This window comes from Merdimmobilis hominis (genome assembly GCF_016901855.1).
Lineage (GTDB): Bacteria > Bacillota > Clostridia > Oscillospirales > Ruminococcaceae > Paludihabitans.
The window spans coordinates 1-45,286 of sequence record NZ_JACJKY010000019.1 but is presented as its reverse complement, the minus strand read 5'-3'; the positions used below and the strand labels follow the sequence as shown (position 1 = coordinate 45,286).

35 protein-coding genes, 4 tRNA genes, 1 rRNA gene and 1 pseudogene are annotated in these 45,286 nt (G+C 48.6%); 30 read left to right on the top strand and 11 right to left on the bottom strand.

The features are described from left to right. The 6 genes from rrf to H6A12_RS10510 form a co-directional block, all read left to right on the top strand. Window positions 1–106: ribosomal RNA gene (gene rrf, locus H6A12_RS10535) — 5S ribosomal RNA — on the top strand; the annotation flags it as partial. A 155-nt stretch (window positions 107–261) separates the two neighbouring features. After that, window positions 262–338: transfer RNA gene (locus tag H6A12_RS10530), tRNA-Ile, on the top strand. A 19-nt stretch (window positions 339–357) separates the two neighbouring features. Next, window positions 358–433: transfer RNA gene (locus H6A12_RS10525), tRNA-Trp, on the top strand. A gap of 3 nt (window positions 434–436) precedes the next feature. Then, a tRNA-Asp gene (locus tag H6A12_RS10520) sits at window positions 437–513 on the top strand. A 2-nt stretch (window positions 514–515) separates the two neighbouring features. Next, a tRNA-Thr gene (locus H6A12_RS10515) sits at window positions 516–591 on the top strand. 65 nt (window positions 592–656) lie between these two features. Beyond that, window positions 657–1,115 (top strand): GNAT family N-acetyltransferase, encoded by a 459-nt coding sequence (locus H6A12_RS10510; RefSeq protein WP_204447665.1) that lies wholly within the window; start codon window positions 657–659, stop codon window positions 1,113–1,115. 55 nt (window positions 1,116–1,170) lie between these two features. Here the strand turns inward: H6A12_RS10510 and H6A12_RS10505 are convergent. From H6A12_RS10505 to H6A12_RS10490, 4 genes and pseudogenes are all read right to left on the bottom strand, one after another. Beyond that, a pseudogene (locus tag H6A12_RS10505) lies at window positions 1,171–1,904 on the bottom strand (exodeoxyribonuclease III). An 18-nt stretch (window positions 1,905–1,922) separates the two neighbouring features. Then, window positions 1,923–3,749: an ABC transporter ATP-binding protein gene (locus H6A12_RS10500; RefSeq protein WP_204447664.1), complete on the bottom strand. Its 1,827-nt coding sequence runs from the start codon at window positions 3,747–3,749 to the stop codon at window positions 1,923–1,925. Next, window positions 3,746–5,575 (bottom strand): ABC transporter ATP-binding protein, encoded by a 1,830-nt coding sequence (locus H6A12_RS10495; protein ID WP_243415488.1) that lies wholly within the window; start codon window positions 5,573–5,575, stop codon window positions 3,746–3,748. Before H6A12_RS10495 ends, H6A12_RS10500 begins: the two co-directional genes overlap by 4 nt. 194 nt (window positions 5,576–5,769) lie before the next feature. Then, window positions 5,770–6,426, bottom strand: coding sequence for a manganese efflux pump (locus H6A12_RS10490; protein ID WP_204447663.1), 657 nt, complete (start codon window positions 6,424–6,426; stop codon window positions 5,770–5,772). A gap of 123 nt (window positions 6,427–6,549) precedes the next feature. Here H6A12_RS10490 and H6A12_RS10485 point away from each other — a divergent pair, with 123 nt between their 5' ends. The 15 genes from H6A12_RS10485 to H6A12_RS10415 all read left to right on the top strand — a co-directional run bounded on the left by H6A12_RS10485 (window position 6,550) and on the right by H6A12_RS10415 (window position 24,805). Beyond that, window positions 6,550–7,197, top strand: a complete 648-nt coding sequence (locus H6A12_RS10485) for a M48 family metallopeptidase (RefSeq protein WP_204447662.1) — start codon at window positions 6,550–6,552, stop codon at window positions 7,195–7,197. Window positions 7,198–7,259: 62 nt separating this feature from the next. After that, entirely contained in the window at window positions 7,260–8,642 is a 1,383-nt protein-coding gene (locus H6A12_RS10480; protein ID WP_204447661.1) for an MATE family efflux transporter, read from the top strand. Window positions 8,643–8,982: 340 nt separating this feature from the next. Next, window positions 8,983–10,905 carry a 1,4-alpha-glucan branching protein GlgB gene (gene glgB / locus H6A12_RS10475; protein WP_204447659.1) on the top strand — a complete coding sequence of 641 codons (1,923 nt, stop codon included), beginning with the start codon at window positions 8,983–8,985 and terminating at the stop codon, window positions 10,903–10,905. Window positions 10,906–10,908: 3 nt separating this feature from the next. Continuing rightward, entirely contained in the window at window positions 10,909–12,087 is a 1,179-nt protein-coding gene (locus tag H6A12_RS10470; RefSeq protein ID WP_204447657.1) for a glucose-1-phosphate adenylyltransferase, read from the top strand. Window positions 12,088–12,129: 42 nt separating this feature from the next. Next, a complete protein-coding gene (gene glgD, locus H6A12_RS10465) occupies window positions 12,130–13,257 on the top strand; it encodes a glucose-1-phosphate adenylyltransferase subunit GlgD (RefSeq protein ID WP_204447655.1) in 1,128 nt (375 codons plus the stop codon). Further along, window positions 13,257–14,702 (top strand): glycogen synthase GlgA, encoded by a 1,446-nt coding sequence (glgA, locus tag H6A12_RS10460; protein WP_204447653.1) that lies wholly within the window; start codon window positions 13,257–13,259, stop codon window positions 14,700–14,702. The genes glgD and glgA overlap by 1 nt, the downstream gene beginning before the upstream one ends. Window positions 14,703–14,802: 100 nt before the next feature. Further along, window positions 14,803–16,788: a glycoside hydrolase family 13 protein gene (locus H6A12_RS10455; protein WP_204447651.1), complete on the top strand. Its 1,986-nt coding sequence runs from the start codon at window positions 14,803–14,805 to the stop codon at window positions 16,786–16,788. Window positions 16,789–16,791: 3 nt separating this feature from the next. Next, the gene (locus H6A12_RS10450; protein ID WP_204447648.1) at window positions 16,792–17,886 is read left to right on the top strand and encodes a bifunctional chorismate mutase/prephenate dehydratase; all 1,095 of its coding nucleotides are present in this window, start codon (window positions 16,792–16,794) and stop codon (window positions 17,884–17,886) included. A gap of 95 nt (window positions 17,887–17,981) precedes the next feature. Further along, the gene (gene aroB / locus H6A12_RS10445) at window positions 17,982–19,004 is read left to right on the top strand and encodes a 3-dehydroquinate synthase (RefSeq protein ID WP_204447646.1); all 1,023 of its coding nucleotides are present in this window, start codon (window positions 17,982–17,984) and stop codon (window positions 19,002–19,004) included. Beyond that, a complete protein-coding gene (gene aroC / locus H6A12_RS10440) occupies window positions 19,001–20,140 on the top strand; it encodes a chorismate synthase (protein ID WP_204447644.1) in 1,140 nt (379 codons plus the stop codon). Before aroB ends, aroC begins: the two co-directional genes overlap by 4 nt. Then, entirely contained in the window at window positions 20,122–21,387 is a 1,266-nt protein-coding gene (locus tag H6A12_RS10435; protein ID WP_204447641.1) for a shikimate kinase, read from the top strand. Before aroC ends, H6A12_RS10435 begins: the two co-directional genes overlap by 19 nt. Continuing rightward, the gene (gene aroQ / locus H6A12_RS10430; RefSeq protein ID WP_204447639.1) at window positions 21,353–21,796 is read left to right on the top strand and encodes a type II 3-dehydroquinate dehydratase; all 444 of its coding nucleotides are present in this window, start codon (window positions 21,353–21,355) and stop codon (window positions 21,794–21,796) included. The genes H6A12_RS10435 and aroQ overlap by 35 nt, the downstream gene beginning before the upstream one ends. 6 nt (window positions 21,797–21,802) lie before the next feature. Further along, window positions 21,803–22,819 carry a 3-deoxy-7-phosphoheptulonate synthase gene (aroF, locus tag H6A12_RS10425; RefSeq protein ID WP_204447636.1) on the top strand — a complete coding sequence of 339 codons (1,017 nt, stop codon included), beginning with the start codon at window positions 21,803–21,805 and terminating at the stop codon, window positions 22,817–22,819. A 1-nt stretch (window position 22,820) separates the two neighbouring features. Then, a complete protein-coding gene (gene aroA, locus H6A12_RS10420) occupies window positions 22,821–24,068 on the top strand; it encodes a 3-phosphoshikimate 1-carboxyvinyltransferase (protein ID WP_204447634.1) in 1,248 nt (415 codons plus the stop codon). Window positions 24,069–24,220: 152 nt separating this feature from the next. Continuing rightward, complete coding sequence (locus tag H6A12_RS10415) at window positions 24,221–24,805, top strand: hypothetical protein (protein ID WP_204447632.1); 585 nt, start codon at window positions 24,221–24,223, stop codon at window positions 24,803–24,805. Between the two features lie 37 nt (window positions 24,806–24,842). Here the strand turns inward: H6A12_RS10415 and H6A12_RS10410 are convergent, their stop codons facing one another. The 4 genes from H6A12_RS10410 to H6A12_RS10395 all read right to left on the bottom strand — a co-directional run bounded on the left by H6A12_RS10410 (window position 24,843) and on the right by H6A12_RS10395 (window position 28,207). Continuing rightward, window positions 24,843–25,409 (bottom strand): tRNA (mnm(5)s(2)U34)-methyltransferase, encoded by a 567-nt coding sequence (locus H6A12_RS10410; RefSeq protein ID WP_207753221.1) that lies wholly within the window; start codon window positions 25,407–25,409, stop codon window positions 24,843–24,845. A gap of 53 nt (window positions 25,410–25,462) precedes the next feature. Next, window positions 25,463–26,533, bottom strand: a complete 1,071-nt coding sequence (locus H6A12_RS10405) for a lipid II:glycine glycyltransferase FemX (RefSeq protein WP_204447629.1) — start codon at window positions 26,531–26,533, stop codon at window positions 25,463–25,465. A gap of 36 nt (window positions 26,534–26,569) precedes the next feature. Further along, on the bottom strand, window positions 26,570–27,103 hold the full coding sequence (locus H6A12_RS10400; protein WP_204447626.1) for a histidine phosphatase family protein: 534 nt from the start codon (window positions 27,101–27,103) through the stop codon (window positions 26,570–26,572). An 84-nt stretch (window positions 27,104–27,187) separates the two neighbouring features. Then, complete coding sequence (locus tag H6A12_RS10395) at window positions 27,188–28,207, bottom strand: glycoside hydrolase family 18 protein (protein WP_204447623.1); 1,020 nt, start codon at window positions 28,205–28,207, stop codon at window positions 27,188–27,190. A 160-nt stretch (window positions 28,208–28,367) separates the two neighbouring features. Here H6A12_RS10395 and H6A12_RS10390 point away from each other — a divergent pair, with 160 nt between their 5' ends. After that, window positions 28,368–29,393 carry an aldo/keto reductase gene (locus H6A12_RS10390; RefSeq protein WP_204447621.1) on the top strand — a complete coding sequence of 342 codons (1,026 nt, stop codon included), beginning with the start codon at window positions 28,368–28,370 and terminating at the stop codon, window positions 29,391–29,393. Between the two features lie 80 nt (window positions 29,394–29,473). Here the strand turns inward: H6A12_RS10390 and H6A12_RS10385 are convergent, their stop codons facing one another. The 3 genes from H6A12_RS10385 to H6A12_RS10375 all read right to left on the bottom strand — a co-directional run bounded on the left by H6A12_RS10385 (window position 29,474) and on the right by H6A12_RS10375 (window position 33,624). After that, window positions 29,474–30,535 (bottom strand): ArsR/SmtB family transcription factor, encoded by a 1,062-nt coding sequence (locus H6A12_RS10385; protein WP_204447618.1) that lies wholly within the window; start codon window positions 30,533–30,535, stop codon window positions 29,474–29,476. 16 nt (window positions 30,536–30,551) lie between these two features. Then, window positions 30,552–31,793, bottom strand: coding sequence for an MFS transporter (locus tag H6A12_RS10380; RefSeq protein WP_204447615.1), 1,242 nt, complete (start codon window positions 31,791–31,793; stop codon window positions 30,552–30,554). 139 nt (window positions 31,794–31,932) lie between these two features. Beyond that, window positions 31,933–33,624: a M3 family oligoendopeptidase gene (locus H6A12_RS10375; protein ID WP_207753220.1), complete on the bottom strand. Its 1,692-nt coding sequence runs from the start codon at window positions 33,622–33,624 to the stop codon at window positions 31,933–31,935. Between the two features lie 301 nt (window positions 33,625–33,925). Between H6A12_RS10375 and H6A12_RS10370 the strand changes: the two genes are divergently transcribed. From H6A12_RS10370 to H6A12_RS10335, 8 genes are all read left to right on the top strand, one after another. After that, window positions 33,926–35,782, top strand: a complete 1,857-nt coding sequence (locus tag H6A12_RS10370; protein WP_204447612.1) for an ABC transporter substrate-binding protein — start codon at window positions 33,926–33,928, stop codon at window positions 35,780–35,782. A 251-nt stretch (window positions 35,783–36,033) separates the two neighbouring features. Further along, window positions 36,034–37,020 carry an ABC transporter permease gene (locus H6A12_RS10365; RefSeq protein ID WP_204447610.1) on the top strand — a complete coding sequence of 329 codons (987 nt, stop codon included), beginning with the start codon at window positions 36,034–36,036 and terminating at the stop codon, window positions 37,018–37,020. A gap of 13 nt (window positions 37,021–37,033) precedes the next feature. Continuing rightward, the gene (locus H6A12_RS10360; RefSeq protein ID WP_243415487.1) at window positions 37,034–38,830 is read left to right on the top strand and encodes an ABC transporter permease subunit; all 1,797 of its coding nucleotides are present in this window, start codon (window positions 37,034–37,036) and stop codon (window positions 38,828–38,830) included. Between the two features lie 12 nt (window positions 38,831–38,842). Further along, window positions 38,843–39,832 (top strand): ABC transporter ATP-binding protein, encoded by a 990-nt coding sequence (locus tag H6A12_RS10355; RefSeq protein WP_204447608.1) that lies wholly within the window; start codon window positions 38,843–38,845, stop codon window positions 39,830–39,832. Continuing rightward, window positions 39,822–41,381 carry an oligopeptide/dipeptide ABC transporter ATP-binding protein gene (locus H6A12_RS13695; RefSeq protein WP_204447605.1) on the top strand — a complete coding sequence of 520 codons (1,560 nt, stop codon included), beginning with the start codon at window positions 39,822–39,824 and terminating at the stop codon, window positions 41,379–41,381. Before H6A12_RS10355 ends, H6A12_RS13695 begins: the two co-directional genes overlap by 11 nt. A gap of 19 nt (window positions 41,382–41,400) precedes the next feature. Then, window positions 41,401–41,601 (top strand): hypothetical protein, encoded by a 201-nt coding sequence (locus H6A12_RS10345; RefSeq protein WP_204447603.1) that lies wholly within the window; start codon window positions 41,401–41,403, stop codon window positions 41,599–41,601. A 155-nt stretch (window positions 41,602–41,756) separates the two neighbouring features. Next, entirely contained in the window at window positions 41,757–42,566 is an 810-nt protein-coding gene (locus H6A12_RS10340) for a hypothetical protein (protein ID WP_204447600.1), read from the top strand. A 172-nt stretch (window positions 42,567–42,738) separates the two neighbouring features. Further along, window positions 42,739–45,177: a beta-mannosidase gene (locus tag H6A12_RS10335; protein WP_204447598.1), complete on the top strand. Its 2,439-nt coding sequence runs from the start codon at window positions 42,739–42,741 to the stop codon at window positions 45,175–45,177. Window positions 45,178–45,286: the final 109 nt, after the last annotated feature.

Here is a 45,286-nt window from a genome sequence, read left to right as displayed (position 1 = left end):
TGGCGGTGAGGATCCACCTGTTCCCATCCCGAACACAGAAGTTAAGCTCACTAGCGTCGAAAATACTTGGCTGGAGACGGCCTGGGAAGATAGATAGACGCCGTCACAATGTTTGACAGTGCGTTGTTTCAAACGAGACAACGCATTTGTTGAATCTTGATTCTTCACATAGAATCAATGAAAATGAAAAGATTTCTCTTGACATTTTTGGTTCTGTGTTATATAATATTTCATGCAGTTCCGTGGTAGGCGGACAAATTCGGGCCTTTAGCTCAGTTGGTTAGAGCATCCGGCTCATAACCGGACGGTCTAGGGTTCGAGTCCCTGAAGGCCCACCATTATTGCATGATCGTTTATAGGGGTTTAGCTCAGTTGGTAGAGCAGCGGTCTCCAAAACCGCGTGCCAAAGGTTCGAGTCCTTTAACCCCTGCCAGTTGGCCCGCTAGCTCAGTTGGTTAGAGCGCTAGCCTGTCACGCTAGAGGTCGTCGGTTCGAGCCCGATGCGGGTCGCCATTGCTGATATGGCTCAGTAGGCAGAGCACGTCCTTGGTAAGGACGAGGTCACCAGTTCGAATCTGGTTATCAGCTCCAAAAACAGCGTCAGAACTTTGTTCTGACGCTGTTTGTTTTTATTGACACAAAAGAGGGAGTATCATATGAACATCATACAACTGGACAAAACATACGCCGATGGATTTTTGCATTTGCGGATGCAATTATTCCGCGAATTAGGTGAACTTCATGAAGATGCAGATTATGAAGCACTGCAAACCGCCACCAAAACATACTATCTTGACCACGTTAATAAAGATTTGTTCAGTTGGGGCATTCAAGTGGAAGGTCAGCTTGTGTCAATCGGTTCATTATGTCTGTTTGAGAGGCTTCCGTATGCGGAAGATTTGTCTGGACGGGAAGGTTATATTTTGAATGTTTATACGCATCCGGATTTCAGAAACCGTGGATTCGCCGGTCAGATTCTTAAAACCATTCTGGCATATAGCGCAGAGTTGGGATTGAAGCGGCTGTGGCTTAGCAGCAGCACACAAGGAAAATCACTCTATGGGAAATTGGGATTTTGCGAAAAAAATCATGAAATGGAATATTTCTTGGAATAAAAATTGTTTGAATAGAAAAGGCTGCTCATATATGAGCAGCCTTTTTTCGTTGTGCTTAGTCGAGTGATATCGAAAGCGTCACCGGGCAGTGATCGCTGCCTAAGATGTCTGAACAGATGGTCGCTTCTTCTACTTTGTCAGCGAGCCGTTTGCTGATGAGAAAATAGTCGATGCGCCAAAACGATAACTCCACCAGGAATATGCTTCGGTACGATCAGGATACAATAACCGGAACGTATCCACAAAGCCTGCATCGAGCAAAGACGTGAATTTCTCACGCTCTTCGTCGGTAAATCCGGCGTTTTTGCGGTTTGTCTGTGGGTTTTTCAGATCAATTTCCTTGTGTGCAACATTGAAATCCCCGCAGACAATGACGGGCTTCTGCTCATCCAGTGCACAAAGATACGCACAGAACGCATCCTCCCACTCCATGCGGTAGGAAAGCCGCGCAAGCTCTGCCTGCGAATTCGGCGTGTAGACGTTTACCAAAAAGAATGCAGGGAATTCGAGCGTGATTACGCGTCCTTCTGTGTCGTGCTCCTCTTTGCCAATACCAAGATGAACAGAAAGCGGCTTGTGCTTTGAAAACACAGCAGTGCCGGAATAGCCTTTGCGCTGTGCACTATTATAATAAACATCATAGCCCTGCGAATCAAACGATGCCTGTCCCTCTTGCATTTTTGTCTCCTGAATGCAGAAAAAGTCAGCATCCTGCTCACGCAGTACATCGAGGAATCCCTTCTCAAGACAAGCGCGCAGCCCGTTTACGTTCCATGAAACAAATTTCATTCCGTTTGTTCCTTTCTTTTATTCCGCCAGTGTGCGCTCGCTCATTTCGCGTGCAAACTGGTTACGGTATAATGTGTTATAGTACCCTTTCTGCTGTAACAGTTCTTCATGGGTACCCTGTTCCACAATTTTACCATCGCGCACCACCAAAATCAAGTCAGCCTTGCGGATCGTGGATAAACGGTGTGCAATCAAAAATGAGGTGCGGTTCTTTAGCAGATGAGAGATCGCGTCCTGAATGAGCTGTTCTGTTTTGGTGTCGATCGAGGACGTTGCCTCGTCGAGCACAAAAATACGCGGATCAGCAAGCACAGCACGTGCAAACGAGATGAGCTGCTTTTCACCGGTAGACAAACGGTCGCCGCTTTCGCCAACGTCCGAATCGTAGCCGTTTTCCATCGAGAGAATCAAGTCGTGTGCCGAAACAATCTTGGCAGCTGCTTCGATTTCCTCCTCGGTGGCATCAAGACGTCCGTAACGGATGTTTTCACGGATGGTGCCCGAAAACAGATGCGGATTTTGCAGAACATAGCCCAGGTTGCTGTGCAGCCACAGCTGCGAACGTTCTTTGTAGTCCTTGCCGTCAATCAGCACACGGCCGCTTGTTGGCTCGAAGAACCGGCAGGCGATGTTGACAAGCGTCGATTTACCTGCACCCGTTTCACCGACGATTGCGACGGTTGTACCGGCTTTGATATGGAGATTAAAGTGCTCCAAGATATACTCCTCGCCGTCCGGGTATTTAAACGTCACGTCATCAAACGTGATGTCACCTTTGATCGGTTCCCAGTTTTCGCGTTTGGGCGAAAAAGTGTCGCCGTATTTTTCGATGACTTCCGGCGTGTCGACGATGGTCGGCTTTGTTTCGAGCATGTCGGTGACACGTTCGATGTTTGCCTGCATGGAAATCACGTCTGCAATGATGCGGGCGAGCTGCTGAATCGGTTCAAAAATCGTCAGCGCATACGTAAAAAAGACCGATAACGTGCCGTAGTCCATGGAGCCGAACGTCACCATCGAGCCGCCCTTTGTGAGCACGACGGCAACCGCAAGCGAGCTGCACGTTACGATGATCGGAATATAAACTGCATTCAGTGCAGTGGCGTGCACGGAGGATTTGTACATATCATGTGCAACACCGGAGAATTCCTCCGCGTTTTTATCCTCGATGACAAGTGTTTTGGATGTCCGCGCACCGGTGATTCCTTCGTTGAACACGCCGGTCATCGTGGAGTTCAGCTTCCGGATTTTGCGGTTTAAGTTTAAAATTTTGCGCTGAAAGTAAACCGTCAGCACCGCAATCACCGGTACCACAATCATAATGAGCAGTGCCAGCTGCCAGTTTAAAAACAGCATCGATACAAACGTGCCGAGTACATACGCCAAGCACCACAGCATATCCTGAAGACCCCAGCCGATCAGACCGCCGATGCGGTTGGTATCGCTCATGGTACGCGCGAGCATATAGCCCACCGGTGTGACGTTGTAGTAGGAAAACGACAGTGTTTGCAGATGAACGAACGTTTTTTGTTTTAAGTCACGTCCTAAGTACATCTCGATTGAGATCGCTGCACGGCAGAACAGCACAACCAATGTGCATTCGAGGATGATTACCAGCAGATATAAGATGCAAAACGGCGTGAGGGTGGAAAGATTCTGCTGTTCAATAAAGTGGGTAATCGCATAGCGCTGAAACAGCGGATACGAAATGGAGATTCCCGCGCACACAAGCTGTGCGGTCAGCAAAAAGGCAAGACGCGCACGGTATGGACGCAGAAACGGCAGAAGCTTTTTCCAAACCCCAAGATGAAACGACTGACGGTCGATTTCTTTGACTTCCGTCATGGAGTCACCTCCTTGTTGATGTTTGCAAGCTCTTCTTCGAGCGTTCCTTGAATTTCATAGATTTGGCGGTAGACGCCGTTTTCTTTGCACAGCGTTTCATGCGTGCCGGACTGGACGACGCGGCCTTTTTCCATCACAAAAATGCGGTCCGCATTCATCAGTGTTGTGATGCGGTGCGAAATTAAGATGGTTGTCCGTTTGTTGGTGGCCTGTTTTAAAGCCGAACGGATTTTTGCGTCCGTTTCGGCGTCCACAGCGGAAAGAGAATCGTCAAAAATCATGATCGGCGCTTCCTGCATCAGCATTCTAGCAATCGCAACGCGCTGTTTCTGACCGCCGGAGAGTGTGACGCCGCGTTCGCCGACGACAGTGTCATATCCCTGTGCAAATTCGCAGATCGCTTCGTCAACGGCTGCCACGGAAGCACTGTGCCGGATGGCGGACAGCTCATTTTGAAGCGATGTAATGCTGATGTTTTCGCGGATTGTTTTCGAGAACAGGAAGGGTTCCTGTAATACAAAACCGATGTGCCGGCGCAGATAATCGCGGCGGATGTTTCGGATGTCAACACCGCCGATGGTGATAGTGCCGCAGTCGTTCGGCAGATCGTAAAGCCGGTCGAGCAGGTACATGAGCGTCGATTTTCCGCTTCCCGTCGCACCGAGAATGCCAACCGTTTCGCCTGCGTGAATCGTCAGGTTGATGTCGTTCAAAACCGGATTTACACCGTGATAATCAAACGAAACATGGTCAAACACAATATCTCCGTCAAGCGGCGGACACAGTGCGTTCGGGTCGTCGTCTTCCTCCGGCTCGTTTAAGATTTCATTTAAACGGCTGATGGATACGCCGGTCTTGCTCATTTCGGAGAGAATGCGGCCAAGGCTTCGCACCGGCCACACGAGCATGGAGTTATACGCAGAGAACAATAAAAAGTCACCGAGTGTAATCGAACCTGCATATGCTTCGAGCGCACCTAAAATGACAATGACCATGACCTGAATTGCGGAAACGAGGTCGCCGATGCCCCAGTAAAACGAGAGCCAGTGACCGAGCTTGATCCAAAGTGCGGAAAACAGGTTGTTTTTCTTTTCAAATCGGTCGATCTCATAGGCTTCCCGGCCGAATGCACGCACCACGCGCACGCCGGTGAAATTTTCCTGTGCAGCGGCAGATAAGTCGCCTTCCGCTTCGTCAGCCTTCCGGAAGTTTTTCGAGATCTTTGCATAGAACACACCGGAATAGAGCATGACAACCGGCACAAACGCTGTCGAAATCCAGGAGAGCTTCACACTGATGCTGAACATCAAAAGAAGCGACAGCGCAATGAGAAAAACAGTGCGGAACATCTCGAGCAGCTGTGCGGACAAAAAGCCGCGAACCACCTCAACGTCAGAGGTACAGCGCTGAATGATGTCGCCCGTCTGATGGGTGACATGCCAGTGATAGGAAAGCTTCTGCACATGGGAAAACAGCCGGTTGCGCAGCCGCTCGATCATGCCTTCCGAGGCTTTTGCCATCGTGTAGCGGCAAAGATACGTAAACAGTCCCGATAAGACCGAAAAAACCATCGCCATAATTGCACAGGCGATTAAGTTTCGCATGGTATCCTGCTTGTCCGGCATTAAAATCGACGTCAGTACAGCGGGAAGCGCACTCGGCTGATCGCCGAGGACTGTGTCGATTGCAAAACGAATTACCTGCGGCATCAGGTAGTTGAATACGATTGATAAAATCGTCGTGACCGCAGAGGTAATCAGCAACAGCCGGTATCCGTCAGACAGGGAGGAGAGCATCGAAAACGGATTGGATGAAGGTTTTTTCAAAAAAACGCCTCCTTTTAAAAAAACGTATACGCTGCTTCGTGAGCACAGCAGCATCAGATGAATTGTGCGGCAAATAGGCTGCCGCAAGTGCTTCCACACCTAATAGAATAGCAGATAATTTTTATTTGTAAAGATACTTTTCAAATATTCCTACAAAATAACTGCTGTTTAGTCGATATCTTTTGAAATATTCTCTATAATTTGAGGAAAACCCGCAGGCATGCCAATGTGAGCAGCAGTGCACCCGAAATGAATCCGCATTCAAAATGAAGCGCAGTCCCTACACGTTTTCCGATCAGATTGCCAAGGGAAAATGCGGCAAGTGTAAATAAAAAGGAGAAGAACACCGTATGACAGACGCTCACCGCGCCTACACCACCGCCGATGCCTGCCGCCGCGCCGTCGAGTGAGAGTGCCAGTGCCAGCGCGACCGCTTCTTTGGCAGAGATGGTTTTGGAATGATCGGAGTCGGCGGCAGCGCTGTCTGCACAGATATGCAGGATCACGCGCAGGTCAAAAAAGCGGAACTGGAGCCGCCGGGACAGCGACGGATGACAGCGGATGAGCTGTTTTACAGTGCTGTCGCAGAGCCGTACGCACGCAACAGTGCACAGCAGACAAAATGACACAACGCCTGCGGCAGAAGCCAGAACTGGCATTGCCAGTGCACCGAGAAAGACCGCGCCGCCCGTTACCAGCGTGCAGACGGATGCGATTACCAACAGCGAACCAAACGGCACCTTGATGCGCGATGCACCGTATGAAAATCCGACCGCCAGCGTGTCAGCCGATACAGCCGCCACAAGCAATGCTGCGTGCAGCAATGTATGTAAATCAAAAAAAGCTTCCATCAAAACGCCTCACCTTCTTGTTTTAGTCTATGCAAGGCGGCGTGTTTGCGTTTACTTTCGATGCAATTTATGTTACACTATATCAGGCTTGGCGCATTGAGACGGAAAAGAGGGCGGAACAAAATGGAATATACATTGATTCGGTCGGCAAGAAAAACGCTTGCAGTCGAAATCAACAGACAGGGCGAAGTGATTGTCCGCGCCCCCAAAGCGATGTCACACCGTCAAATTGAAGCGTTTCTTTGTCAAAAGGCGGATTGGATTGCACGCACGATAGACAAGCAGAAAGAAACGTACTCCCCGCCTGTACCGCTTGCAGAACACAGCACGGTGTGGCTGCTTGGCATACCGCGAACGGTGACGTTCGGCGAAACGCGGTGCTTTTGTGCATCTCATGTGGTGGTACGCGATGATGCGCCGATTGACACACAGATTCGCGCACTTTTCATGAAAGAGGCGAATGCGTACTTAAAACAGCGGACCGCACTGCTCGCAGAGCAGCTTGGCATTGCGATCTCGGGCGTAAAAATCACATCTGCGAAAAAGCGCTTCGGCTCGTGTTCCTCGAAAAAAGGAATCTGCCTGTCGTTTCGGCTGATGTCCGCACCGGAAGCGCTCATTGATGCGGTGATTGTGCACGAGCTGTGCCATACGGTGCATATGAATCACGGAAAAGCGTTTTATGAGCTGCTTTTGCGCCTCTTGCCCGATTATCGGGCGCGGCACAAGGCACTGTGTGAAATTTGGGCGCCGCGCTTTTTTGACTGGTGACTGTGCAGGTGCGATTGCTCAGTGTATAATTTTAAAAAGTAAGGAAAAGGAGTTTTCATTTTATGAAGCATGCGATTGATTTGACACGGGGAAATATTCTCGCCGTCTTAACAAAGCTTGCCATGCCGATTATGGCGACATCGCTGATTCAGATGGCGTACAACCTCACCGACATGATCTGGATCGGCCGGCTTGGTGCAAGCGCGGTGGCAGCAGTCGGCTCTGCGGGTATGTTCATGTGGCTGGCGAGCGGGTTTACGACGATTGCCCGTACCGGCGGACAGGTCATGACCGGCCAGATGCTCGGCGCAAAAGAGCAAGAACGGGCGTCGCTGTATGCGCAGAACGCCTTGCAGTTCGGCATTGTGTTCGCACTGCTGTATACCGTGGTGCTTGTGGCATTTGCAAAACCGCTCATCGGCTTTTACCGCTTCAACGAAGCATCCACCGTGCGGGATGCCATCATTTATTTGCAGATTGTGGGCGGCGGTATGGTCTTTTCATTCGTCAACATGATTTTCACCGGACTTATTACGGCGGCGGGCAACTCCAAAACACCGTTTCTTGCAACCTCGGTGGGCCTTGTGGCAAATATTATCCTCGATCCGGTGCTGATTTTCGGCTTTGGCCCGATTCCTGCACTCGGTGCTGGCGGTGCGGCGATTGCAACCGTCGGCGCACAGATCATCGTGACGCTGATGTTTGTGCGTTATTGCCTGCGTGATTCGCTGTTAAAGCGCGTGCGGCTGTTTTCCCGTCCGGACGGCGCGTGTATCAAAGATATTGTACGCATCGGACTGCCGTCTGCTGTGCAGGAAATGATTTTTGCAGGTGTTGCGATGGTGATTGCGCGCATGGTTGCGTCGTTTGGCGATGCGGCAGTTGCCGTACAGCGTGTCGGCAGCCAGATCGAGTCGATTTCCTGGATGACCGGTCAGGGCTTTGCGTCGGCGCTCAGCTCGTTTATTGCACAGAATTACGGTGCAGGCGACTTTCACCGTGCCAAAAAAGGATATCATACTGCGGTGTCCATCATCATCGGCTGGGGACTGTTTTCGACGGCGCTGCTTGTGTTCTGTGCAGGCCCGCTGTTTCAAATCTTTATCCCCGATGAAACGATTCTGCCGATGGGAATTAGTTATCTTGTAATTCTCGGTTATTCGCAGGTGTTCATGTGTGTGGAGATCGTTGCATCCGGTGCATTTTCGGGTTTCGGAAAAACGCTTCCGCCTTCGATTGTCGCAACGCTTCTGACAGCGGCACGTATTCCGGCGGCAATGTGGCTGTCTTCGACTGCGCTCGGACTCGACGGCATCTGGTGGAGTATTACCATTTCGAGTATTTTAAAAGGAATCGTGCTGGCGATTCTGTTTTGGATGTATGAACGGCGGCTTGCGCGTGCAATGCCGCAAAGTAAACAGGAACAATCGACTGTGTCGATCTGAAAAAAGGCAGTGCTTTTTCTAAAAAAGCACTGCCTTTTTAACGTCCTTTTTACGAAAGAACAAAAAACCACAAAAAAATAAGCAAATTTTTTGTATTTTTCGCATTTTGCTATTGTAATATATGGATAAACAGTGCTATAATATAAGAAACAATTATGGGCATTATACCGAATCGCGAAATTGCCTGTAATCATGCGGAATCCGGGTTTTTTAAAAGCCCTTCCGGTTCTGCTCCGCAAAACAAGAAAAAACAGGTTCTATTTTCTCTTTTGTCTGCATATATATATAAAAGCGTTCAAAAGCAAAAAGGATTTGTTTTTTTGAAGGATGGTGAATGATCATGATGACAAAAAAAGAGCTTTTCCAGGATGATGTGTTTTTGTTCAATACTGGAGAAGCACAGCGTGCTTATCTGATGATGGGCTGTCATAAGGTGGAGGAAACAGGAGAATATCGCTTTTGTGTTTGGGCACCGAATGCCAAAGGCGTCAGTGTCGTCGGTGAATTTAATGACTGGGATCCAGACAAAAACCCGATGGAGCCGCATGAAGGCGGTTTGTTTGTCGCTTATGTCAAAGAGGCAAAGCACGGCGATATGTATAAATATCTGATTCATGGCTATGACGGACAGGATTATTATAAAGCCGATCCGTTTGCATTTTACAGCGAGCTTCGTCCGGGAACGGCATCGCGTGTGTATGATCTTGCCGATTATGACTGGACGGACGAGAAATTCTTAAAAAAACGGGCGCGCACCAATTTGCAAAGACGTCCGGTTTCGATCTATGAGATGCATCTTGGATCGTGGCGCCAGCATGAGGACGGCAGCTTCTTTACATATCGTGAAACGGCCGACGAGCTTGTGCCGTATTTAAAGAAAATGGGCTTTACCCATGTGGAAGTCATGCCGCTTACTGAGCATCCGTTCGATGGTTCCTGGGGCTATCAGGTCACGGGATATTACAGCATCACATCGCGTTATGGTACACCGGAAGACTTTATGTATATGGTGGACAAACTGCATGAAGCAGGCATCGGCGTGATTCTTGACTGGGTGCCGGCACACTTCCCGCGGGATGCACACGGACTGCGCCGTTTTGACGGTACTGCGCTGTTTGAGCACGAAAACCCGATGCAGGGCGAAATGCCGCAGTGGGGTACGATGCTGTTTAACTACGGCCGCCCGGAAGTACAGAGCTTTTTGGTGTCGAGTGCGATGTTCTTCATGGACGTATACCACATCGACGGTATGCGCATTGACGCAGTCAGCTCAATGCTTTACTTAAACTTCTGCAAGGAAGACGGTCAGTATGTGCCGAATAAATACGGCGGAACCGAAAACCTTGAGGCGATTGCATTTCTCAAAAAATTAAACAGCGTGCTTTTAACCAACTATCCGGGTATCATGATGATCGCGGAGGAAAGCTCGGCATATCCGCTGGTGACAAAACCGCCGTATGATGGTGGTCTTGGTTTTACATTCAAGTGGGACATGGGCTTTATGAACGATTCGCTTAAATATATGGAAACGGATCATCTGTTCCGCAAATATAAGCACAACAACCTGACATTCTCTATGCAGTATGCATTTTCAGAGAACTATATCCTGCCGTTCTCGCATGACGAGGTTGTCCACGGCAAGCATTCGATGGTGGACAAGATGTTCGGCGATTACTGGCAGAAATTCGCATCGCTCCGCGCGTTCTATGGCTATATTTTTGCACATCCGGGCAAAAAGCATCTGTTCATGGGCGATGAGTTTGCACAGTTCATCGAGTGGAATTTTGCAAAAGAGCTCGACTGGTTCCTGCTTGACTATGACTCGCACAGAACCATGCAGACATATATGAAAAAACTGAATGCGTTTTATCAGAAGCACCGCGCATTTTATGATATCGAGGACAGCTGGGAGGGCTTCGACTGGATCACGGTCGATGATAAAGATAACAGCGTCATTGCGTTTATGCGCATTTCCACACCTTGGCGCGGCAAGGTGCAAAAAATTGTAAGTGTCACGAACTTTACGCCTGTTGTGCATTACGATTATAAGATCGCAATGCCCACGACCGGTGTGCTTCGTGAGATTTTAAACAGCGATGATCCTTCGTTTGGCGGCAGCGGTGTCAAAAACCTGCCGGAAATCGAAGTCACCGCAGATCCGTTCCATGGCAGGGAGGCAAGTGCATCAATCACGCTTCCGCCGCTGGCAACCGTATATTTCATGTTTGACGAAGATCAAACAAACAGGAAACAGGGGGATTAAACCATGAATGTGAAGAAAAGATGTGTCGCAATGCTGTTGGCCGGAGGTCAGGGCAGCCGCTTGTATGCGCTCACGCAGAATCGTGCAAAACCGGCCGTTCCGTATGGCGGAAAATACAAAATTATCGACTTTCCGCTGTCGAACTGCATCCACTCCGGCATCGATACCGTCGGTGTGCTGACCCAGTATGAGCCGCTTGAGTTGAACGCATATATCGGCAACGGTGCAACATGGGATCTTGACTGCATGTCGGGTGGTGCATATGTGCTGCCGCCGTATGTCAAAGGTAAAAAAGGCGAATGGTATTCGGGTACTGCAAGCGCAATCTATCAGAATATCCACTTTATCGAGCAGTATGATCCGGATTATATTTTGATTCTGTCCGGCGACCATATTTATACAATGGACTATGAAAAAATGATCGATGCGCACGAGAAAAAAGGTGCGGATGCAACGATCGCCGTTATGGAAGTACCGATGGCAGAGGCTTCCCGTTTCGGTATCATGAACACAAACGAAGAAATGCGCATTGTGGAATTTGAGGAGAAACCGCCGGTTCCGAAAAACAACCTGGCTTCCATGGGCATTTATGTGTTCACATGGGCAAAACTGAAAGAATATTTGATCGCAGACAACCAGGACCCGAACTCGTCGAACGACTTCGGCAAAAACATCATTCCGAACATGCTCAACAACGGCGAGAAAATGTATGCATATCTGTTCTCGGGCTATTGGAAAGACGTTGGAACAATCGACAGCCTGTGGGAAGCAAACATGGACCTGCTTGCTGAGGAGCCGGAGCTTGATCTGCGCGATGATAACTGGAGAATCTACGGCAGAAACCTCGTACTTCCGCCGCACTTTGTCGGTGACAATGCTGCTGTGAAAAACAGCATCATCGGCGATGGCTGCACCGTTTTGGGCACAGTCGAAAACTCGATTCTGTTCCCGAACGTCACCGTTGAGGAAGGCGCAGTCGTCAAAGACAGCGTTGTCATGCAGCACACGATCGTCTGCAAAAACAGCTCCGTCACACGCGCAATCGTTGACGAAGACGTTACCATTTGCGAAGACGCTCAGATCGGCGGCGAAGGAAAAATCACCGTTGTCGGTTCAGAACTTACCATCCCGAAAGGTGCGGAGATCAAAGAGGGCGAGATGCTCTATCCTCGTGCGAAATAATCGGGTACGCGATAGATTGTAAGATAAAGGTGGAACAACGATATGAGAAAAAATGTATGCGGCTTGATTTATGCCGGCGAAGAAAACCTGAATCTCCGCGAACTGGTCAATAAAAGAAGTGTTGGTGCACTTCCGGTTGGCGGCAGATACCGCGCAATCGACTTCATCCTCTCGAACATGGTCAACTCCGGAATCCGCAATATCGGCGTGATTCCGCGCAGAAACTATCAGTCCATGATGGACCATCTGGGCTCCGGCAAAGAGTGGGACTTAAACCGTAAAGACGGCGGTTTGATCATCATTCCGCCGTATGATACCAGCGAAAACTATGGTGCACATCAGGGCACGATTGATACACTGCAGGGTGCAGCGCCGTTTCTGCGCCGTGCACCGCAGAAATACTGCCTGCTCGCAAGCTCCTGCGCTGTCTATACCGAGACCTATGACAAAATGTTTGAATTCCATATGGAAACCGGTGCAGACATCACATTGATGTACAGCGTACAGGAAAACGCAAGCGCAACACTCGACCGTTTCTCCGACGTTCGCTTTAAAACAGACGAAGACGGCCGCGTAGTTGATATGAAAACACACGGTACCGCAGGCTCGTACGATAAAATGTCCCTGGGCATTTACCTGATCAAAAAAGACCTGCTTCAGTACCTGCTCGATGACGCTGCTTCCCGCGGCAAATACAACATCGACACCGACATCATCATGAATCACCTCGATACGCTCAAAATTTATGCGTATGAGCACAAAGGATACGTCGGACAGCTCCGTTCGGTTGCTTCCTACTTCAGCACCAACATGGATCTGCTCAAACGCGACGTACAGGAAGACCTGTTCGGAAGCGGTACAAAAGTATACACCAAAATCAAAGACGAAGCACCGACCCGTTACGGCAAAGATGCAGTTGTCAAAAACAGCCTGATCGGCTCCGGCTGTATCATTGAGGGTACCGTTGAGAACTCGATCATCTTCCGTGGTGTTACCATCGCAAAAGGCACCGTTGTCAAAGATTGTATCATCATGCAGGCAAGCGAAGTGTATGCAAACTCGCAGCTGACAAACGTCATCCTCGATAAGAAAGTAACCGTTCGTCCGAACTCGGTATTGGCGGGCAGCCGTGAATATCCGGTGATTATTCCGAAAGGAGCGAATGTCTGATGGCAAAAAAACCGGTGGCATCTGTTCTGATTGCCGGTTCGGAGTGTGCGCCGTTTGCAAAAACGGGCGGCTTGGCCGACGTCATCGGAACATTGCCGCGTGATTTGATTGCGCTGGGTCTTGATGTGCGCGTGATGATCCCGTATCACAGCATCATCAAGAAAAAATACGGCGAAAAAACAACACACCTGACCGATTTCTGGATTCACCTTGGCTGGAGAAGCCAGTATGTCGGCGTGGAAGAGCTTGTCCACGACGGTGTGACCTATTACTTGATCGACAACGAATATTATTTCGGCGGTCCGATCTACAAAGGCGGCGAAGCGGAAGGCGAGCAGTATGCGTTCTTCCAGCGCGCGCTGCTTGAGTCGCTTGAAAAAATCGACTTTATTCCGGATGTTCTGCACTTAAACGACTGGCAGACCGGCATGATTCCGATGCTGTTAAAAACACAGTATCAGAAAACAGCACTCAAAGATGTAAAAACAGTATTTACCATTCATAATATGATGTATCAGGGTACATACTCGTTTGGTACGGTGCGTGATTGGTTCAATGTCGATCCGTCGTATTATAATTCTGAGTGCCTGGAAGCATACGGCTGTGCAAACTTCATGAAAGCGGCGCTGGTGTTCAGCGATAAGATCAATACAGTCAGCCCGACGTATGCGGATGAGATCAAAACGGCATATTTTGCATATGGAATGGAAGGCATTCTCAATGCAAGAAGCCGTGATCTGGTCGGCATCTTAAACGGCATTGACGTTGAGGCGTTTAATCCGGAAACTGACAAATTCTTGAAACATCATTTCTCCGTTGATGATTTGAGCGGCAAATATGAGAATAAGAAACTTCTCATGCGTGATCTTGGCTTGACGGTTGATCCGTCTACACCGCTGATTGGCATGATTTCGCGTCTGACCTCGCAGAAAGGCTTTGACCTTGTGATGCGCGTGTTCAACGAAATCATGGAAGAGGATGTGGCAATCGTTCTGCTCGGCACAGGTGATCCGATGTACGAGAGCTTCTTCCGTGGAATGGAAGCATCGTATAAAGGCCGCGTCTGCTCGTATATTGCATATGACAATGCGCTGTCGCATCAGATCTATGCAGCGAGCGACCTGTTCCTGATGCCGTCGAAGTTTGAGCCGTGCGGTATTTCGCAGATGATTTCGCTGCGGTACGGCACGCTGCCGATCGTCCGTGAAACAGGCGGATTGCGTGATACAGTGACCCCGTACAATGAATTTACGGGAGAAGGTAACGGTTTTTCCTTTACAAATTACAACGCACATGATATGCTTGAAGTAATTCGGCTTGCGCTTCGTACAATCAGTGATCCGAAAACACGGCTTAGACTGATTGAGAATGCGATGAAAGAAGACAACAGCTTCATTGTATCTGCGAAAAAGTATCGTGATTTGTATCTGAGCTTGTTGGACTGATCCTGTGAAGTGAACGAGAAAAGGCCGGAGAAGATTCTCCGGCTTTTCTTTTGTTTTTGGTATGGATGATAGATTTGAAATATTGGGGGACTTTTTCTTTATGAAAATCGAGCACAATTCTGCCCGCTGCTGCTATCGTACGCCGCTTGGTGCTGTGCGCACCGGTGATCTGGTGACGCTGCGCCTGCTTGCAGAAGATCCGCAGATTCGCTCTGTTCGGGTGAAAACGTTTTTTTATGAAGACAGCACAGAATATGATATGACCCGCATGGACCGTTTTTTTGTCTGTGATTTGATTTTGCCGCAGTCGCCGGGCGTGCTGTGGTACTTCTTTGTGATTTCCTATGCGGACAAAACGATCTATTACGGACCGCCGATGGGCAGAACGCAGGGAGAAGGCGTCATCTACGACCAGCCGCCGGCAAGTTTCCAGCTGACGGTTTATGATGCATCGTTTCAAACGCCGGAATGGTTCCGCGGAACGATTATGTATCAGATTTTCCCTGATCGGTTTAAACGCGGGGATAAGAAAAATCTCGAACGCGGTGCCGCTTACCATAAGAGCATGGGCAGAAAAGTGGTTGTGCATGAAAACTGGGAAGAACCGGTGCTGTATCAGCCGCTTGAGGGTGAAAAATATTATGCGCCGTGTGATTTTTACGGCGGCGATCTGCGCGGAATCATTGATTCGATTCCGTATTTCCAGTCGCTTGGCGTTGGCGTGCTGTATTTAAATCCGATTGTGGAAGCCGCATCCAACCACCGGTATGATACCGGAAACTATAAAAATGTCGATCCGATTCTCGGAACACCCGAGGATTTTAAAGAGCTGTGCGAAAAAGCGGAGCAGGCTGGCATCCGTGTCATGATTGACGGTGTGTACTCGCATACCGGCTCGGACAGCTTATATTTTAATAAACTTGGAAACTATCTTTCGGTCGGCGCGTATCAAAGCGAGCGCTCGCCGTATTATTCGTGGTATACGTTTTTGGGCTCCCGCGATTCCTATCAGTGTTGGTGGGGATTTGATACGCTGCCTGAAGTCAATGAGCTAAACCCTGTTTGGCAAAAGGATATTATCACCGGTTCGTTCAGCGTGTTTTCCTATTGGAAACAGCTTGGCGCGATGGGTATTCGGCTCGATGTGGCGGATGAGCTGCCCGACAGTGTCATCGAACTGATGCGTTCTTCGTTAAAAGAGGGCAATCCCGACCGCGTGCTCTTGGGCGAAGTCTGGGAAGATGCAACAACGAAGCAGAGTTACGGCGCAAAACGGCAGTATGCGCTCGGCAAGGGATTGGATACAGTCATGAACTATCCGTTTAAAAATGCGGTGCTCGGATTTTTGAACGGTTACGGAACCGCATATGATCTGCAAAACTTCCTGCTTTCTCAGCAGCTGAATTATCCGCAGCCGATGTATTATGCATTGATGAATCTTGTTTCGAGCCACGATGAACCGCGTGCGCGCACCGTGCTCGCTACCGGAATGAATGGCGAAGGACTTTCGTGTGAAGATCAGGCAGAATTTGTGCCGACAGCTGACCAAGAGGCGCGCGGTGACAAATTGATGCGTTTGGCCGGTGTGTTTCAGATGACCGTGCCGGGAACACCGTCGATCTATTACGGCGACGAGTGCGGCATGCATGGATGGAAAGATCCGTTTAACCGCCAGCCGTTTGCTGTGAAAGATCCGGAATTGGTTGAATTTTTCCGTTCGATTACCGCAATCCGTAAAACGTATTCGTCGCTGTCCCGCGGAAAGGCCGTGTTCTTAGCGCCAAGCGATGGTGTGATCGGTATTGTGCGGTATATCAATGCGTATGGCGATGCGTTTAAAAAAGCCGGCGAAGACGAAATGATCCTAACCCTGATTAACCGCAGCAATGAACCGGTCAGTGCAGAGGTGCAGCTGCGTTCCTGTGTGGAAGGTATTGCAAGCGACGATCTTGTGTGGTTTGAGTCGGTTCAGTTCCCGCAGGTAGAGGTGCTGTGCGGAAAGAATACATCCGTGTGCATTTTGCCGGATCGTTCGATCCAGGCGGAGATGCCGCCGTGCAGTTTTTGTATGATTCGGTTGGTGTGACAGATGGAAAATAAGAAAACAGAACAGGAAAATAAACTGGCAGATGCACGAAAGACGATCAATGAAGTCGATGCAGCACTCGCAAAACTGTTTGTACAGCGGATGGACGCTGTGGCAGATGTGATTGCATATAAAATGGAACATGGTCTTCCGGTGTTTGATCCTGTCAGAGAAAAAGAAGTGCTTGTACGATGCGGCGATGCGATTGACTCGGATGCATACCGGCCCTACTTCGTTTCGTTCATGGAAAACGTGATGGAACAGTCAAAGCGGTATCAGCGTTCGGTATTGTTTGACGGCACAGTCGGCTATCAGGGAACCGAGGGGGCTTATGCACAGATTGCGCTTTCAAAGCTGTTTCCGAGCCATCGTGCGCAGGCGTTTGAAACATGGCAGGATGTGTTTGAAGCAGTGATGCGCGATGAAATCGGCTGCGGTGTCATCCCGTTTGAAAATTCGTATACCGGTGAGGTCGAGGAAGTGCTCGATCTTTTGTATCGGTATCCGGTGTCGATCCGCGAGATTTATGACTTGAAAATCGAGCATTGCTTGGTGGCACCGCAGGGCGCGTCGATTGGGACAATTCAGGAGGTCGTTTCTCATCCGCAGGCGCTTAAGCAGTGCGGCGGCTATATCAAATCGCATGGATTCCATGCAACCGCATATGTGAATACTGCATTGGCTGCAGAACATGTTGCCAAAGAGGCCGATCTCCATAAGGCGGCGATTGCGTCCAAAGAAACGGCAGAGCGGTTCGGTCTTTCGGTGCTTGCAGAAAAGATCAGTGAAAGCGCACAGAATACGACGCGGTTTATTGTGATCGCAAAACAGCCGGCGAACGCAGGCAATCATTTTTCACTGTTGTTTACGCTGCGTCATGATGCCGGTCAGCTTGCCGCTGTCATGCAGATAATCGCACAGCATGGATTTAATATGGAGTGTGTGCGTTCAAAAGCGGTGCACGATGTGCCGTGGCAGTATTATTTTTATGTGGAACTCGAGGGCGATGCATCGAGCGAACAGGCAAAACAGCTGTTTTGTGAAATGCAGGTGCGCTGTACAACGTTCCGTGTATTGGGTGTTTATTATAAATCATAAACGATCATATAAAAGCCGGTCTGCCGTTTTTTTAAAATGGCACACCGGATTTTCTCGATTTTTTGAGAATAGTTTCTTTTTGGGAGGAATGGTAAATGGAACAAATCGCATTGACGCTTGCAGCAAAGCAAACAGTTCATCCGATTTATGTGGGTGCACAGGCGCATGCTTCTTTGCATGAATGGGCTGATCTTTCGTGCAAGACGCTCATTTTGACAGACGACGGCGTGCCGCGTGCGCATGTGGAAGCGATTGCATCACAGTGCAGCAATCCGGTTATCATGACCGTCTTGCAGGGAGAAGGTGCAAAAAGCTTTTCGGTATTTTCTGATGTGTGTGAAATGCTGCTTTCTCATAAATTCGGACGAAAAGACCTGCTCATTTCGGTGGGCGGCGGTGTCATCGGTGACTTAGGCGGCTTTTGTGCGGCGTCGTATATGCGAGGCATTCGATTTATCAACATTCCGACCACCAGTTTGTCACAGATTGATTCAAGCATCGGCGGAAAAACGGCAATCAACGTGCACGGCGTCAAAAACATCGTCGGCGCATTTTATCAGCCGGAGCTTGTGATCGTCGATCCTGATTTTCTGCACACACTGCCGCGCCGTCATTTGAATAACGGATTGGTGGAGGCGGTGAAAGCCGGCTTGATTGCAGACAGTGCGCTGTTTGATTTGTTTGAGCAGGAGAATCCCTATGACCATCTGACCGAGATTATTAAGCGGAGCTTGCATGTAAAACAGCATGTCGTTGAGAACGATCCGGAGGAGAAGGGACTCCGTAAAATCCTCAATTTTGGTCATACGATCGGACACGGTGTCGAGAGTGTGTATGGACTTTCGGGTCTTTTGCACGGAGAAGCGGTTGCAGTCGGTATGATGCCGATGCTCGGAAGTGACAGCCTGCGCGAGCGGGTAGCGCGCGTATTCGAGAAAATCGAGATTGATCCGTACAAGCCATACGATGTTCCTCAGGTACTTGAAGCCGCAACCCGCGATAAAAAAGCACAGGGTGATACTGTGTCGATCATCGTGGTGAACGAACCGGGTGAAGCGATCATCGAATCGATTTCGTTTGACCGGCTTGCGCAGATCATGCGGGAGGGTCACCAATGAAAAGCAGTACAGGACAATGCTTGGAACTTACGCTGTTTGGTGAGTCGCATTCTGCGTCGATCGGCGCCATTTTAAACGGCATGCCGGCAGGTGTTCCGGTGGATGAAGCGGAAATTGACCGTCAGATGGACAAGCGGCGCGCCAAAGGAAATATTTCGACAAAACGCCACGAGGCTGACCGCGTGATCATTGAAAGCGGCATTTTCAATGGATATACAACCGGTACACCGATCGGTCTGCGCATTGAAAATACCGTTCAGCGCAGCAAAGACTATGAGGAGGCGAAATTTCTGCCGCGTCCGTCGCATGCCGATTATACAGCGTTTTTACGATACGGCGGCTATCAGGATTACCGCGGCGGCGGCCATTTTTCGGGACGGCTCACCGCGCCGATTGTGGCGGCGGGTGCGATTTGTATGCAGGCGCTTGCACGCCGCGGCATTTTGATCGGCAGTCATATTCGTACATTACATACACTCAGTGACCGGCCGTTTTCAACAGACGAAGCACTTCTTCGTGGAGAAATCGCGCAGATGAACGACGCAGATATCGCGGTGCTCGACGAAGCGGTTCGCGTACAGATGATCGAACGCATGGAAGCCGCGGCAAAAGCGGGCGACAGTGTCGGCGGAACCGTGGAAACCGCGATTGTCGGGCTTCCCGGCGGCATTGGCGAGCCGTTTTTCGGCTCGGTGGAAAGCCGGCTGTCTGCATTCCTGTTCAGCATTCCGGCAGTCAAAGGCGTAATCTTCGGCGCCGGCGACCAGATGTGCGCCATGTACGGCAGTGAGGCAAACGATCCGTTTTATATGAAGGACGGCAAAGTTTCCACAAAAACAAATCACAACGGTGGAATCAACGGCGGTATTACAAACGGAATGCCTGTCCGATTTACAACGATGATCAAACCGACGCCGTCGATTTTTTTGCCGCAGGAAACAGTCGATCTGCAAACGGGTGAAGATGCCGCTTTGCAGATTCACGGACGGCATGATCCGGCGATTATCCACCGTGCGCGTGTCGTATTGGACAGTGCGGCGGCGATTGTGATGCTTGATCTGCTGATCGAGCGATTTGGCCCGGAATGGGTCGCAGAACCGAAAAAGGAGGCATTTCCATGGCAGAATACGGACTGATCGGAAAAACGCTTTCACACAGCTTTTCAAAACCGATTCATGAACAGCTCGGCGGCTATTCGTATGAACTTCTGCCGATGGAGCCAAAGGAGCTTGACCGCTTTTTAACGGAAAAGAAATTTCGTGCGGTAAACGTGACAATTCCCTATAAAGAAACAGTCATTCCCTATTGCGACGAACTGGATGCGCACGCGGCGGCAATCGGCGCGGTCAATACGATCGTCAACGAAAACGGCCGGCTGATTGGACACAATACCGATTTTGCCGGAATGATGGCGCTTGTCCGTGCGGTAGGTGCACAGGTGCAGGGTGCGCATGTGCTCATTTTGGGAAGCGGCGGAACATGCAAAACGGCTTCGGCTGTTATGCGGTCACTTGGTGCCGCTTCGATCACAGTGGCAAGCCGGTCAAATAAGCCGGGCACCGTTTCGTATGAGCAAGCGCAGTCGCTTTCGCAGATTCAGATCATTGTGAATGCCTCGCCGGCAGGCATGTTTCCGAATAATGCAGAAGAAAATTTTCCGCTTTCCCACTTTAAACAGTTGCAAACAGTGATCGATGTGGTGTATAATCCTATCAAGACAAATCTTGTGCTCGATGCACAGTCGCGCGGAATCCCTGCAATCGGCGGATTGTTGATGCTGGTTGCGCAGGCAAAATATGCGGCGGATTATTTTCTGTCAAAAACGCTTCCCGAAGAACAAATTGACGCGGTGTATGAGTCGCTCATCAAAGAAAAGAAAAATCTTGTGCTGTGCGGCATGCCGATGAGCGGAAAAACAACCATTGGCAAACGGCTCGCGAACATGATGAACCGCCGATTTGTTGATTTGGATGATGAGATTGTCAAACGGGAGAACAAATCGATTCCCGAAATTTTTGACGAAGCTGGGGAAGCGGGATTCCGCAAAATTGAAGCAGAAGTGGTGCGTGAATGGGCAAAGGAAAACGGCTGTTTGATTTCATGCGGCGGCGGAACCGTGCTCTCACAGGCGAATGTGCGCGCACTTTTGCAAAACGGTGAGATTTGTCTGATTGACCGGCCGCTTTCTTTGCTCTCGGTGGGCGAAGGGCGTCCGCTTGCAAAAAGTATGGCGGAGGTGTCCGCGCTGTATGACGCGCGAATGCCGGTTTACCGGGCGTGCTGTACGTTTTCGGTAACAAATGACGCAGACTTGTCCGCAGTCTGCAAGAAAATCGAGGAGAAATTTTATGAAACTGCTTGTACTAAACGGGCCGAATCTTAATATGCTTGGGATTCGGGAACCGCAAATTTACGGTGCGCAGACATATCGTGATCTGGAAGCCTTTATCCAGGGTATATGTGATGCGGAAGGGATCGACGTGCAGATTGCACAGACAAACCATGAAGGTGAACTTGTTGATCTCATTCAGAGTGCCTACCAGAATGCGGACGGCATTGTGATTAACCCCGCTGCGTATACCCACACCAGTGTTGCGATTCTCGATGCAGTCAAGGCAGTGGCGCTTCCCGCCGTGGAGGTTCACTTGTCCGACGTATCAAAACGGGAATCGTTCCGCCAGATTTCGTATGTCAGAGAAGCGTGCTGTGCGACATTTGCAGGTTACGGTTTCGATGGCTACCGTCTGGCGATCCTGCATTTAAAAAAAATGATCGAACAAGACGGAGAGTGACTTTTTATGATTATTACCTTAAAGAAAAATGCATCCAAAGAAGAAGCCCAGAAAATTATCAATCAGATTGAGCAAAAAGGCCTTCATGTCACAGTGATTGAAGGTGCAAACTATAACGTTTACGGCGTTGTCGGCGATACCACTGTTTTGGACGAAAAAGTGATTGCGGCAAATCCGGCGGTTGACAATGTCCAGCGTGTCGCAGCGCCGTATAAAAAGGCAAACCGGATGTTCCATCCGGCGGACAGTGTGATCGACGTTTCGGGTGTGAAAGTCGGCGGCAATGAAGATATCGTTGTCATCGGCGGTCCGTGCTCGGTAGAAACACGCGAATCCTTGTTCCAAATTGCAGAGGGTGTTGCAGCAGCAGGCGCCAAAATGTTCCGCGGCGGCGCATACAAACCGCGTACTTCGCCGTATGCGTTCCAGGGACAGGGAACACTCGGCGTTCAGTGGCTGACTGAGGTGCGTGAAGCATATCATATGCCGATCGTTTCCGAACTCATGAGCATTGACAAATTGCAGGAGTTTGACGAAAATGTCGATCTCATTCAGGTCGGTGCGCGCAATATGCAGAACTTTGACCTGCTCAAAGCACTCGGCACGATCAGAAAACCGGTGCTGTTAAAACGCGGTCTTTCCAATACGATCGAAGAGTGGATCATGGCGGCAGAGTACATCATGGCAGGCGGCAACGAGAATGTCATTCTCTGTGAGCGTGGTATCCGTACATTTGAAAAATATACCCGCAATACGCTTGACTTGAGCGTCATTCCGATTATCAAACAGAAAACACACCTGCCGATTATCATTGACCCGTCCCACGCGACCGGCGACTGGCGTCTTGTGGAGTCGATGTCACTTGCAGCGATTGCCGCAGGTGCAGACGGCTTGATTATCGAGGTTCACAACAATCCGGAGTGTGCATGGAGCGATGGTGCACAGTCTTTAAAACCGGATAAATTCAAGACACTCATTGAAAAAGGCCGTGCGATTGCAAAAGTTGTCGGCCGAGGCATGTGAGATGCAGAAGACCATTTCTCCGAAAGCGGTATCGGGGTCGATTTTGATTCCGCCGTCGAAAAGTGTTGCGCATCGTGCACTCATCTGCGCCGCATTGGCACATGGGCAAAGCCGTCTTTCACATATCGGCGATTCCGATGATATGAAGGCGACGATCGGTGCGCTTTCTTCCATGGGAGCTTCATTTGAACGTGATGGAGATACGCTGATCGTAACAGGTACAGGCGGCGTACCAAAGCTGGAACAATGTACTGCTGACTGCATCGAATCCGGTTCGACGCTTCGATTTTTGATTCCGGTATTTTCGCTCTGCGGCGGAGCGGTCACGCTGACCGGCCGCGGACGATTACTTGAACGTCCGCAGACCGTGTATGAAACATTGTTTGCATCACAAGGACATTCCTTTTTCGTGGATAAATCGGGCGTGCATCTCTATGGTGCGGTGAAAAGCGGAGAGATTACAGTTGACGGAAGCGTGAGCTCCCAGTTTATCACGGGACTTTTGTTTACACTCCCGCTTTGTGACGGTGATTCGATCATCCGGATTACGCCGCCGTTTGAATCGGCTTCCTATGTGCAGATTACGTGCGACGTACTCTCACGATTCGGGATTGTGGTTGAGCAGGTGAATGATAATACGTTTCGGATTCCCGGGAATCAGCGGTATAACCCGTGTGACATGGCAGTCGAGGGTGATTATTCACAGATGGCGTTTTTCGGTGTACTTGGTGCGCTGTGCGGTGAAGTGAAAAGCACGGGACTTTCGCAGGACAGCCTGCAGGGAGACCGTGTGATCTGCGAATTATTAGAGCAATTCGGTGCGCAGGTTGACCGATCGGAAGATTCTGTGTGTGTGCGGCGTGCACCGCTTACCGGCCAGGTGGTGGATCTTGCGGATTGTCCCGATTTGGGGCCGATTTTGATGGTATTGGCTTCCTTTGCGAATGGAGTGACGCATTTTCTTCATGCAGGGCGGCTTCGATTAAAAGAATCTGACCGGATTGCCGCAATGGAAGCTGAGCTTTCAAAGCTTGGTGTCGATATGTCGTCAGATGCGGACAGTGTGACGATTACTTCCCGCCGCCCGATGACCGCGCCGTGCATTGTGGAGGCGCATAACGATCACCGAGTCGCAATGAGTCTTGCGATATTTGCGCGTGTGGCGGAATATCCGGTCACGATTAACGGCGCAGAGTGTGTGAATAAATCCTATCCAAATTTCTTTGAGGATCTTTCTTTTTTAAAATAAGTTTTCGAAAGCATCGATGCAGAATTGCATCGATGCTTTTTTGTAAAAAAGTTTTTATATAGATTGACAAATTGTTATCAATCGTATACAATAAAATTAGAACAACTGGAATCATTTTTATAAGGCGTTCGATTGAAAAAGGAGGCGGTCATATGAAGAAAGCAATCAGTCTGTTTCTTGTGTGTGTGGTACTGCTCTTATCCATGTCTGGCTGCAGCGTCAAGGCGCAAAAAGACAGTCTTGCGGCGCGTGCGGGATTGACCTCTTCCTCCCAGATTGAAACTGTTACGTTGTATGCCGGCCGCCATCCGGATGAATGGAGCGTAGACGAACCGTTCGGTCCGAAAATTGATCCGATCGATCTGACCGGAACCGCGGAAGGAAACAAGTACATTGAAGCGCTGTTTTCCGATGCGGCTGTGGAAACAGAAGGGCCAGAAGCGGTTCTCGGAAGAGGATATCCACTGAACGGATTTATTCTATATTCATTTAAAGAAGATGATACGCTCGATTATACACAGATGACCGTGAGTGTGTATCGGGATGAAACGCCGTATACAGTTGATGTTTCGCTGGAATATACAGATGATAAGCTCTGGGAAATCATGCAGGAAGATGATCTTTCGCGCGACGGTTATCCGCGCGGCCCGGGACTTTCTTCTTATCTTCTTCCGGATACCCGTGAGGTCTGGAGCAGAGAATATATTGATGCGATCTTCGCCGAACAAGCGAAATAAACAAACGAAGCGACAGCAAAACGCTGTCGCTTCGTTTTTATACACCTTTTAGAATAAATACAGGAATTGCGGGATTGTTTTTCCGGTTTACAAAATTGCCGACGAGCACCGTGGCGATTTTCGGGTCGATCGACGAAAGATAGGAGAGCAGAGCATCGCGTTCGGAAGTGCCGTTTTCTTTTCCATAGTAAATGCTAAGGCTCATCACACCGTCGGGTGCAAGGAGTTTAAGTCCCTGTTCGATGGCGCGGATACTCGTTTGGGCGCGAGTGAATATGTTGTGGTCACCGCCCGGCAGCCATCCGAAATTAAATACAATCGCGCGAACCGTCTCCAGTTCGGCATCCTCCGTCATGCGGTCGTGACTTTTTTGAAACACCTGCCCGATGTGCGAGAGATGTTCTTTCTCTAACAGTGCGGCTGTTTCGTGCACAGCGTCTTTTTGAATATCATAGGCGAGCACACGGCCGCTGTCTCCGACTAACCGGCATAAAAATACCGTATCCCGTCCGCGTCCGGCAGTCGCATCGATGCAAAGATCACCCGGCTTAACATGTGATGATAAAAATGAATGTGCAAGTGTTAACGCGTTGAATGAGGGCAAGGGGATTCCTCCTTTTTGAGAAAAACCGCCGCAGCAGTCTGCGGCGGTTTTGATTATTGCTGTTTTTTCTTTGTGCGTGTGGCAGATTTGATCGTGCGGCGGATCGAACGAACGGTACGCTCGCCGTGTTCTGCCAAGAAGTAGATAAACCGGTTTGTGACAAGATCCATTTCACCGGTGAACTCGGTGAGCTCGCCGCCGAATCCGCGTTTGACCGCATACAGTCCGTATAGCGGGTGATCCTCGGGAACTTCGCCCGGCACACCCATTAGATCGTAGATTTCGCATCCGCGTTCGAGTCCCCAGCGAATCTGTTCCATACGCATGAGAAAAGTGGCTTTCTTTTCGCGGTGGTGATCGCTTGTGCCGCTATAGACCGACCAGACTTTGTTGCCGTAGCACACGACCAGGCTGCAGCAGCAGACCTCGCCTTCGTATTCCATCACATACAAGCGGGCATATTCGGGTGCGAATGCGTCGTAAAGCCGATAGAAATATTCGATCGGACGGTGCGCAAATCCCTGACGGCGGGAGGTTTCCTCCACCATTTCATATAACAGCGGAATGTCCTCACGCGTGCCGACACGGCTTGTGATGCCGAATTTGACAGCGCGGCGCACGTTTTTACGGGTCTGTTTTTCAAATCCGGCCATGATGTCATCTTCCGTGCGGTCTTTGATGTTTAACCGGAAGACAAAATGCGGCTGTGCGGCCGAAAAGCCGGACATCGACGTATCAATGCGGAAGCCTTGTTTTTTCATGAGATCGGAAAACTTCGTGTCCTGAATCGGAACGTCCGGGTCCATTTTGAGCTCGTAGCAGCGCATTTCTTTGCAGAGCGCTTTTGCCTGTGAGATCAAATCGGCGATCGTTTTCTCGTCGTGAACGTCGCAGACCGGGCCGCGCGGTGCATACATCAGCGAGTAGCCGAATACCGGTGTTTTGCGGATCAGTACATGGAGCGTTCCGGCAATCGAGCCATCTTCACGCTGACTGACTAAAATACGGCTTGTCCACTCTTTTTTGACGGTTCCCCAGCGAGGTGACTGCATGAAATGTCCTTTTTTATTGGCAATGACAAATGCGTCGATTTCTTCGTTTGAAAATGTACGGGATGTTCCCATCCACGCTCTCCTCCTTTGCACCGGATGCCGGTGAATTTATTTTACGGAATAACGCAGCAAGCCGCAGTTTTCGAGTGAAAACTGCGTATACGCCTCATTCGTGAGGTCGTGAAAATAGGTGTGAATCACACGGCAGACACCGTTATGGCAGACAAGCAAAACCGTTTTGTTGTGATGCTCTGCTTTACATTCGTCGAGCAGGCCGTAGACGCGGTGTGCAAGCATCATCATCGATTCGCCGCCCGGATACCGGCAGGCAAACTGTCGTTTGTTCGCTAAAAATGCTTCCGAAAACCGGTCTTCGCCCTCGAATATGCCATAGTCCTGTTCGATCAGCCGTTCATCCACCAAAAGTTCGCCGCCGCAGACAGACTGAATAATCTGTGCGGTTTCCTTTGCGCGTGAAAGCGGTGAACAGATGATGGTGTCAATCTGTGTGCCGCAGAGTTTCTGTGCAAGTGCATGTGCTTGTTCGATGCCGCGCGGTGTGAGCGGTGCATCCGTTCTGCCGCAGATTTTGTTTTGCACATTCCACGTGGTTTCCCCGTGGCGGGTGACGAGCAGGTGCATAAAACGCCTCCGTGTTGAGTCAAAAAAATAGATGCAGGATTTCCTGCATCTATTAGTATACCACATTTTTCTTTTGGTGCAACCTTATAAGAACAAACCGTTGTAAATTGCATCAAACAGCGTGCCGGTTGCGTCTGAGGTGTGCTCCCAGTACATCATACCGCCCAAGCTGTTTTCTTTGACGTATTTTGCTTTGTAGGAAAGCGACATCGGGTCGTCATACGAGATGAACGAATAGCCGTCGAACAAAAACGGCGCTTTTGCGGTTTCATCGAAATATTTGACAAACTGCGGGCTCTTTTCGTAGATCAGTGCGATTTCCGTATAGCGCGGACCGAAATCGCCGATTGTTTCGGCTTCCTGGTGAAGACCGTGGTTTTCGCACGATTTGACACCGTCCCAGCGTCTGGAATAAAATGCCGCGCCGATGACGATTTTTTCTGCCGGAACGCCTGCGTCAAGCAGCAGTGTGACACCTTCATGTGTGCTGAATTTGATCGGTGCGTCTTTTGGCTCAAACAGGTTTGTGTGGTGACCGGTCGGCTGGTTCCAACCGCGCAGATCGTATGTCATCAGGTTGACAAAATCCAAAAGCGGATGAATTTTGTCCATCTCGATGTCGTCGAGGTACCACTGACCTGCTGCAGCAGCCGTTGTGAGGAAGCATTTTCTGCCGCGTTTTTGTGCATATTCGTCGAGTACTTTGCGGTATGCGGTCATCAGTGCGGTAAACTGATATTTTTCCTCTTTGTTGCCATAGTAACCCGGAAATTCCCAGTCGCAGTCAATACCGTCAAAGTCATAGCGCTCGACGACTTCCATGGTCGAATCGACAAACGCGTTTAACGATGCTTCGTCAGCGGTTGCTTCGCCGTGGCCGATCTGGTTGCCGCCGCCGGTCGAGAGCAGAATGTTCAAATTCGGATTGTATGCGCGCAGTTTCGGCAGAAACCGGAAGTATTTTTCAATGGCTTCCACATTGATTTTCTTGTCTTTGACAATGCCGAATGCAACATTCAAATGGGTGAGCCGTTTTGCCTGGCTTTCGGTGATATGCGGCAGACCGGAAGCAACGACATATCCGGCAAAAATCGGGGAGTTCATAAAAACATCCGCCTTTCTGTATAGATTCTTCTGCCGCTATTTTGCCACAGGAAATATCGTTTGTCAACGCGGCGAACAATATTTTTGTATAGAATCTTGTACGGAGAATTTGTGTGTGATATGATAAAAGAAAAGAGCCTATAAAAAAGGGGGATGTTTGATGCAGCAAGTCACATTAGGAAGAACCGGTATTACGGTCAACAAAAACGGATTCGGTGCACTGCCGATTCAGCGGGTGAGCACAGAATATGCCGGGATGCTTTTAAAAAAAGCGTATGCAAACGGAATCCGTTATTTTGACACCGCACGTTCGTATACGGACAGTGAGGAAAAAATCGGACTTGCACTATCGGATGTGCGCAAGGAGATTATTATCGCAACCAAAACGCCGTCCACCACAGTGGAGGGCTTTTGGAATGATCTCGAGACCAGCCTGCGGCTGTTGAAAACGGATTACATTGACGTATATCAGTTCCACAATCCGTCGTTTTGTCCGAAACCGGGTGATGGAACAGGTCTTTATGAAGCGATGCTTGAGGCAAAGAAGCAGGGGAAAATCCGGTTTATCGGCATTACAAATCACCGGCTGCATGTCGCAGAAGAGGCGGTGCGCTCGGGACTGTATGACACACTGCAATTTCCGTTTTGCTATCTGGCGACCGAGAAAGATTTAGCGCTTGTGAATCTGTGCAAGCAACAAAACGTCGGATTCATTTCGATGAAAGCGCTGTCGGGTGGTCTTATTACAAACAGTGCGGCGGCTTATGCATGGCAGGCAAAATTTGACCATGTACTGCCGATCTGGGGCGTACAGCGCGAATGCGAGCTCGACGAATTTTTGTCGTATCAGGATAACCCGCCGGTGATGACAGAGGAATTTGAGCAGCTGATGGAAAAAGACCGCACCGAGCTGATCGGCGATTTCTGCCGTGCATGCGGCTATTGTATGCCGTGCCCGAAAGGAATTGAGATCAGTCAGTGTGCACGGATGGCACAGCTGATTCGCCGCAGTCCGTCCGCCGGTTTTCTGACAGAAGAAAGTCAGGCGATGATGATGAAAATTGAAGAGTGCATCGGCTGCGGTGCATGTAAGAAGAAATGTCCGTACGGACTGGATACACCGACATTATTAAAGAAAAACCTCGCAGATTATAAAGAGATTCTGGCGGGAACAAAAACAATATAATAATAGAAAGAAAATAAACCGGGAATCACACGAAAAGGTGATTCCCGGTTTGCTGTTTTTTGCTTTTTTGCCGCGGATTGTTACTCACACAGACAACCGCGCAGCTCATCTAAAAAGGCGGCGATGCTTGACTGTCGGTACTGATAAAAAATACGCGTCCCGATTTTTTCCACCGATACAAAGTCAGCACCAATGAGCAAATTCATATGATGTGAAACGGTGGCGGGTGAGAGGTTAAGCATTGCGCACAAATCCTGACCGCATAACGGCCCTTTCGCGAGCGCTAACAGAATTTGAAAGCGGTTTTTGTCGTCGATGGCTTTGAGCGGGTCTGCAAACGCATCGAAATCTGCGGAATACGCCGCTTTTAAGTCAATGATCACGTCGACATAGATGCCGAGAAAAAAGTCGTTCGTAAAATTTGAGAAAAAGGACAGACTATGAAATTCGCCGATCATCGGACGCACGACAAGCTCGTCAAAATCAGCGGTAAAATGGTAGTGCACCGAGAGCATTTCGGCAGGACGGTCGCCAAGCTTTTCTTTCATGCGGGAAAATGCGTTTTGAATCGCGGAATCAATAAAACTGCGGTGACGTTCATAGACGTTTGCCGCCGTTTCAAGTACCGGGCGAATTTCCTCGGCGTAATCAAAAAAGTGCTGATACAGCAAAAACGTTCGCCAGCGCAGCCGGTCGGAATAGGGGGAAGCGGATGACTCAAGCGCGGCGAACAACGCTTCTTTTGTAGGAAACGGTTCTGTGTCTTCGCTCGGCAGACAGGCGGAAGAAAGGTGGAGGCGCGTTTCTTCGCGGTCTGTGCACTGGTCCGGGAAGCTGAAATAGTAAGAAATCGCGGTGGCAGGCGACTGCCGGCAGCTTTGCTTGTCATCAAGGTGGAAAAAGAAGTCCATGCGGTCGTCATCAAGAAACGAAATGGACGCCATGACATCGCGTTCGAGCGCACGAAGCGGTTCTGTATAGGACGCGAACGCAGACTCGGGCAGATGATGCTTTTTGGCAAACTCTCCAAAATACGTGTCGACGGACTCTTCGCCGCCGTCAAACTGTGCGTTGTAGACACGGGTGATGAGTGCTGCCGCGTCAAGCAGCGGCAAAAAGTTAGGTTCAAATCGAATGTTCATAAATTTATTCCTTTCGTTACTTGATTGCAGAAAATCCTTTCATTCGGCGGATACAGAGCGAAAAAACAGAAAACAACACGCCGCACAGAAAGAAAATGGCCGGAATCGGCAGAAACAGTACCAGTGCCGAACAGATTAAAGTGATAAACGGCGAGATGCACATCAAGAGTGCGTTGCTGATACCGCTGATGCGTGCCATGTAGTCTTTGGGGACGGTTTCCATAAAAATGCTGCTGAAGAGCACACTTAATACACCGACACACACACCCGACCAGCCGAATGCCAGAATCGTCAGGACTGCCGGCCAAAGTGCGGTGGTATACGGCGCAAATGTCAGCAGAAGATAGACCGGAAACAGAAGCAGAAACGACCAAAACAGCACCGTGCGCCGCGCAAACACTTTGAGCAGAAACGGCACAAGGAATGAACCGAGCGCCATGCAGGCGGACATCGAGATGCTTAAAATCGAGAGCATATTGGCATCCATGTGCAGATAATCGCCGATATAAGACGCCTGAAATGCCCCCATCGGTGCAAAGATGCCGTTGAGCATTGCGCCGATCAGCAGAATAAACGGCAGAATCGTGTTTACGCGAATGAGTCTGAATCCGTCCTTGAAATCGGAAAGATACCCGGAAATAGAGTTTTCGTTCGATGCTTGCTTTGAAAAATCATACCGAACCCATGCGGTCATGACTGCACAGAACAGAAACGTTCCTGCATCAATGAGCAGTGCGGTGTGGCTTCCGAAAAGGCCGATGATCGTGCCGGCGATCGCTGTGCCTAAAAGTTCGAGCGTTTTGCTGACACCGCCGCTTAAAGAAGCGCCGATCGTGTATAGTTCAGCCGGCAGGAGCTTTGGTGTGAGCGCATTTGCGGCAGGCATTTCGAATGATTCCACGGTAGAATTTACAATGATAAACAAAAACAAAAGCGGCGCTGTGAGCAGGTCAAAGAAAAACAAAACGGCACAGCCTGCGACTGCCGCACCGCGGATCAGATTGCAGACGGCGCTCACACGCACTTGATTCATCCGTTCTGTCAGCACGCCGGCAATCGGTTGGAGCAGGATACTCGGCAGATAGTTGATTGCAACCGAAAGCGCAAGCAACGAGGGATTGTGCGTGACTTCATACACAATCCACGAAAGCGCGATGGCGTCGAGTGAATCGCCGAACCGGCTGACGCATGAACCGATGAGCAGTTTCAGAAACTGCGGGTAAGAGAGAAGCGGTCGGTAAACAGATAGTTTTGACATATGTTGAATCATCTCTTTCTATGATTGTCTAAATACAAGATATCATATTGTTCGACTTCTGTCAATACTACTATTTCGATTTTTATAAAAATACCCCATCCGAGGGTACGGATGGGGTATTTATTTCGATTGAATCGAATCAGATCTGATGGGTGTCGAGCCAAGCGGCGATTGTTTCGGTGATTTCTTTTAAACAGCCATCTTCAAGCGGGGATTTTAAGCCTGCTGCATGAACGGTGTCCACGAATGTCTTGGTGCCGCCCGAACGGACGAATGCGACATACGTTTCCCATGCTTTCTTCGCATCATTCAAGAACAATGCAAAGAACTGGAGGGCAACGGTCTGTGCCAGGCAGTAATCAATATAATAGAACGGGCTCGTGTAGATGTGGAGCTGACGCTGCCATCCTGCACCGCGGCCGTAGAACGGGAGATTGTCAAAGTCGATATACGGACGGTACTGTTTTTCGAGTTCTGCCCAGGTCTGGTTGCGTTCCTCCGGTGTCATATCCGGTTTTTCGTACATGAGCTGCTGGAAGTGATCGACCATTGTGCCGTACGGGATGAATGCCAGTGCGTCCTCTGTGTGGGACAGCTCGTACTTCGCGGTTTGATCTTTAAAGAACAGATGATGATACGGCGAGGTCAAAAATTCCATCGACATAGAGTGTGTTTCGCAGGTTTCGTAGGTCGGTTCCATCTGTTTTTCAATCGGATGCTCGTGGGTATCGATATAAGCCGCGAATGCGTGGCCTGCTTCGTGGGTGAGCACATCGACGTCATCCGAGGTGCCGTTGAAGTTCGAGAAGATGAACGGCGATTTGTAATCCGGCAGTGTGGTGCAGTAGCCGCCCGGTGCTTTGCCCGGTTTCGACAGCACATCAAACAGATCGTTTTCAAACATCAGTTCGATGAATTTTGCAGTTTCCGGTGACATCTCGGTGTACATCTGTTTTGCGGCTGCAAGCAGTTCATCCGGTGTACCCTGCGGTGTTGCGTTGCCGTCTTTAAAGGTAAACATTAAATCAGCAAACGTGAAATGATCGTCGCAGCCGATGCGTTTTGCCTGTGCAGCACGGATTTTGTTGACAAGCGGAACAAGATCTTCGATGACCTGGCGGCGGAAGTTAGCAATCTCGTTTGGACCATAGCAGTTGCGCATCCGGCGGATATAGCCGAGCTCTACATAGCTGTGAAAGCCGAGCGCTTTTGCCTGTTCGGTGCGGTTTTTGACAAGTTTCGTGTAAAGATCGTCGAATTCTTCGCGGTGATCGTCAAAGAATTTGCCTTCTGCCTCATAAGCGGCACGGCGAAGTGCGCGGTCCGGATTTTGTTTGTATGCAGCAAGCTGCGGGATTGTGCAGACTTTTCCGTCAAACGGAATCTGTGCGCTTGCATATAATTTCTGATAGGAAGCTTCTAAACGGCTTTCCTCCTGCATGAGCGGAATAATTTCCGGTGAAAAGCCTTTTAATTCGAGCTCCGTATTCGTAAACCACAGAGAACCGATTTTGTCTTCGAGCTCCTTGCGTACCGGTGATTCGCAGAGCATCTTGCTGAATGCAAGGATTTTTTCGTTTAAGAGCGGCATTGCATTGTCAAGTGCTTCGCGTTCCGCTTCATAAAAAGCATCGGTTGTGTCGACCGTGTTGCGAATGTATGCGATCGAATATTCGGTTGCAAGTGTGTTTAAAATCTCGCGCGATTTCAAAAACAGCGCAAACTGACCGTCTGCATCCGGTGTGTTTTTAAGCTGTTCACACAGTTCGTCTAATTGTTTTGGGAGTGCGTCAAGATCAGGACGCGTGTAGGGCATTTCAGAAAACTTCATGGACAGATAACCTTCCTTTACTGTATATTTTCCGTAAATTATCGGAAATATAATGATAAAATCATCATACACCAATCAGATTGCGAAGTCAAATTGCAAATTCAAAAGAATGAGATTTCGTTTTTTTGAAAAAAATCTGCAAAAAAAATCAGTATCACGTATTAAAATGCATGGATTTCGATTCAATTATTCATTTCGGGGATAAAAAAATCGAATTTTTTTTGTTTTTTTGCTTTGAAACATTGATTTTTTAAATCAGGTGTTGTATAATAAGGCAAATACCTATGGGAGGGATTTTGTAATGAAAAAAGCATTGGCACTCGTGCTTGCACTTGTGATGGTCTTTGTGTTTGCAGCATGCAGCAACACAACAACCACAGAAGAGTCGAGCACAACAACTGAGCACAAAGTTGGCGGCCAGATCGTTGTCGGCTCTACTACAGACCTTGACGACAACATGATGGACGGCTGGACCAACGGTGCACAGAACGCATCCATCCGCAGCCTCATCTTTGGCTATTCCCCGATTACTTACACAAAAGAGGGCGAATTCAAAGTTGATAACCAGGTTGCAGAATCTGTTGAAGGTGTTGACAACGAAGACGGCACCAAAACATTCACCATTAAACTTCAGAAAGACCTGAAATGGAACGACGGTACAGCAATCACCGCAAAAGACTATGTCTTCTCGATCTTGCTGCACACTGCACCGGCTTACTATGCATTGGAAGCACAGGATACAATGACCTATGCAAACTGCTTTACCGGTTATGATGCATACTTTAACGGTGAAACAAAAACATTCTCTGGCGTTCGTCTGATCGATGACTACACCTTCTCGGTGCAGATCGTTGCTGAAGAGCTTCCGTTCCACTTTGATATCGCATATGCATCAATTGCTCCGTATCCGATGGCAGTTATTGCTCCGGACTGCGACATCACAGATGATGGCAATGGCGCAACAATTTCCGATAACTTTACAGCTGAGTTGCTCCAGAAAACAATCAACGATACCGAAGAAGGCTATCGTTATTATCCGACAGTAACTTGTGGCCCGTACGAGTTCGTAAGCTACGACAAAACAACCAAACAGGCTGTTCTGCAGATCAATGATCAGTTCAAAGGCACACACGACGGCGTGAAACCGTCTATCGAGAAAATCGTGCTCAAATCCGTTACTGACGCAACTCAGATGGATGAGCTCAAAAACGGCACAGTTGACCTGATCGCTGGCGTTTCCGGCGGTACAGCAATCAACGCAGGCCGCGACCTCTGCGACGAAGGTCTTGCACAGTATGCTTCTTACCTGCGTGCAGGCTATGGCCAGATCACATTCGCTTGTGACTTTGGTCCGACACAGTTCACAGCTGTTCGTCAGGCAATCGCTTACTGCCTCGACCGTACTGAGTTTGCAAAACAGTACTCCGGCGGTTTCGCACAGGTTGTAAACGGTGAGTATGGTCTTTCCTCCATGGAATACAAAGAGAGAAAAGACGTTATCGACGCTGAACTGAATCCGTACAACAAAGACCTCGACAAAGCAAAAGAAGTCCTGATCGCTGACGGCTGGACCCTCAACGAGAACGGCGGCGAATTTGTTGAAGGCGTTGACAAAGTTCGTTATAAAAACGTAGACGGCGAACTGATGGCACTCGAAATCAACTGGGCTAACACCCCGAACAACCCGGTTTCTGACCTGTTAAACACCATGCTCCCGGGCGAGATGGAGAAAGTTGGCATGAAACTGAACCCGACAACTGTTGAGTTCGGCGTTCTCTTGAACAACATGTACCGTCAGGGCATTGATGAGCCGACCTACCACATGTTCAACCTCGCAACTGGTTTCGTTCCGATCCCGTCTTACTGGTACGAGATGAGCACCGATGAGAAATACTTCGGTTCTTACAACCAGAACTACATCAAAGACGAAGAGATCGAGCAGATCGCTCTCGAGATGAAGAAGATCCCGTCTGACGACAAAGAAGCTTGGCTCGACAAATGGGTTGAGTATCAGAAACGTTGGAACGAGCTGCTTCCGAACATTCCGCTGTATTCCGATCAGTACCACGACTTCTACTCCAACAAGATCAAAGGTTATGAGCCGGACGGTCTGTGGGCTTGGGAGAGCGCAATCCTGTATTCTTGGATTGAAGAATAATCAGGAATCCTCTCACATCGCATTATATTGATTTAATATTCATGTGACGGCAAGAAATAGGGCATGAAAATGCCCTATTTCTTGTATCGTTCCATGGATAAGTCGTTCCCCGAAACAGGGAACGCATTTATGCACTCCGGGAAATGCCGGAGTGTATAAATCTATTCCCTGTCATCGGAAATAGGAACCCCGCCAGAAGATAAACAATCTTTGTTTAGTCTTGTCTTTTATGAAAGCAACGAGGTGATACTATGGCAAAATATATTTTAAAGCGTCTGCTTTATTTGGTGTTTGTATTCTTCATCGTTTCAATCATCATGTTCTTTATTTACAAAAGTGTTCCGGGTGATCCGGCACGTATGATGATCGACTCCTCCAAACAGTCGGTCGACCCTGAGCGTTATGAACAAATGTATCAGGCTGCAAGAGAACAGCTCGGTTTGGACAAGCCGTTGCCGGTGCAGTATGTCAGTTGGATTACCAACATGCTCAAAGGTGATCTTGGCTTCTCGACACAGTATCGTCAGCCAGTTTCCCAGATTGTCGGTGTTCCGATGGGAAATACCATTATGTTAAACTTGGTATCCATGGTGTTGGTGTTTTTAATTACCATTCCTTTGGGTATTATTACAGCGGTCAAGAAAAACAGTCCGCTTGATAACGCGGTGCAGGTGGGAACAGTCGTTGGATATTCACTGCCGAGTTTCGTTATCGCACTTTTGTTTATTTTCCTGTTTGCAAATTTGATGCCGATTTTCCCGATCAGCGGTATGAATGCACCGGGTATGACCGGCGATGGAATGGATGTCTTTTTGGACAGAATGTATCACATGGCATTGCCGTGCATCGTTATGACATTTGCATCATTAGGCGGCATTACCCGTTATGTGCGTGCTGCAATGATTGATGTGCTGCGCCAGGATTATATCCGTACTGCACGTGCAAAGGGCTTGCGCGAAAAAGTGGTTATTTATTCGCATGCATTCCGCAATGCACTTATTCCGATCGTTACTGTCCTGACCGGCTGGCTCGTCAGCGTATTCGGCGGTTCGGTTGTTATTGAGACCATCTTCCTGTGGAATGGTATCGGTAAAGTTTTGTACGATGCGCTGATGCAGCGTGACTTTATGGTGGTGCTCGCAATGCAGATGTTCTATGTAATCATCACATTGGCAGGCAACCTGTTGATGGATTTGGCTTATATGTTGGTCGATCCGCGCGTTAAACTTGGAAACTAAGGAGGAAGATGCGATGAGCAGTCAGAAAAAGAAAACCAACTCGTTTTCGCGGATGTTAAGTCGGATTTTCCTCGGCTCCAAACGTGAACTTTCCATCCTGGAAGAGGAGCAGATGCAGAGTCCGTTCCGTACCGTTGTGCGGAACTTTCGTCAAAATAAAATTGCAATGATCGGAAGCATTACCTTTTTGGTGATTTTCCTTTCATGCTTTATTCTGCCGATTTTTTATCCGCTGGACACAACCTATCAGGATGTTTCACAGCAGAACATTGCACCGGGCTTTACAATGACAAGTGTGCCAAACGAACTGAAAAATAATGTCGCACAGATTTCCGGTGGTGCAACATTCGGCGTTGGCATTGACAAAGACGGCAAATACTATTCGTGGGGTCAGATGGATAAAAAATTGCTGAAAGTCCCCACCAACATGGGAAAACTCACGATGATTTCTGCAGGTTTGAACCATGTACTCGCAGTCAATGACCGCAATGAAGTGTTCACATGGGGTTATGACCGTCTGGGTCTTGACATGATTCCGATTGAATTAAACGGCATGGTCCAGATCAAACAGATTGTTGCTGGTTATCAGATGTCGTTTGTCGTGTCTGAGGACGGCGAACTTTACTGGTGGGGCAACCAGAATATTCTGGATGTCAACCCGGGTGATCATCAGGGCAATATCGAGAAAATTGCTGCAAACAGTACAACGGCAATCGCACTTTTAAAAGACGGAAGCGTTGCAGCGCTCTCTTCGAAAGAGACGATTTTCAGCAAAATTCCGCAGGAAATTCAGGGCAATGTCGTTGATGTCGCTTCGACTGACAACACCGCGGCTGCTCTGACAAAAGACGGTAAAGTGTACGTTTGGGGCAGCGATGACTACGGTCAGAAACTGGTTCCGGAGAGTGCACAGGGCAAAATTAAATCGATCAGCGCCGGCAGATATCACTATACTGCTATTTTGGAAGATGGCTCTGTGATCGCATGGGGCAGAGATAACTTCGGTCAGACAAAAGTCCCGTCTGTTACAAATGCAGCACAGGTGACCAATGGTTATTATCAGAACTATATCATCACAGAAGACGGAAAAGTGCTTACAAGCGGTCTTTCCGGTTATCTGATGGGTACTGACGGCTTTGGCCGTGACATTTTCACCCGCTTGATTGCAGGCGGTCGTATGACCATGACAATCGGTGCGATTTCGGTCATCATCTCGGTCATCATCGGTGTTATCATCGGCGGTTTCTCGGGCTATTACGGCGGCAAAGTGGATAACATTCTCATGCGTCTTGCTGAGATCGTTGCATCGATTCCGTTCCTGCCGTTTGCGATGATCTTGTCCGTAATCGTCGGCAACAGTTTGACAGAAATTCAACGTATCGCTGTGATCATGGTGATCCTTGGTGTCCTTTCGTGGCCGCCGCTTGCACGTCTTGTTCGTGCACAGATCCTGGCAGAGCGTGAAAAAGAATTTGTCACTGCTGCGAAAGCAATGGGTATCAAAGAATGGTCCATTATCTTCAAACATATTCTGCCGAACGTCATCACAGTTGTCATTGTCGATACAACGCTGGCATTCGCTTCTTGTATGTTGATTGAATCGTCGCTTTCCTTCTTGGGCTTCGGCGTTGTGGAGCCGACACCGACATGGGGCAACATGCTTAACGGTTCGCAGGCATCCACAGTTATCCAGAATTATTGGTGGCGTTGGGTCTTCCCGTCGCTCGCACTCAGCTTGTCTACCATCAGCATCAACCTGATCGGCGACGGTCTGCGCGACGCAATCGACCCGAGATCAAACGACAGATAGGAGGAATAGTCGATGGCATTGTTAGAGCTGCACGATTTGCACACATATTTTAAAACAAAACGCGGCATCGTCAAAGCGGTAAACGGCGTTTCCTATCAGGTTGAAGCGGGCAAAACGCTTGGCGTCGTTGGTGAGTCGGGTTCCGGTAAGAGCGTTTCGGCAATGAGTATTCTGAAATTGCTTGACGGCAACGGTTATGTGGACAGCGGCGAAATCATCTTTAACGGAAAGAACATCAAAGAGTGTTCGATGGATGAGATGTATAAAATCCGCGGTAATGAGATTTCGGTAATCTTCCAGGAGCCGATGACCAGCTTAAACCCGGTATTTACGATCGGCAAACAGATTGCTGAGTCCTATATTGTGCATCAGCACATGAAGAAAAAAGATGCGCTCAAAAAAGCGGTTGAAATGCTTTCTGCCGTAAAAATTCCGAATCCGGAAGCTGTGGCAAAACAGTATCCGCATCAGCTCTCGGGTGGTATGCGTCAGCGTGTCATGATCGCAATGGCATTAGCGTGTGAGCCGCATCTGCTGATTGCAGACGAGCCGACCACAGCACTTGACGTAACCATTCAGGCGCAGATTCTGCACCTGATGAACGAACTCAAACGCGAAAAAGGCACCTCGATTCTGTTCATCACCCATGACCTTGGCGTTATCAATGAAATGGCTGATGATGTGGCAGTTATGTATTGCGGTCAGGTGGTCGAGATGGCTTCTGTTGATACAATTTTCGGCAAAAACAGCTACTCGCATCCGTATACAGAGGGTCTGATGACTTCGATTCCGCGTTTGGATATGCCGGCAGGCGTGCGCTTGGAGGCAATTCCGGGCGCTGTGCCGCATCCGCTTGATCTGCCGAAAGGCTGTAAATTTGCACCGCGCTGCAAATACTGCACAGAGCGCTGCATGGAAGAAGAGCCGGAGCTTGTGCAGGTGGAAGACAATCATATGATTCGTTGCTTCTATCCGGAGAAGGAGGCGCGTCATGCAAAATAAAAAAGTATTGCTCCAAATTTCGAACTTAAAACAGTATTTCCCTGTGAAGAAGGAGAAAATCCGTCAGGAACAGCTTTATGTTCGTGCAAACGACGGCATTTCCCTTGATATTTACGAGGGTGAAACACTGGGTCTGGTTGGTGAATCCGGATGTGGTAAATCGACATTCGGACGCGTACTGCTTCAGTTGTATCATCAGACCGAGGGTAAAACGATGTATTTCGGCAGAACACTCGATGAAGTTGCGCCGAAATATGCAAAACACACCTATCAAAAGCTCACTGCATTGCGCGATCAGATGCTTTTGGCACAGAAGAAAAAGCAGGAATATCTTGATTCCTACGAAAAAATGAACGAGCACGATCAGAAAGTGCACGCAGATGATCGTGCAAAGATTGTGCGCGAAGCAGATACAAAGCTGTATGACCTCGCAAACTTGGTTGGCGGCTTGCTTGTTTGTAAAGATCTTGCTCCGGTTTCCGCAGCGTATTTGAAAGAATACGGCATTGCAACCGAAATGATTGCACTGCGTGAAAAAGAGAATGAAATCGAGATCCGCAAAAACTGCCTGGAAGGAAAGATTGCAGCACGCAAAGAGGCGAAAAAATCGACTTCTTCGCTGGAGTCGAAGGTTTCTGCACTGGATGCGCAGGCAAAAACACTTCTCTCGCAAATTGAAGCAAAACAGAAACAGCTCGATGAGGCACATGCTGAGATTGAAGCGCTCCGCAAACAGTTTGAAAACGACGAGAACTTCCAGAAATATGAGCAGCATCGCAGTGACGGTATTGACTTGGCGCGTTTGGAATATTCTGAAATGCGCAAGCTGCGCCGTGATATGCAGCTGATTTTCCAGGACCCGTATTCTTCGCTGAACCCGCGTATGACTGTTGGTCAGATCATCGGTGAGGGTCCGATCACTCATAAATTCTTCACCAAAAACGATGAACGAATTCAGGATTACGTCATGCAGGTCATGGATGACTGCGGCCTTGCAACATACATGATCCATCGTTATCCGCATCAGTTCTCGGGTGGTCAGCGTCAGCGTATCGGTATTGCACGTTCGCTTGCAATGAAACCGAAATTCGTTGTGTGTGACGAGGCAGTTTCCGCACTGGACGTTTCGATTCAGTCGCAGGTCATCAACTTGCTTGAGGACTTGAAAGAAAAAGAAAACCTGACGTATTTGTTCATTTCGCATGACTTGAGCGTTGTCAAATATATCAGTGACCGAATCGGCGTTATGTACCTTGGCAATATGGTTGAACTTTGCGAATCGCAGGAGATGTTCGATCATCCGCTGCATCCGTATACGGAAGCGCTGCTGCTTGCAATTCCGACAACCGATGTGGAAAACCGCAAACAATCGATTCCGCTCGAAGGCGATATTCCGAGCCCGATTCGTCCGCCGAAAGGCTGTAAGTTCCACACACGCTGCAAATACTGCACAGAAGAGTGTGAAATGGTTACACCGGAGTTCCGTGAGCTTCGTCCGGGTCACTTTGTGGCTTGTCACCATCCGCTCGATCACGCAGTGATTGAATAAAAGCAAAACGGAGAACAATATGTTTTTTAAACGGAAAATCGATCGTGTGGTCGATGAAAAAGCGAGTGAAGAAGCGTTTAAAAAGACGCTCAAAAATACACCGCTTGAAAAAAACGATGCTTTGGCAATGATTATTGCTGCACTTTTGGTGCTGCTTCCGGCAGTGTTAGTTGTCGGCGGATTCTTTGTCTTGGTAATTTGGTTCTTTTTTATGCGTTAAACAAAAACCGGTGCATCAGAAGATGCATCGGTTTTTGTTTTGTCTGATGGCTTTTGGTGATTTTATATTGTCTGTATTGACAAAATATATAGTGCATGCTAAGATAAAATTGTAATATAAAAGTATTACAATTTTATAAAAGTGAGGTGCTGTACATGAGCAGAAACGTACGAATGATGACATTGCTGGTGATGGGGGTATGTTTGCTGTTGCTCACTTCGTGCGCACCCGAGCCAACGATTTCAGAATACGGAGAGCTCAATTATCCGCAGCTTCGATGGATGATGACGCCTGAAGAAGCATTTGCTTCTTTGAAAACAGAAGAATCGAAGGCGAAAAAGACACAAACAGGATCCGTTGACACGTTCGATTATATGGTTTCATATACAGTGCCGGGAACATTTTTGTCATATGATGCAGAAATTGAGCTGTGTTTTTCCAAATGGAATGAGGAAGATCCACTGGCGCTGCGCCGTGTCTGGGTCAATATCAATGATGCTTCGCGCACAAATTATGAATTGATTGCAGGCAACTTTGAAGAAGCCCAGGGAATCGTGTCCGGCGAACTGTCCGCTGAATTTGACCGTCAGCAGGCGGAATTTGACAAAGAGCAGCATCTGTATCAGATTATACAGCAGTCGGACGGAAGCAAAACGATGAACGAAATTTTTCTCGATGCGGATATCTACGATTCGGATCATGTCATCGGATTTAAAGAGACCACGCGACTGAGAAGTAAGGCGCTGACAACGGACTTGCCGCAGGAACTGAAAGATCAATGGCAAGCGGGAATTGATGCATTTTATGAAAAACATGGTAGCGAAACAATGCTGCAAACATTACACGAAGAGCCGTTAACGAGCGTTCAAGTAGGATATACAGAATATAAAGACGATAGTGCCCCGACACTGCAAGTATTGTTTGATGCACTGCCGCTCTGCAATGTACTTCAATTTACTGAGTAATGAATGCGCTTCTGAACAGTCCTCATATGAGGGCTGTTTTTTTATAATACTATTATACAAAAAGTAATATTATTCTACAATATTCGATTTTGTATTTCAAAATTGAAGGCTTGAAACTTGTTTTCGACTATGATAAACTTAAAGAAAAGGAAGAGAAAAGAGGGGGACAGACTTGATTCAATATATTCGTGAATGGACACTTTCGTACGAGAATTTTACGGGACTTCAAGGGACGATTCCGTGTTCGCTTTATTCTATTTTATATCAGAATCATATTATCGAGGACCCGTTTTACGGGCTGAATGAATATAAATCACGCGAAATGTGTGAAAAGGGATGCACCTTTACAGCTGTGTTTGATGTGGAAGAAGAGATGCTTCAAAACGAAAAACTGCGGCTTCGGTTTGAAGGTGTGGATACGCTTGCGAACATTTATTTAAACGGAAAATGGCTTGGCCGTACCGAGAATATGCACCGTGTTTGGGAATTTGATGTCAAGGATCGGGCTGTGCTCGGACTGAATGAAATTGAGATTCAGTTTGATTCTCCCATGCAGGCAGCCAGAGAAGCGGCCCTCAAGTATCCGCTTTGGGGTGTCACACATACGACGGTTGACGGTTATCAGCATATCCGAAAGGCACATTATATGTATGGCTGGGATTGGGGACCGCAGCTTCCCGATATGGGCCTTTTCCGTGATGTGACGCTGGTCGGTTATTCGACTGCAAAAATTTTAGATGTTTGGGTTCGTCAGAAACATCTGCGGGATGGGAGTGTTCGGCTGTTTATAGAACCGGAAATTGACGCTTGTGAATCAATCGACATGCATACCATTGTGATGTCGCCAACCGGTGAACGGCTTGTGGATACTTTCAAAAAGAATCCGGAGATTTTGATCAGCGATCCGCAGCTTTGGTGGCCGAACGGATGGGGCGATCATCCGCTTTATACGGTGACAGTGGAAGCTGTTGATAAAGAGGCGCTGTGCTGTGACAGCAAATCGGTGCGGGTCGGACTGCGTACCATGACAGTGAGTACCGCGGCAGATGCGTATGGAAATGAGTTTTGCTTTGTTGTAAACGGTAAGAAAATGTTTGCAATGGGTGCGGACTATATTCCGGAGGACAATTTGCTGTCCCGTGTCACAAAGCAGCGGACAAACGATCTTTTAAACGATTGCATTCGTGCAAACTATAACTGTATTCGTGTGTGGGGCGGCGGTTATTATCCGGATGACTGGTTCTTTGACTTGTGCGATGAGTTGGGACTTGTTGTGTGGCAGGATTTTATGTTCGCGTGTGCAACATACCGAATGAGTGCCGCATTTGAAAGGAATTTGATTCCCGAGTTTATCGAAAATATCAAGCGGATGCGCAATCATGCGTGTCTTGGTCTGCTCTGCGGAAACAATGAGATGGAAACCGCATGGCTTAACTGGGGAATCCCGCAAAACGAGCGCACAAAGCTTGACTATTTATATTTGTATGAACAGCTTTTGCCGGATTTATGCGATGAATATGCACCGGATACGTTTTACTGGCCGTCCAGCCCGTCCTCGGGCGGTGGATTCGATGATCCTGCCGACGAAAACCGTGGTGACATGCATTGTTGGGAAGTATGGCATGGCGGAAAGCCGTTTTCATATTTCCGGGATACATATTTCCGGTTTTGTTCGGAGTTTGGTTTTGAATCATTCCCAGACTTAAAGACATGTGAGAGTTTTTCTGCACCAAATGAACGAAACCCGTTCTCCCGCGTGATGGAAAGCCACCAAAAATGCGTGGGCGGCAATCAGAAAATGCTGCATTATCTCGCGGACGATTATCTGTATCCGAAAAACTTTGAAATGTTTGTCTATGCATCACAGCTGCTGCAAGCAGATGCGATGCGTCAGGCAATTACCCATTGGCGTGCGAATCGCGGCCGCTGCATGGGCGCGCTGTATTGGCAGTTAAATGACTGCTGGCCGGTTGCAAGCTGGGCGTCGATTGATTCGGCGGGCCGTTGGAAAGCCCTTCATTATGAGGCAAAACGCTTTTTTGCGCCGATTTTGCTGACTGCATTTGAAAAAGATTATTGCGTCACATTGGCGCTTTCCAATGAGACGCTGCGCGATGTGTCCTGTCGTGTTTGCTGGTCGGTGAAAAGTAGTGCATTTGATGTGATTGCACAGGGAGAAAAGCAGGTACAGTGCCCGGTGCTTTCTGCAGTGACATTGCCGCCGCTTTCGCTTGCGCAGAGTGTAGAAAACGCAAAATATGACCGCTTTTTTGTATATGAGCTTTATGATGAAGCAGGAACGCTTCTTTCAAAGCAAACACTTTTGTTTGTAAAACCGAAGCATTTTGAATGGAAAAAGCCCAATATTCTGACCGATGTTCGTCAGGATCAGGATGAAATGCGGATTATGCTGGCATCGGATGTTTTTGCAAAAGGCGTATGTGTGCGCTTTAAAAACACAGATGTTGTGCTTTCGGACAATTTTGTTGATTTGACCGATGATCAGCCGGTGTGGCTGACGGTTGAAAAATGGCTTGGCGGCAATGCAAAAAGTATCAGCGAAATGAAAGCCGGAATTGAAGTATACAGTATTGCAGAGATTGGAGAATAAATTAGCTGTATAAAATTCTTCTGATATGATACCTAAAAAGTAGACATTAAAATATAGGACACCTTGATGTATAATAAAAGAGTCAAGGAGTTGAAGAAAAATGGGAAAA

Coding starts and splice junctions, on each gene's coding strand:
- H6A12_RS10510 (WP_204447665.1), top strand. CDS start 657: ATGAACATCATACAACTGGACAAAACATACGCCGATGGATTTTTGCAT.
- H6A12_RS10500 (WP_204447664.1), bottom strand. CDS start 3,749: ATGACGGAAGTCAAAGAAATCGACCGTCAGTCGTTTCATCTTGGGGTT.
- H6A12_RS10490 (WP_204447663.1), bottom strand. CDS start 6,426: ATGGAAGCTTTTTTTGATTTACATACATTGCTGCACGCAGCATTGCTT.
- H6A12_RS10485 (WP_204447662.1), top strand. CDS start 6,550: ATGGAATATACATTGATTCGGTCGGCAAGAAAAACGCTTGCAGTCGAA.
- H6A12_RS10480 (WP_204447661.1), top strand. CDS start 7,260: ATGAAGCATGCGATTGATTTGACACGGGGAAATATTCTCGCCGTCTTA.
- glgB (WP_204447659.1), top strand. CDS start 8,983: ATGATGACAAAAAAAGAGCTTTTCCAGGATGATGTGTTTTTGTTCAAT.
- H6A12_RS10470 (WP_204447657.1), top strand. CDS start 10,909: ATGAATGTGAAGAAAAGATGTGTCGCAATGCTGTTGGCCGGAGGTCAG.
- glgD (WP_204447655.1), top strand. CDS start 12,130: ATGAGAAAAAATGTATGCGGCTTGATTTATGCCGGCGAAGAAAACCTG.
- glgA (WP_204447653.1), top strand. CDS start 13,257: ATGGCAAAAAAACCGGTGGCATCTGTTCTGATTGCCGGTTCGGAGTGT.
- H6A12_RS10455 (WP_204447651.1), top strand. CDS start 14,803: ATGAAAATCGAGCACAATTCTGCCCGCTGCTGCTATCGTACGCCGCTT.
- H6A12_RS10450 (WP_204447648.1), top strand. CDS start 16,792: ATGGAAAATAAGAAAACAGAACAGGAAAATAAACTGGCAGATGCACGA.
- aroB (WP_204447646.1), top strand. CDS start 17,982: ATGGAACAAATCGCATTGACGCTTGCAGCAAAGCAAACAGTTCATCCG.
- aroC (WP_204447644.1), top strand. CDS start 19,001: ATGAAAAGCAGTACAGGACAATGCTTGGAACTTACGCTGTTTGGTGAG.
- H6A12_RS10435 (WP_204447641.1), top strand. CDS start 20,122: ATGGCAGAATACGGACTGATCGGAAAAACGCTTTCACACAGCTTTTCA.
- aroQ (WP_204447639.1), top strand. CDS start 21,353: ATGAAACTGCTTGTACTAAACGGGCCGAATCTTAATATGCTTGGGATT.
- aroF (WP_204447636.1), top strand. CDS start 21,803: ATGATTATTACCTTAAAGAAAAATGCATCCAAAGAAGAAGCCCAGAAA.
- aroA (WP_204447634.1), top strand. CDS start 22,821: ATGCAGAAGACCATTTCTCCGAAAGCGGTATCGGGGTCGATTTTGATT.
- H6A12_RS10415 (WP_204447632.1), top strand. CDS start 24,221: ATGAAGAAAGCAATCAGTCTGTTTCTTGTGTGTGTGGTACTGCTCTTA.
- H6A12_RS10405 (WP_204447629.1), bottom strand. CDS start 26,533: ATGGGAACATCCCGTACATTTTCAAACGAAGAAATCGACGCATTTGTC.
- H6A12_RS10400 (WP_204447626.1), bottom strand. CDS start 27,103: ATGCACCTGCTCGTCACCCGCCACGGGGAAACCACGTGGAATGTGCAA.
- H6A12_RS10395 (WP_204447623.1), bottom strand. CDS start 28,207: ATGAACTCCCCGATTTTTGCCGGATATGTCGTTGCTTCCGGTCTGCCG.
- H6A12_RS10390 (WP_204447621.1), top strand. CDS start 28,368: ATGCAGCAAGTCACATTAGGAAGAACCGGTATTACGGTCAACAAAAAC.
- H6A12_RS10385 (WP_204447618.1), bottom strand. CDS start 30,535: ATGAACATTCGATTTGAACCTAACTTTTTGCCGCTGCTTGACGCGGCA.
- H6A12_RS10380 (WP_204447615.1), bottom strand. CDS start 31,793: ATGTCAAAACTATCTGTTTACCGACCGCTTCTCTCTTACCCGCAGTTT.
- H6A12_RS10375 (WP_207753220.1), bottom strand. CDS start 33,624: ATGAAGTTTTCTGAAATGCCCTACACGCGTCCTGATCTTGACGCACTC.
- H6A12_RS10370 (WP_204447612.1), top strand. CDS start 33,926: ATGAAAAAAGCATTGGCACTCGTGCTTGCACTTGTGATGGTCTTTGTG.
- H6A12_RS10365 (WP_204447610.1), top strand. CDS start 36,034: ATGGCAAAATATATTTTAAAGCGTCTGCTTTATTTGGTGTTTGTATTC.
- H6A12_RS10360 (WP_243415487.1), top strand. CDS start 37,034: ATGAGCAGTCAGAAAAAGAAAACCAACTCGTTTTCGCGGATGTTAAGT.
- H6A12_RS10355 (WP_204447608.1), top strand. CDS start 38,843: ATGGCATTGTTAGAGCTGCACGATTTGCACACATATTTTAAAACAAAA.
- H6A12_RS13695 (WP_204447605.1), top strand. CDS start 39,822: ATGCAAAATAAAAAAGTATTGCTCCAAATTTCGAACTTAAAACAGTAT.
- H6A12_RS10345 (WP_204447603.1), top strand. CDS start 41,401: ATGTTTTTTAAACGGAAAATCGATCGTGTGGTCGATGAAAAAGCGAGT.
- H6A12_RS10340 (WP_204447600.1), top strand. CDS start 41,757: ATGAGCAGAAACGTACGAATGATGACATTGCTGGTGATGGGGGTATGT.